General features: G+C 58.8%; 48 protein-coding genes and 2 tRNA genes. 24 read left to right on the forward strand and 26 right to left on the reverse strand.

All coding sequences use genetic code 11. The features are described from left to right. Positions 1–143: 143 nt before the first annotated feature. The 3 genes from trpD to purN all read right to left on the reverse strand — a co-directional run bounded on the left by trpD (position 144) and on the right by purN (position 2,695). Positions 144–1,175 carry an anthranilate phosphoribosyltransferase gene (gene trpD, locus NW845_RS02930; RefSeq protein ID WP_414376752.1) on the reverse strand — a complete coding sequence of 344 codons (1,032 nt, stop codon included), beginning with the start codon at positions 1,173–1,175 and terminating at the stop codon, positions 144–146. A gap of 72 nt (positions 1,176–1,247) precedes the next feature. Next, on the reverse strand, positions 1,248–2,006 hold the full coding sequence (locus NW845_RS02935) for a PIN domain-containing protein (RefSeq protein WP_414376754.1): 759 nt from the start codon (positions 2,004–2,006) through the stop codon (positions 1,248–1,250). 26 nt (positions 2,007–2,032) lie between these two features. After that, positions 2,033–2,695, reverse strand: coding sequence for a phosphoribosylglycinamide formyltransferase (gene purN / locus NW845_RS02940; RefSeq protein WP_414364091.1), 663 nt, complete (start codon positions 2,693–2,695; stop codon positions 2,033–2,035). A gap of 217 nt (positions 2,696–2,912) precedes the next feature. Between purN and NW845_RS02945 the strand changes: the two genes are divergently transcribed. The 4 genes from NW845_RS02945 (at position 2,913) to NW845_RS02960 (ending at position 5,514) form a co-directional block, all read left to right on the forward strand. Then, complete coding sequence (locus tag NW845_RS02945) at positions 2,913–3,383, forward strand: hypothetical protein (protein ID WP_414364092.1); 471 nt, start codon at positions 2,913–2,915, stop codon at positions 3,381–3,383. A gap of 9 nt (positions 3,384–3,392) precedes the next feature. Next, entirely contained in the window at positions 3,393–3,965 is a 573-nt protein-coding gene (aat, locus tag NW845_RS02950) for a leucyl/phenylalanyl-tRNA--protein transferase (protein ID WP_414364093.1), read from the forward strand. Positions 3,966–4,061: 96 nt separating this feature from the next. After that, complete coding sequence (locus tag NW845_RS02955; protein WP_414364094.1) at positions 4,062–4,244, forward strand: DUF3285 domain-containing protein; 183 nt, start codon at positions 4,062–4,064, stop codon at positions 4,242–4,244. Positions 4,245–4,380: 136 nt separating this feature from the next. Beyond that, on the forward strand, positions 4,381–5,514 hold the full coding sequence (locus NW845_RS02960; protein ID WP_414376756.1) for a histidine kinase: 1,134 nt from the start codon (positions 4,381–4,383) through the stop codon (positions 5,512–5,514). Here the strand turns inward: NW845_RS02960 and NW845_RS02965 are convergent. The 6 genes from NW845_RS02965 to NW845_RS02990 form a co-directional block, all read right to left on the reverse strand. After that, positions 5,480–5,980: a fasciclin domain-containing protein gene (locus NW845_RS02965; RefSeq protein ID WP_414376757.1), complete on the reverse strand. Its 501-nt coding sequence runs from the start codon at positions 5,978–5,980 to the stop codon at positions 5,480–5,482. The genes NW845_RS02960 and NW845_RS02965 overlap by 35 nt on opposite strands. 125 nt (positions 5,981–6,105) lie before the next feature. Beyond that, entirely contained in the window at positions 6,106–7,416 is a 1,311-nt protein-coding gene (locus NW845_RS02970; RefSeq protein ID WP_414364097.1) for a CO2 hydration protein, read from the reverse strand. A gap of 123 nt (positions 7,417–7,539) precedes the next feature. After that, positions 7,540–9,033 carry an NADH-quinone oxidoreductase subunit M gene (locus tag NW845_RS02975; RefSeq protein ID WP_414376759.1) on the reverse strand — a complete coding sequence of 498 codons (1,494 nt, stop codon included), beginning with the start codon at positions 9,031–9,033 and terminating at the stop codon, positions 7,540–7,542. A gap of 18 nt (positions 9,034–9,051) precedes the next feature. Then, positions 9,052–10,896, reverse strand: a complete 1,845-nt coding sequence (locus tag NW845_RS02980) for an NAD(P)H-quinone oxidoreductase subunit F (RefSeq protein ID WP_414364099.1) — start codon at positions 10,894–10,896, stop codon at positions 9,052–9,054. Positions 10,897–11,527: 631 nt separating this feature from the next. Then, the gene (gene psbM / locus NW845_RS02985; protein ID WP_011429539.1) at positions 11,528–11,635 is read right to left on the reverse strand and encodes a photosystem II reaction center protein PsbM; all 108 of its coding nucleotides are present in this window, start codon (positions 11,633–11,635) and stop codon (positions 11,528–11,530) included. 77 nt (positions 11,636–11,712) lie between these two features. Further along, positions 11,713–12,009 (reverse strand): 2Fe-2S iron-sulfur cluster-binding protein, encoded by a 297-nt coding sequence (locus NW845_RS02990; protein WP_414364100.1) that lies wholly within the window; start codon positions 12,007–12,009, stop codon positions 11,713–11,715. A gap of 361 nt (positions 12,010–12,370) precedes the next feature. On the opposite strand from NW845_RS02990, the gene psbB reads away from it, so the two are divergent. The 3 genes from psbB (at position 12,371) to NW845_RS03005 (ending at position 14,899) form a co-directional block, all read left to right on the forward strand. Then, positions 12,371–13,903 carry a photosystem II chlorophyll-binding protein CP47 gene (gene psbB / locus NW845_RS02995; RefSeq protein ID WP_414364101.1) on the forward strand — a complete coding sequence of 511 codons (1,533 nt, stop codon included), beginning with the start codon at positions 12,371–12,373 and terminating at the stop codon, positions 13,901–13,903. 113 nt (positions 13,904–14,016) lie between these two features. Beyond that, positions 14,017–14,115, forward strand: coding sequence for a photosystem II reaction center protein T (locus NW845_RS03000; RefSeq protein ID WP_011429542.1), 99 nt, complete (start codon positions 14,017–14,019; stop codon positions 14,113–14,115). Between the two features lie 376 nt (positions 14,116–14,491). Further along, positions 14,492–14,899: a response regulator gene (locus NW845_RS03005; RefSeq protein WP_414364102.1), complete on the forward strand. Its 408-nt coding sequence runs from the start codon at positions 14,492–14,494 to the stop codon at positions 14,897–14,899. Here NW845_RS03005 and purQ read toward each other — a convergent pair whose 3' ends face one another. Continuing rightward, positions 14,900–15,577, reverse strand: a complete 678-nt coding sequence (gene purQ, locus NW845_RS03010; RefSeq protein ID WP_414376761.1) for a phosphoribosylformylglycinamidine synthase subunit PurQ — start codon at positions 15,575–15,577, stop codon at positions 14,900–14,902. A gap of 70 nt (positions 15,578–15,647) precedes the next feature. Continuing rightward, complete coding sequence (gene purS / locus NW845_RS03015; protein WP_414364104.1) at positions 15,648–15,905, reverse strand: phosphoribosylformylglycinamidine synthase subunit PurS; 258 nt, start codon at positions 15,903–15,905, stop codon at positions 15,648–15,650. A gap of 63 nt (positions 15,906–15,968) precedes the next feature. Between purS and NW845_RS03020 the strand changes: the two genes are divergently transcribed. Both NW845_RS03020 and NW845_RS03025 read left to right on the forward strand, forming a co-directional pair. Next, on the forward strand, positions 15,969–16,742 hold the full coding sequence (locus NW845_RS03020) for an ABC transporter permease (protein ID WP_414364105.1): 774 nt from the start codon (positions 15,969–15,971) through the stop codon (positions 16,740–16,742). Between the two features lie 47 nt (positions 16,743–16,789). Further along, positions 16,790–17,518, forward strand: coding sequence for a 2-phosphosulfolactate phosphatase family protein (locus NW845_RS03025; protein ID WP_414371396.1), 729 nt, complete (start codon positions 16,790–16,792; stop codon positions 17,516–17,518). Here the strand turns inward: NW845_RS03025 and NW845_RS03030 are convergent. Then, entirely contained in the window at positions 17,515–17,799 is a 285-nt protein-coding gene (locus NW845_RS03030) for a hypothetical protein (RefSeq protein ID WP_414364107.1), read from the reverse strand. The two genes, NW845_RS03025 and NW845_RS03030, sit on opposite strands and share 4 nt — an antisense overlap. A gap of 227 nt (positions 17,800–18,026) precedes the next feature. Here NW845_RS03030 and argC point away from each other — a divergent pair, with 227 nt between their 5' ends. Both argC and NW845_RS03040 read left to right on the forward strand, forming a co-directional pair. Beyond that, positions 18,027–19,133: an N-acetyl-gamma-glutamyl-phosphate reductase gene (gene argC / locus NW845_RS03035; protein ID WP_414364108.1), complete on the forward strand. Its 1,107-nt coding sequence runs from the start codon at positions 18,027–18,029 to the stop codon at positions 19,131–19,133. Positions 19,134–19,164: 31 nt separating this feature from the next. Beyond that, a complete protein-coding gene (locus NW845_RS03040; protein ID WP_414364109.1) occupies positions 19,165–20,613 on the forward strand; it encodes a hypothetical protein in 1,449 nt (482 codons plus the stop codon). 95 nt (positions 20,614–20,708) lie between these two features. Here the strand turns inward: NW845_RS03040 and NW845_RS03045 are convergent, their stop codons facing one another. The 4 genes from NW845_RS03045 to NW845_RS03060 all read right to left on the reverse strand — a co-directional run bounded on the left by NW845_RS03045 (position 20,709) and on the right by NW845_RS03060 (position 26,383). Next, positions 20,709–21,548: an ABC transporter ATP-binding protein gene (locus tag NW845_RS03045; RefSeq protein WP_414376763.1), complete on the reverse strand. Its 840-nt coding sequence runs from the start codon at positions 21,546–21,548 to the stop codon at positions 20,709–20,711. Between the two features lie 62 nt (positions 21,549–21,610). Further along, positions 21,611–23,608 (reverse strand): nitrate ABC transporter ATP-binding protein, encoded by a 1,998-nt coding sequence (locus tag NW845_RS03050; protein WP_414371388.1) that lies wholly within the window; start codon positions 23,606–23,608, stop codon positions 21,611–21,613. A 167-nt stretch (positions 23,609–23,775) separates the two neighbouring features. After that, the gene (gene ntrB / locus NW845_RS03055) at positions 23,776–24,603 is read right to left on the reverse strand and encodes a nitrate ABC transporter permease (RefSeq protein WP_414376765.1); all 828 of its coding nucleotides are present in this window, start codon (positions 24,601–24,603) and stop codon (positions 23,776–23,778) included. Positions 24,604–25,078: 475 nt separating this feature from the next. Further along, positions 25,079–26,383, reverse strand: coding sequence for a CmpA/NrtA family ABC transporter substrate-binding protein (locus NW845_RS03060; protein WP_414334600.1), 1,305 nt, complete (start codon positions 26,381–26,383; stop codon positions 25,079–25,081). Between the two features lie 213 nt (positions 26,384–26,596). Here NW845_RS03060 and NW845_RS03065 point away from each other — a divergent pair, with 213 nt between their 5' ends. The 7 genes from NW845_RS03065 to NW845_RS03095 all read left to right on the forward strand — a co-directional run bounded on the left by NW845_RS03065 (position 26,597) and on the right by NW845_RS03095 (position 32,899). Next, positions 26,597–27,679 carry a tocopherol cyclase family protein gene (locus NW845_RS03065; protein ID WP_414376767.1) on the forward strand — a complete coding sequence of 361 codons (1,083 nt, stop codon included), beginning with the start codon at positions 26,597–26,599 and terminating at the stop codon, positions 27,677–27,679. A gap of 150 nt (positions 27,680–27,829) precedes the next feature. After that, a tRNA-Arg gene (locus NW845_RS03070) sits at positions 27,830–27,903 on the forward strand. 119 nt (positions 27,904–28,022) lie between these two features. Continuing rightward, a complete protein-coding gene (locus tag NW845_RS03075) occupies positions 28,023–30,497 on the forward strand; it encodes an ATP-dependent Clp protease ATP-binding subunit (protein ID WP_414364112.1) in 2,475 nt (824 codons plus the stop codon). Between the two features lie 161 nt (positions 30,498–30,658). Next, positions 30,659–31,291 (forward strand): ATP-dependent Clp protease proteolytic subunit, encoded by a 633-nt coding sequence (locus tag NW845_RS03080; RefSeq protein ID WP_414364113.1) that lies wholly within the window; start codon positions 30,659–30,661, stop codon positions 31,289–31,291. Positions 31,292–31,308: 17 nt separating this feature from the next. Beyond that, complete coding sequence (locus tag NW845_RS03085) at positions 31,309–31,680, forward strand: Uma2 family endonuclease (protein ID WP_414376769.1); 372 nt, start codon at positions 31,309–31,311, stop codon at positions 31,678–31,680. Positions 31,681–31,758: 78 nt separating this feature from the next. Next, on the forward strand, positions 31,759–32,370 hold the full coding sequence (locus tag NW845_RS03090) for an ATP-dependent Clp protease proteolytic subunit (protein WP_414364115.1): 612 nt from the start codon (positions 31,759–31,761) through the stop codon (positions 32,368–32,370). A gap of 262 nt (positions 32,371–32,632) precedes the next feature. Further along, a complete protein-coding gene (locus NW845_RS03095; protein ID WP_414376771.1) occupies positions 32,633–32,899 on the forward strand; it encodes a hypothetical protein in 267 nt (88 codons plus the stop codon). Here the strand turns inward: NW845_RS03095 and NW845_RS03100 are convergent. After that, a complete protein-coding gene (locus NW845_RS03100; RefSeq protein ID WP_414376772.1) occupies positions 32,896–33,513 on the reverse strand; it encodes a chromophore lyase CpcT/CpeT in 618 nt (205 codons plus the stop codon). The genes NW845_RS03095 and NW845_RS03100 overlap by 4 nt on opposite strands. 185 nt (positions 33,514–33,698) lie before the next feature. Between NW845_RS03100 and NW845_RS03105 the strand changes: the two genes are divergently transcribed. From NW845_RS03105 to NW845_RS03115, 3 genes are all read left to right on the forward strand, one after another. Next, complete coding sequence (locus tag NW845_RS03105; protein ID WP_414376774.1) at positions 33,699–35,093, forward strand: malic enzyme-like NAD(P)-binding protein; 1,395 nt, start codon at positions 33,699–33,701, stop codon at positions 35,091–35,093. Positions 35,094–35,540: 447 nt separating this feature from the next. Next, positions 35,541–36,767 carry a hypothetical protein gene (locus NW845_RS03110; protein ID WP_414376776.1) on the forward strand — a complete coding sequence of 409 codons (1,227 nt, stop codon included), beginning with the start codon at positions 35,541–35,543 and terminating at the stop codon, positions 36,765–36,767. 109 nt (positions 36,768–36,876) lie between these two features. Continuing rightward, positions 36,877–37,548, forward strand: a complete 672-nt coding sequence (locus NW845_RS03115) for a DUF1614 domain-containing protein (RefSeq protein ID WP_414376777.1) — start codon at positions 36,877–36,879, stop codon at positions 37,546–37,548. Here NW845_RS03115 and NW845_RS03120 read toward each other — a convergent pair. The 4 genes from NW845_RS03120 to NW845_RS03135 form a co-directional block, all read right to left on the reverse strand. Further along, entirely contained in the window at positions 37,545–39,641 is a 2,097-nt protein-coding gene (locus NW845_RS03120) for a caspase family protein (RefSeq protein ID WP_414376779.1), read from the reverse strand. The two genes, NW845_RS03115 and NW845_RS03120, sit on opposite strands and share 4 nt — an antisense overlap. A 233-nt stretch (positions 39,642–39,874) precedes the next feature. Then, positions 39,875–40,585, reverse strand: a complete 711-nt coding sequence (locus tag NW845_RS03125) for a methyltransferase domain-containing protein (RefSeq protein ID WP_414364123.1) — start codon at positions 40,583–40,585, stop codon at positions 39,875–39,877. A 49-nt stretch (positions 40,586–40,634) separates the two neighbouring features. Further along, complete coding sequence (locus tag NW845_RS03130; protein ID WP_414376782.1) at positions 40,635–41,594, reverse strand: sugar phosphate nucleotidyltransferase; 960 nt, start codon at positions 41,592–41,594, stop codon at positions 40,635–40,637. A 69-nt stretch (positions 41,595–41,663) separates the two neighbouring features. Then, the gene (locus tag NW845_RS03135) at positions 41,664–42,128 is read right to left on the reverse strand and encodes a redox protein (protein ID WP_414364126.1); all 465 of its coding nucleotides are present in this window, start codon (positions 42,126–42,128) and stop codon (positions 41,664–41,666) included. Positions 42,129–42,395: 267 nt separating this feature from the next. Between NW845_RS03135 and NW845_RS03140 the strand changes: the two genes are divergently transcribed. After that, a complete protein-coding gene (locus NW845_RS03140) occupies positions 42,396–43,277 on the forward strand; it encodes a LysR family transcriptional regulator (protein ID WP_414371366.1) in 882 nt (293 codons plus the stop codon). A gap of 338 nt (positions 43,278–43,615) precedes the next feature. Beyond that, positions 43,616–44,551: a GIDE domain-containing protein gene (locus NW845_RS03145; RefSeq protein WP_414376784.1), complete on the forward strand. Its 936-nt coding sequence runs from the start codon at positions 43,616–43,618 to the stop codon at positions 44,549–44,551. Positions 44,552–44,559: 8 nt separating this feature from the next. Here the strand turns inward: NW845_RS03145 and zds are convergent, their stop codons facing one another. After that, entirely contained in the window at positions 44,560–46,005 is a 1,446-nt protein-coding gene (gene zds, locus NW845_RS03150; RefSeq protein WP_414376786.1) for a 9,9'-di-cis-zeta-carotene desaturase, read from the reverse strand. Positions 46,006–46,134: 129 nt separating this feature from the next. Here zds and NW845_RS03155 point away from each other — a divergent pair. Further along, positions 46,135–46,206 (forward strand) — tRNA-Gly (locus NW845_RS03155). 48 nt (positions 46,207–46,254) lie between these two features. Here the strand turns inward: NW845_RS03155 and NW845_RS03160 are convergent. The 4 genes from NW845_RS03160 to NW845_RS03175 form a co-directional block, all read right to left on the reverse strand. Then, a complete protein-coding gene (locus NW845_RS03160; protein WP_414376787.1) occupies positions 46,255–46,995 on the reverse strand; it encodes a D-alanyl-D-alanine carboxypeptidase family protein in 741 nt (246 codons plus the stop codon). Between the two features lie 39 nt (positions 46,996–47,034). After that, positions 47,035–47,472 (reverse strand): peroxiredoxin, encoded by a 438-nt coding sequence (locus NW845_RS03165; RefSeq protein ID WP_414366709.1) that lies wholly within the window; start codon positions 47,470–47,472, stop codon positions 47,035–47,037. A 70-nt stretch (positions 47,473–47,542) separates the two neighbouring features. Continuing rightward, the gene (locus NW845_RS03170; protein ID WP_414376789.1) at positions 47,543–48,166 is read right to left on the reverse strand and encodes an HD domain-containing protein; all 624 of its coding nucleotides are present in this window, start codon (positions 48,164–48,166) and stop codon (positions 47,543–47,545) included. Between the two features lie 104 nt (positions 48,167–48,270). Further along, on the reverse strand, positions 48,271–48,504 hold the full coding sequence (locus NW845_RS03175) for an NYN domain-containing protein (protein ID WP_414376791.1): 234 nt from the start codon (positions 48,502–48,504) through the stop codon (positions 48,271–48,273). Positions 48,505–48,628 lie beyond the last annotated feature (124 nt).

Genomic DNA, 48,628 nt, shown 5'->3' on the forward strand with positions numbered 1-48,628 from the left:
CCGCCTCGTGAGTCTTGGATGCTTCAGCTCTACTTCAGAGACCCGGTACACGGGATCGATGAAGCAACTGGGGCAGAAGAAGAGACAAAAGCTCTGCTGCCAAGCGGGTGAGGAAACCCCACCCGCCTACGCGGTGGGGTAGTTCATGGCTGGAGGAAGTTGACCAACTTTTGCAGGCGCTCCCAGGCGGCACCGCTGGCAAGGATCTCCCGCGCTTGGGCAATTCCGGCTCTCAAGTCAGCCACAGCTCCCGCCACCTGGAGCACCAGCGCCGCATTGAGGGCCACTGCATCCCGCTGGGCAAGATCGCCGCCTCCCTGGAGAACGCGGCTGAGGATAGCGGCATTTTCCATCAAGTCCCCCCCCTGGAGAGCTTGGACGGAGGCGGGCGTGAGGTCGTAATCCCGGGGGTTCAAGACTTCTGTGCGCAGGGATCCCTGGGAGAGAACGGCCAAGTCCGTGGGCTGAGCAAGGCCAGCTTCGTCAAGGCCTTCCCGGCTATGGAGTACGATGGCTGCTTCCCGCCCCAGTAGGCGCAGGGCTTCGGCCATCACCGGCACCAGCTCCGGCGCATAAACCCCGATGACCTGTCGGTTGGGGTAGAGGGGATTGACCAGGGGCCCCAAGAGATTAAAGACAGTGCGAACTTTAAGGGCGCGGCGGTAGGGGATTACTGCCCGCATAGCCGGGTGCCAGTGGGGGGCAAAGAGAAAGGTGATGCCCACTTCTGCCACCGCCGCCCGCACCCGCTCCGGCTCGGCGTTCAAGTTCACCCCCAGCGCCTCCAGCACGTCCGCCGAGCCGACCTTGCCAGAAGCAGAGCGGTTGCCGTGCTTCACGACTGGGATCCCGGCAGCGCTGACCACGAAGGCCACGGCGGTGGAAATGTTAAACGTGCCGGCCCCATCTCCCCCGGTGCCGCAGGTATCCAGCAGGAGGGGCAGATCCAGGGGGGATCCCAGAGAAGCTCGCTGCAGCACCCGCGCCATGCCGGCCAGCTCGCCAGCGCTGACCCCCTTAGCTTGCAAGGCCGCCAAAATCGCTCCCGACACCACATCCGGCACTTGGTTGTGCAACCAGCCGTTCATAAGCTGCTCCGCCTGGGCCTCGCTGAGGGATTGCCGCTCCAGCAGTTGGCCCAAGAGCTGGGGCCAAAGGTCAGCCGTTTCCGTCATGGGTCGGGATCCGGGTTTTTAGCAAGCTCTCATCCTAGCATAGGCCTGCCGGGGCTCTTTCGGCCAAAGCGGCTAGAGATCGCGCAGCCAAGGGATCCGAGACAGGGGCAGCCGCCGCCAGATCCCTTCGCTCCCTGCGGGATCCAGCAAACGCCAGGCCAGCAACCCTGCTGCCGAGAAGAAAGCCAAAGCCAACAGCAGCGCCAGCGAGTTTTGCACACTTTTGGAGGCGAATCCAACCGGAGATCGGCGTTGAACAGCTTGGGATCCCTTCTGGGCGGGGGAGGGTGGTTTTGCAGAAGTTGGGGAGGGACGCAACGGAGTAGCGGGAATGGGAGGCCCTGGCAGCCGCTTCCAAGCCATAACCACGGCCTGGGGGCGCTGGCGCTGGCGTATCCACCGGTTGAGCTCGGCCAGAGAGATAGCACAGAGGTTGGCAAGGCCCAGCTCCTGCACTCGCTCGACCAAGGGCCGGTCGTTGCTCACCACCACCACCAGGGATCCCGGCTGCTGTTGAGCCAGGGCATAGGCGCACTCGGCAATGGCCTGCTCCAGGCGGACTCGCAGCGACTGCTTGCCGGTGTTGGCTTCGCCCACCAAGGCGCGGGCTTCTGAGACGGCAAATCCCAAACTCGGCCAGTGGCGCAAGAAGGCGCGCGCTGTCGATTCTTCTGCGGGAACGATAGCCTGTCGGGTCAGGCGTTCTAGCTCCGCCATCACCGCCTGGGGCAGCACACACACCCCAAAACGGGCCCATTCCTGCCATAGAGCCGGGCGACCGGCCAGGATCGCAAGACTGTCGAAAACGAGCAACGGCGAGATTTCGGCCATAGGGGGCGCCAGCAGCGGGCTCACCCTCAATTGTGCCGCTTCTCCGAGAACTTGGGGAGGCGGGATCCCTCGGCCAGGCAGAGGCGGATGGCCAGCGGGTAGAGGCGGTGTTCCTGGGCCTGGATGCGCCGGTAAAGGGATTCCACCGTATCTTCCGGCAGAACCGGTACGGCTGCTTGCGCCACGATGGGGCCGCTATCCATTTCCAACGTAACCCGGTGGACGGTACAGCCGGTGATTTTCACGCCGTACTCCAGCGCCTGCTCCACGGCCCGCAGGCCCTTGAAGCTGGGCAAGAGGCTGGGGTGGAGGTTTAAAACCCGCTCCGGGTAGGCGGACAGCAACACCTGGGTCACCAAGCGCATCCAGCCGGCCATAATCACCCACTCCACCTGATGCTCCTGGAGCACTTGCAAGATGGCCATGTCCAGCGCCTCCCGGCTGGAATAGTGCCGATGGTTGAGCAGAATACAAGGGATCCCTCTTCGCTGCGCCCGCTGCCGCACGTAGGCGTCTGGATTGTTGGTGATCACGACGGCAATTTGCGCCCGTAGCTCGCCGGCATCGATGGCTTGGGCGATGGCCTCGAAGTTGCTGCCGTTACCGGAGGCCAAGATGCCCAGGATCCCCGGCTGGGGCGGAGCCGGGATCTCGCCGGGGTCTGGCCAGAGTAGGTTAGGCAGATCCATACGAACAACTCGAGGGAAAGTCCGCAGCCCCGCTATTTTAGACCCAGCCGACGCGAGAGATGCGCCAAGAAATGCTGCGATGGGACAGGGGATCCCCAATGGGTGGGGGGATTTTCTGGAGTTTCTGCAAAGATAGGCCAAGCCAATTCCAGGAACTGGGCCTGGATCTTTCGCAGGCTGGTCTAGATTGGGAAGGCATTGACCTTGGTCTGAGAGCATGGCTCCCTTGGGAAAGCGACAGCGGCGATTTTGGCTTTTTGGCCTGATCGTCCTTCTGGTCGGATGGATGGGATCCCTGACGCAAGCGCAGCAGGGCCTCACCCAGGCCCAGTTGGAGCAGGCCCAATACGTGCGCAGTTGCGGCACTTGCCATGTGGCGCTGCCCGCTCAGGTGTTACCCACCGAAACCTGGCGACGGCTGCTACAGGATCCCGGCCACTACGGCCAGCAGATCCAGCCCTTGACCGGCGTGGCTTTACAACTGGCTTGGGGCTATTTGCGGCCTAATTCCCGTCCCCTGCGCCAAGGGGAACCGGTGCCCTATCGCCTGGCTGAGTCTCGCTACTTCCGCGCTTTGCACCCGCAAGTGGACTTTCCTACGCCAGTGCGAGTAAGCAGCTGCGTGGATTGTCACCCCAAGGTCGAGGCGGGGGATTTCGCCAGCCTCTCGCCGGAATGGCAATCTTGAGGGAGGCCCATGGACATAGGCGCTATTCTGGCCGGATATGCCCAGGGCTACTTCCTGATGGCAGACGAAGAAACGGGATCCCTGGCCTGGTATGGCACTGAGCAGCACGCACTAATCCCTTTGGACGAGCGGTTTCACTGTCCCCGTTCGCTGCGGCCTTTGCTGCGCAGCGGTTGCTTTCAGGTGCGGATTAACCGTGCTTTTGAGCAGGTGGTGGAGGGCTGCGCTGCTCGTCCGAAAACCTGGATTAGCCCGCAGTTAAAGCAGATCTACCTTGCCCTGCACCGGGCGGGGTTTGCCCACAGCTTTGAGACCTGGCAGGGAGACACCTTAGCAGGGGGGATCCTGGGCATTGCTTTGGGGGCAGCCTTTATCGGCGAATCCATGTTTTACCGCATTCCCAACGCTTCGAAGGTGGCGCTGGTCAAGCTGGTGGAACACCTGCGGGCGCGGGGCTTTCGTCTCTTCGATGCCCAGTTGATGAGCCCGCACCTGGCTCGCTTTGGGGCTTTTCTCATGGACGGACGGGATTACCAGGAGCTGTTGCAGCAGTGCCTGCGGATCCCTTGCCACTTTGACTGAGCCAGGGCTCTGGGAGGCAGGGGGGGTATTTATCAACAACATGGGCGGATTGAGCTAGGTTAAAGGTAGTGCTCAGCTTTTGTTCCGGCCATCCCGATGTCACAGCCCTCTCCTGTCAGCTCCACCTCCGTTGAGGAGGGATCCTCGCCTCAGGTGAGCTATACCCGCCTGGCCATGCGCAACATGGTACGTAAAGGCAAAACCTCTCTCCTGCACTTCACCCTGACAACAGCAGGGTTGCTGGCAGTGTTGGTAGGGCTAGCCTACCTGTTTCACTGAGTTTACTACCTTTGATGTTCCCTCCTAAACTTTTCCCAAGTGTTAGGAAGGTAAAGAACAGGCAGCGAGGGATCCCGGTTTCGTCGGCGGCAACCTCTGCTGCAGACTTCATCTTTGGCCCTTGGGACTTTGGCCTATGCAAACTTCGCTAGATCGCACCTCCACCCGCTCTGGCATTCGCTTACTGTTGTTTGCTCAGGGTCGAGCCAATATCGAGGAACTGGCGGAGCAATTGCGTCGGCACATCCAGGGGCTGCCCGGCCAGTATCCTGCCCATCTGAAGGTGGTACCGCTGGAGGAGCACCCCTACCTAGCAGAGCACTACAAGTTAGTGGTGACGCCAGCCTTGGTGAAAGCGGAGCCTCTGCCGGCTCAGGTCTTGGCAGGCGAAGATCTGGCGACGCAGTTGGAAGTGTGGTGGCCCCGCTGGCAGGGTCAGGCGGCTTTGGTTTCCCACCAGGAAGAGGCGGGTCAAGATCCTGCTCCTCCCCCAACGACCGAGGCGTTGTTGCAAATGTCGGAAGAAGTGTTTTCGCTGCGCCAGGAGCGCGCCCAACTGCGGGAGCAGTTGGACTTCAAAGACCGCGTTCTGGCCATGCTGGTTCACGATTTGCGCAGCCCCCTGACGGCTACAGCCCTGGCGGTCGAAACCCTACAGCAAGGGCGAGAGGGATCCCTGGACAAGGCGGTGGAGCGGCAGTTGTTCGAGCATGCCCGCCAGCAATTGCGCAAGATGGACAGCATGATCACCGACATTCTTGAGTCGGCCCGTGGCAGTGCCTCGGAGCTGCGGATTCGAGCCGTGGAAACTCAGTTGGCCAGCCTATGCCAGCCAGTGATCGAGGAGCTACTGCCTCGCATCCAAGCCAAGCAATTGCAGTTTCAAGCCGATATTCCGGTGGATCTGCCCACAGTTCACGTGGATCCCGACAAGATCCGCCAGGTTATTTTCAACCTGTTGGACAATGCCATCAAGTACACTCCCGCCGGGGGAGCCATCCGCCTCAACATCCTCCACCGCACCAGCCAAAAGGTACAGGTGACCGTCAGCGACACCGGCCCTGGGATCCCAGAAGCCGACCAAGAGAACATCTTCTCCGATGCGGTGCGCCTATCCCGCGACCAACAGCAGGAAGGCTATGGCATCGGCCTTTCCCTTTGCCGTCGCATTGTGCGTGCCCACTATGGCCAGATTTGGGTGGAATCGATCCTGGGCAAGGGCAGCAGTTTTCATTTCACCTTGCCGGTGTATCGACTCTGCGGTCGCTAGCAAAGCTTTGGCCCTCGCTTTTCCCTGTTTCTCCCGAGAGCATGATCGGCCAGAACCAGTGGGGGCGCATCAGGATCACGGTGTCGATGACGTGAATGATGCCGTTGTCGGCTTCGATATCCGCCTGGATAACGGTGGCATTGTTCACTTCAAACACATCCCCTTCGATAAACAGATCGATGGGGGATCCCTCCACGGAGCCTACACTTCGATACTTAGCCAGATCCGCCTTTTTCAGGCGACCGGGCACCACGTGGTAACACAAGATGCGCGTCAGTTGGGGGATGTTTTGCACCAGGGTGGTAAGGGTGGCGGGGGGCAACTTGGCGAAAGCTGCATCCGTGGGGGCGAAAACCGTAAAGGGGCCGGGGCCTTTCAGAGTATCCACCAAGTTTGCCGCTTTCACGGCTGTAACTAGGGTGGAGAAACCCTCAGCAGAAACGGCAATATCGACAATATCAGGCATGGCCGAGATCCTTATTTTCTGAAAGTTGGGATGATAGGAAAGCCAAAGAAACAGGCAGTTGCAGAGCTACCTAGCCTGAACACAATCGAGAAGGGGAAGGGTCAATGCCTGGCACTTGAAGTCGGCTAGCGATAGTTCTGATCCTGAATGTAGGCCAGGCGGGCTGCTTCTCGGATCCCGTATTCTGGTCGGGTGAAGCGATTGAGTTGTCCCTCAAAATAACGGCGGTTCATCATCAAATGCCGCGGATTGGGATCGTCCAAAGGATAGAGAAAAGCTGCCCTCCCCGCCTGGATCACGGCTGAGGTAACGTTGTACATGGAGCGCTGGAAGCTGATCCCAAGCTGGATCAGCATGTCATCTTCACCGCGGCAATGCTTGCGGTAATACTCCACCAAATACTGGGGCAAAAAGTGGTACATATCCTGGTGCAAAAGCGTCGGCGGGATCCCAGCAGTGGCCACCGGAAACTTGTCGGCATAGAGGATCCCGTAGTGGAAGTCCAACTGGTTGGTGGGAACTTCGTTGGCCTGGGCGTTGTAGGACTTGGTGCCGCGGAAGGGAGAGGTGCGATAGAACACGGCCTCTACGTAGGGGAAAGCCGCCTCGTAGAGCCAGGTAAATCCCTTGGACTTGGGCACAATATCGTACCATTCTCCGCGAATGCGCACCCGGTGGTAGATGGGCCGCCCGGCAATGGCGAAGATCCCGTTGACCAAAAAGTTCATTGCCTCCGGCACGCTGGTGATTTTGCCCTCGTCGTAGAGATCGCTCATCTCAAAAAAGACGGGGGCCATCACCTCCCAAAACAGGCCCAGCACCGAATACATGGTGGCCTGGCGGCAGAGTTCCAGAAACATGTCTGGAAAGAGCTTGTACAGGCCGGTCAAGAGAGGATTACCCTGACAGTAGGCGCGGATGGCGCGGTCGGCATTTTGTTTGTATTCCTCGGAATCCATATAGGGATCCAACAGGCCCCCCATATCCCGGTGCCAGAGCATGGCCCGCATACATTCTTCGGCAAATTCCATGTTGATGCGGTCATGCCAGAGGTGATGCAAAATCCGCGGCAGCTTGCGCTTGAGCTCCCCTTTTTCCATGAACTCCAGAAGTTCCGGGTGGGCCGTGGCGGGGCCGCGCCAAATGCGCAAATCGGCATTATCTCCCGCGTAGTGATTGGCCAGCTTTAGGTATTCTTCGGGAATGATGTACTTAAAAAAGGGCAAGGGATCCACAAACACCTGCTCGGCAATGTAGAGCAGATCCCGCCAGTAGAAGTCCATCGGCACCGCATAGGCTTTGTAAAGGCCGATAATTTGCATCAGGTTTTCCGGCGTATCCGGCAGCATGGATCCCCCTGCCTCGAGGCGGTGGACTACATCCGCAAAAGGGTGGGTAGAAGGGGGAAGCTTGCGGGTTGTGAGGGTTGTCGTCATGGAAGAAGTCTCCAACTCTTCAAAAGCTCTGGATCCTTGAGGCTATGCGTCGAGATCTCAATTCGGTCTTGGACGCTTCCTGGAAGTTCTCCGATTGCTTTGATCGCCTCCCGAGAAGGTGACCTAGGGAGAATGGGCAAAGTCACCGGCTGAGGCCAGGATGAGGGTTTGGGCCTGAGCCACCTGGGTGGATAGAGTAAACGCCAACGGTTGCGGCCATTTCACCAGGTTCATAGGCTGGATCCCAAACCAGACGATCAAGGCAGTTAAGATAAAGCCCGGGATCCGCTCCCAACCTTGCACCCGCGGGTAGTAGGCGGTGCGGTTGTCCAATTTGCCGAAGCAGGTGCGGTTGAGCAGGATTACAAAATACACCGCCGTCAAGCCGGTGCCGCAGATGCTGATTAAGGTGGGCAAGGGAAAATCTTGGTAGCTGCCCTGGAAGATCAAAAACTCCGCCACAAAGCCCACCAAGCCCGGGATCCCGGCGCTGGCCATGCCGCCCAAAATCAGCAGGGCACTCACGGTGGGCAGGCCGCGCAGGGGATTGAGCAGGCCGTTGAGCACGTCCAGATCCCGCGTTCCCACCTTGCGCTCCACCAGGCCCACCAGATCAAACAGCAGCGCCAAAATCAGGCCGTGGGAGATCATCTGCACCATCGCCCCCGTCAGGCTAATCGGTGTGGCCGCCGCCATGCCCAGCAGGATATAGCCCATATGGCCAATGGAGCTGTAGGCCACCATGCGCTTGATGTCTTTTTGGGCGATGGCCGCCAAAGCCCCCGACAGCACAGCAATGGCCCCCCACCAGGCCAGGATCTCGCCCAGATCGGCCCAAGCTTGGGGAAACAACTGCAGCCCAAAGCGAAACAGACCATAGGTGCCCAACTTGGAGAGCACCCCACCCAGCAGGATCGCCACCGGCGGCGAAGACTCGCCGTAGGCGTCGGGCAGCCAGGTGTGGAGAGGCACCAACGGCATCTTGATGCCAAAAGCCACAATCAACGCCAAGAGTGTCAGGGTTTGGGCAGCAGGGCCCAGAGAGCTAATGCGAATCTCGGCCAGCTCAAAGGTATGGGGATCCCCTAGCCAGTAGATGGCCAAAAACGCCCCCAACAGGAAGATGGCAGAGACAGCGGTGTAAATCAAAAACTTGATGGCGGCGTAATCCCGCTTGGGGCTGCCCCAGATGGAAATAAGCAGGTAAATCGGGATCAGCACCAGCTCGTAAAAGAGGAAAAACAAGAGCAGGTTCTGAGCGGCAAAAGCCCCGTTGACCGACCCGCTCATGAGCAAAATGCAGCCGTAAAAGAGATTGGGCCGCTTCACTTCCGGCTCCGCCGTCAGAATGGCGATGAGGGTGAGCAGCCCGTTCAGGGCCACCATCAACAAAGACAGCCCATCCAAGCCCAGGGAGTAGCTCAGCCCAATTGGCGGGATCCAATCCCACCGCTGCTCCCACTGCAAGCCGGTCGCCTGCAAGTCGAAGCGGGTAAATAGGAGCAGGGAGATGGCCAGCGGGATCGCGGCCAAGACCACCGCCAGCTTTCGCCCTCCCAAGCCCAGGAACAGGAGCAGGGATCCCAAGATCGGCAACACAATCAAGGCACTCAGCATGGTTTCTACCCCCTCGATCTACCCAAGCCTAGAAAACCACCAACCCAGCAAGGCCACCCCCACCACAATGGTCAGCACATAGGCCTGCAACTGGCCGGAGGTGGTGTATTTCAGGACTTGGCCGCCTGCCAGCACCACCAAGCTGGTCAAATTCACCAAGCCGTCCACCACGTAGCGATCAAAGAGAGCCGTGACATCAGAGATGATGCGCACCAAAAACACCACACTGGCTCGATAGAGCTTGGGAGTGTAGAAGTCGTTGGCCAGCAGGTCCTGCCAGTCAGCCAAGAAAGCCCAGTCCACCGGCCGCCGCTCCCGCGGTAGGTACAGCCAGGCTCCCAAGGCGATGCCCGCCAAGCTGGATCCCGTCATCACTCCAACGGGGATCCCTTCTAGGGTGGGAATGAGATCCAGCGCCGCCAGGATTATAGGCATGTGCAGCGCCACTCCCATGGTGACTGTGCTGGGCAACATCATTGGCCAATGCACCTCTGGGGAACGCTCGCTCATCTGCTGTGGCTTACCCCCCCAAACCAGGCCGAAGACCCGCGTCAGCCCCAGCGCCGTCACCGCATTGGTAACCAGCACCACTGCCGCCCACAGCACCTGCCCCGATTGCGCCAACTGCTGCCACAAATCTGTCAACACCCAGAAGGAGCCAAAAGGCGGCAGAGCCACCATGCCGGCCATCCCCGTCAAAAAGCACAGGCCGGAGATGGGCCGCCGCGACCACAAGCCCCCCAGGTAGCGCAGATCCTGGGTAATGCTGTTCCAGATCACCATACCCAGCGCCATCACCAGCAAGGCCATCGCCGGCGCATAGGTAAGCAGCAGTTGGTAGGCCTGTTGGGTGTGTCCTGTGCCCACTGCTACAAAGATCAAGCCCATGTAGGCGCTCACCAGATAGGACAAGGCCCGCTTGGCATCAATTTGGGCCAGAGCCACGAAGGCTCCCCCCACCGCTGTCAGCCCCCCGATCACCAGCATCACTCGCAACACCGTTGGAGAAAGAGCATAGAGCGGCTGCAGCCGAATCAACACCCAAGCTCCCGTGCCCACCACCACCGAGTTGCGCAAGATCGAGGCCGGGATCGGCCCCTCCATCGCCTCATCCAGCCACAGGTGCAGCGGGAACTGGGCACACTTGCCCACTGGGCCGGCCAACAACCCCAGCCCTGCCAAAGTGATCAAGGTCGGATCTACAGAGATAGCTCCTGCCTGCACCGACTTTGCCCAAGCCGTCAAGTCCTCAAACTCCCAGGATCCCGTCAGAGGGTAGATGGCGATGACCCCCATCAAGAGCAACAGGTCGCCAATGCGCTTGGTCAGAAAAGCATCCCGCGCCCCTGTTACCACCAGCGATTGGTTAAACCAAAAGCCCACCAACAGGTAGGTGCCCAAGGTCAGGATTTCGAGGATGACGTAGCTAAAAAACAGGGAGTCGCACAAGGCCAGAGCGCACATCCCCCCCTCAAACAGGCCCAGCAAGGAGAAAAACCGCGCCCAGCCCCAGTCCATTTCCATGTAGCCAAACCCATAGATCTGGGCCACCAGGTTTAGCGCTGTCACCACGGCGCAGGCCCCCAGCGTTAGCGATGAGGCCTGTAGCGGCAGCTCCAATACCAGATCCCCCACCTGCAGCCAGGGCAGCCGAATCACTTGCGCCGGCTGATCCCAAATTGCCACCAGCGCCCCCACACTGTGCAAAAACGCCACCAAGGTCAGCAGCGCATTGAGATAGCCCGCTGGTCGGGGGCCGGTGCGCCGGGTAATCCCAGGGGACCAAATCAACGCCCCCAGCCATGCCACTAGCGCATAGAGGGGAATTAACCACGCGGTTCTGACCAGCCCGTCCAAACTCATACTCCTCCTTAGGGCCAGGGAGCCTGCCTGACCCCATCGCTAGCTGAGATCCTGTAAAAAATCTTCAAAGGCATCCTAGCGGCAAACCAGGATAGACAAAAATCGAATTTTCCGATGAAGGCTATAGACTCCAGTCTATCTGGGAAAGCAGAAACCTTCTCTCAGGCAACCCAGGCAGGAACCGTTGCCAGAGGGCTCCGGGTGCAGGGCGCCTCGGCCAAGTTACAGCTTGGCGCAAAAAGTAGAGGGATCCCCTTTTCCTCTGGGGATCCCTGCTGAGCTTTGCATGTCATCGTCGATTGACACTCCCCCGACTTTAGTCGGGGGATTCTTACACAGTCGACAGACAGACTCGCAAAAGCACTGTTAAGACGCCCCTAGACAGTTCCTTGAAACCCAGTCTCAAGGTTCCGCTTACTTGTTGACTGACAGCACTGTCCGGATCCTTCACCGGGGTGGGTTTTTGCTTAGAATTGGGGCATTGGCGAGCGACTCAAGTCGCTCAAGGACTACGTCCCGCTAACGCGAACGGGCTTTTCTGCCCCGTACTACTCGCATCAGCGGCGCGGAGCGCTTATGTGTGAGCCTTGGTTCCTCAGCAGGAGGTAAGACTTGCCTTCGTGGGCCTAGGTCAGCTTTCCGACTTACTGGAAGTCTGCACGTATAAGATCACCAGGAAGATTGAGGGCACCAGGATAACCAGAATGGTGGCCAGGAGGCCTAGGTAGTTTGTCTCCATAGCTGCACACGCCGCAAACCCAACTGGCAGCTAGCATACCATCCTCAAGTCCGCCTTGCCCAAAGGGAAAGCTAGGCTCAAGGCTTAGTCCTTACCGAGACATCCCCCAATACCCTGGTCTGGCAGGCGAGACGATAGGTATCGGGTTTGCGCTTGAGCTTGCGATTTTCTGCCTCGGTGCGAGGAGAGAGGTTCTCGGCTCCCTCGACGATCTCCACCACACAGGTGCCACACTGGCCGTTGCCGCCGCAGTTGAGCAGCTTGGCCATCATCTTGTAGAGGTCAATCTGGTTCTCCAGCGCCTTCAAGCGCAGGTTAGCGCCTTCCGCGACGACAATCTCCCTATTTTCGTTGACAAAGCGAATCGTTGCCATATCCTCGCCCAAACCACGACACCTTTTAGACTGAGCCAGGAAAGCTCCAGAGTTTGCTAAGTATTGTTACAGTTTAAGTCATATTTTTAATCTTTGGCGAGAGATCTGGGAAGATGATGGCAAGTAAGAGGGCATCCCGCCTGAAGCCGCTCAGGTCAGTTGCGTTTCGTTATACTGTTTGATGCCTGTGATGAAAATTCTGAGAGCGATATCCTCACTGGGTGCGCTCTTGGGTTAGGTGGGTGCGGCACCCCTCGACACTGAAGAGACTCCTTAGGTCAGGATCCCAGGTGAAGATGTCGGCTTCAGGTTTTTGACTGGATATCGCGCAAGTGTTGGAGAACGTGGAGGATCGAGTTTTATGGGACTACCGTGGTACCGGGTCCACACCGTTGTATTGAATGACCCAGGCCGCCTGATCGCGGTACACCTGATGCACACCGCCCTGGTGGCAGGTTGGGCCGGATCGATGGCGCTGTATGAAACGGCCATTTTCGATCCATCGGATCCTGTCCTGAATCCGATGTGGCGTCAGGGCATGTTCGTCATGCCGTTTATGGTGCGGCTGGGGGTGGTTAACTCCTGGGGCGGCTGGAATATCTACGGCGAGAGCGTGGCCAATCCCGGCTTCTGGACGTTTGAGGGGGTAGCCACTGCTCACATTGTTTTGTCTGGGTTGCTCTTTTTGGCCGCCTGCTGGCACTGGGTGTACTGGGATCTGGAGCTATTCCGGGATCCCCGTACCGGCGAGCCAGCTTTGGACTTGCCGAAAATTTTTGGGATCCACCTGCTCTTGGCCGGGATCCTTTGTTTCGGCTTTGGGGCTTTTCACCTGACGGGAGTGTTTGGCCCAGGGATGTGGGTAAGCGATCCCTATGCGACGACAGGGCACGTCCAGCCAGTAGCACCCGAATGGGGGCCAGCCGGGTTTAACCCCTACAATGCCGGCGGGGTGGTGGCCCACCACATTGCCGCAGGCATCGTGGGCATTATTGCCGGCTTGTTCCACATCACGGTACGTCCGCCCCAGCGCCTCTACAAGGCCTTGCGCATGGGGAACATCGAGACGGTGCTGTCCAGCTCGATTGCGGCCGTGTTTTTTGCCGGCTTTGTGGTGGCCGGCACGATGTGGTACGGCAGTGCCACGACTCCTGTGGAGCTGTTTGGCCCCACCCGCTACCAGTGGGACTCCGGCTATTTCAACCAGGAAATTAACCGGCGCGTCAATGCCGCTATGGAAGCTGGGATGACCCGCAGCGAGGCCTACAATTCTCTGCCCAAGTCCCTGCTCTTCTACGATTACGTGGGTAACAGCCCGGCCAAGGGTGGTCTCTTCCGGGCCGGTCCCATGAACAAGGGAGACGGCATTGCCATCGAGTGGCTAGGCTACCCCGTCTTCCGGGATCGTGAAGGTCGGGAGCTGACGGTGCAACGCATGCCCAACTTCTTCGAGACGTTCCCCGTCATCCTGCGGGATGCCGATGGTGTGGTGCGGGCAGACATTCCCTTCCGCCGCGCCGAGTCGCGCTACAGCTTTGAGCAGGTGGGCGTGACGGTGGAGTTCTACGGCGGCAAGCTGGACGGTCAGGTGTTCACTGACCCGCCAACGGTTAAGAAGTACGCCCGTATGGCCCAGTTGGGTCAGCTCTTCGAGTTCGACCGAGAAACGCCCAAAGCCGACGGCACCTTCCACACCAGCCCCCGCGGTTGGTTTACCTTCGCCCATGCGGTCTTTGCCCTGCTGTTCTTCTTCGGCCACATTTGGCACGGCGCCCGTACTCTCTTCCGAGATGTGTTCGCCGGTATTGACCCGAACATGAGCGAGGAAATGGTGGAATTCGGCGTCTTCCAGAAAGTGGGGGATCCCACCACTCGCAAGGTGCAAGAAGCGTAAGGCTTTCTCGCGGGATGACCGTCGGCACTCTGTTTCTCTTGGGAGATGGGGTGCTGACGGTTCCGAGCTAATCTGGAGTCAAGCCCCCTTAGAATTTTGATTTGGAGGTTGGTATGGAAGCCATCACCTACACCTTTATTCTGTTTTTGACCTTGGGCCTTCTGTTTTTTGCCGTTGCCTTTCGCGAAACTCCTAGGATTCAGAAGAAGTAACCTGAGCTAGGGGCTGCTGTCGGCTTGCCGAGGGCGTTAGCGGGTCGAGGCGGCCCGAAGAGACGGCAGTTGTACCGCGGACAAGGCCGGAAAAATCCCCGGCCTTGTTTTGTTTTCAGATAGCGCTCGGTTCCAGGCTGGTAGAGTATCCCCCAGGCAACCCAGCAAAGCTGTTTTCAAAACGGTAGCTGTCCTCTCCTGCTGGCAGAGGGGGTAGCTGCTGGTGCTGCTTTATTGAGATTGCTATCAGTATCTTAGAGGGGGAGCCCTTGTCCCACTGCTCAAATAGGATCGCTAGAATTGCTTCGCGACGGTTTCCAGAACTATGGGGATTGCCGGGGCTTGAGTTCGCAACTAAGCCAACTTTAGGTTAGCGATGGCAACAGTGCTGCTGGTGGAAGACGATCCAATTAACGCCCGCGTTTTCGACAAAGTGTTGCGGCGGCGAGGCGGGTTTGAGGTCTTTCACAGCCAGGATGTGGAGGAAATCCTACGGCTGGCGCAGGCGCGCGAGGTGGACGTGATTTTGCTGGATGTCTCCCTCTCTCAAAGCACCTTTCGTGGCGAGGCAGTGGACGGGATCCGCATTGCCCAACTGTTAAAGGGGGATCCCCGAACAAGCTCCATCCCCATCCTCTTGGTAACGGCCCACGCCATGCGCGGCGACCGCGAGGCCTTCCTGGCCCAGAGTGGGGCCGATGGCTATATTGCTAAGCCAGTAGTGGATCACGAGGAGATGGTCAACCAAGTGCGCCAGGTGTTGGCTCAGGCCCAGCAGTCTTAGTCAACTGGCAAGACTGGTTACGATGGACTGCCAAAAAGGGATCCCGTCCTGCCCTGGCAAATCGGGATCTGCTGCCCGCTCCGGGTGAGGCATCAAGCCAAGGATGCGACCGCTGGGATCGCAAATGCCAGCGATGTTATCCACCGAGCCATTGGGGGCGACCGGGGCATAGCGAAAGACGATCTGCCCCCGATCCTGGAGCTGCTTGAGGGTATCGCCATCGCAGACGTAGCGGCCTTCTCCATGGGCAATGGGCAGGGTCAGAGTGGCTCCGCGAGGGTAAGCCCTTGTCCAGGGCAGATCTTGCCGCTCCACGCGGATCCCTACCCGGTCGCAGATAAAGTGCAGGTTGGTGTTGCGCAGCAGCGCCCCCGGCAGCAGCCCTGCCTCTGTCAGGATCTGAAAGCCGTTGCAAATGCCCAAGACATAGCCCCCGCGGGCTACGTGCTCGGCCAGGGATCCCATTACCGGCGCAAAACGGGCCAGCGCCCCGGCTCGCAGATAATCCCCGTAGCTGAAGCCGCCCGGCAGCACCACCACATCCAGCCCTGACAAATCGGTTTCCCGGTGCCAGATCAGCCGCGTCGGACAGCCTAAGAGGCTTCGGGTTACCCAGGCCACGTCGCGGTCACAATTGGAGCCGGGGAAAACGACAATGCCAAACCTTACCTTGGTCATGGGGATCCCTTGCTGTCAACAAAAAGGTGGCGAGGGTTAGGGCAACTCGTGGGAGGCTGGATCCCTCGAATCAACCTTCTACAGGCTCCACTTGGATTTGATAGGTCTCAATTACCGGATTGGCCAGCAGTTGCTCGCACAGCTCGCTGACTTGGCGTTGAGCGGTTTCGGTGTCGGGGGCCTCTAGCCGCAGTTGGATGTGTTTGCCAATGCGCACCCCCTGCACCTGGGTGTGCCCCAACTGGTGCAAGCTAGCCTGGAGAGCCGCCCCGGCAGGGTCGAGCACAGAGGGGCGCAGGTGGATCTGGATCTGGGCCTGGAACTGCATAGAATAAAGGCTGGATCTGCTCCAAGTGTACAGCCGAGTCGTCACTTCCTTTGGACGAGGTCTATGGATGCGGCGCGCCTTGTGGCCATTGCCCGAAATGTTTTCCGAGAAACGATTCGGGATCGGATTCTCTATCTGGTGATGGTGTTTGCGGTGGTCATGCTGGGAGCCATCGTTTTGATCCCCCAGGTAGCTAACCAGGCTCACAACAAGATCATCGCCGATCTGGGTCTGGCCGCCATCCACTTCCTGTCACTGGTGGTGGCCATTTTCGTCGGCACCGGGCTGGTGAATAAAGAGATCGAGAGGCGCACGGTCTACGTACTGATTGCCAAGCCCATGAGCCGGGCGGAGTTCATCGTCGGCAAGCATCTGGGCCTGTCGGCTTTGCTGTCGGTGCTGCTAGTAATGATGACGGCCGTCTTTTTGCTGAGCCTGCTGGTGGTGCAGGCCCCTATTTCCCCCTGGGCTGTTCTCTGGGCAACCGTCTTCACCTTTCTGGAGCTGGTGCTGATTGTGGCGGCAGCGCTGCTGTTTGGAGTTTTTACCTCTCCGATTTTGGCCACCCTCTACACAATTGCCCTCTTCATCATGGGCCACGCCAGCCGCGCCCTGCTGCAGTTAAGCAAGCTGGTGGAAGATGCAGGTTTTGGCAAGGTGTTCGAGGTCATCTACTTGGTCTTGCCGGATCTGGAGCGCTTCAATCTAAGAGATGCTACCGTCTACGGCCAAATTCCCCCGCCCACCCAGCTCCTCGGTGATGCGCTCTACGGCCTGATCTACACCGTCTTGCTGCTCATTTTAACAGTGCTGGTGTTTGCCCGGCGTGAGTTCTAATAAGCTCTCGGTGGAGCTCTAGTTAAACCTTTTTTGCTCCCTCTCTCATGCGATTTTTCCACTTCCATACCCCTGAGCAAGTCCCGCCGTCAGGGATCCCAGCCTGTGCGGTAGCCATCGATGTCCTGCGGGCCACCACCACCATCGCCACAGCCCTGGCTGCAGGCGCAGAAGCAGTACAGGTGTTTGCCCACTTGCAACAGCTTCAGGAAGCAAGCCAGAACTGGCCGGCTGGCAAGCGGCTTTTGGCCGGGGAACGGGGGGGCAAAGCAGTGGCAGGGTTCGATCTGGGCAACTCCCCCCGCGAATACACCCCCGAGCGTGTGCGGGACAAGCGCATCTTCATGAGCACCACCAACGGCACCCGCACCCTTCAGCGCTTGGAAGGGATCCCGGTGGTGATCACAGCGGCCCTGGTGAACGTGGGAGCGGTGGTGGAGTTTCTCAGGCGAGGAGCTTTTGCCGAGGTGTGGCTGGTGGGATCCGGCTGGGAAGGGGCTTTTGCTTTGGAAGACACCGCCTGTGCCGGGGCGATTTTGCATCGCCTGGGCTGCTCGTGGGAGCAGTTGGGCAACGATGAGGCAGTAGCCGCCCTGGCCCTCTACCAAACCTGGCAGGACGACCTGTTGGGCCTGTTGCGGCGCTCCAGCCATGGGCAGCGGCTATTGGCAATTAGTCCCGAAAACGACAGCGATCTGGCCTATTGTGCCGCCTTAGACCAGCTCTTGGTGGTGCCCCGGCAGGTTCAGCCCGGCGTTTTGGCCCTTGCTGGCTAGCTGGCCTGGGGTGTCTCAGCAGCAACAGCCAAAGCCTTCTGCTGCAGCCACTCCTGCCATTCTCCCGGGATCAACTTGCTGTGAAACGCATCTCCGGAGATAAACACATCCCGCTGGTTTTGGGCCAAAACGAAAATGGAGCGGCGGTCGAAATGGGAGGTGAGCTTGTAGAGGGTGTAGGGGCCTTCGGAGTAGAGGGTTAAAGTTTCCTGATCTAGGCCGTGGCGACTGCTTTGGCCGTGGGCCCGTAAGATCATGTTGATCAGTTGCTCGTAGTACATACAACCTTCCCGAATGAATAGAATACACCCCTGGGCAAGACTTCAACAGCCAAGGCGGCTGCCAAGGCCCGGGCGGCTCGCGTGAGCCCAGCATAACAAATCCCGCTCTGTGGCTAGGCAACACTGACCCCCATAGAGCAGGCGGGTTCAACCAATGCGGCGGCAAATGGGATCAACAAATGCGATAAATAATAAGGCAAGCCGTCAATTTTGTTCAGGCAGCCCCCATGGCCACTACGGCGCCTCGTTCTCTTCCTCCCACCGATCCCGTCTGCGTCGCCATTGTCGGGGCCTCCGGGTATGGAGGGGTGCAGTTGGTGCGGCTGCTCAGCGAACACCCCGGCGTGCAGATTACCTACCTGGCTGGTCAAGACAGCGCCGGCAAACGCTACGGGGATCTCTACCCCCATCTAGCCCAGGCGGTGGACTTGACCATTCAGCCAGTGGATGTGGAGGCCATCGCCGCTAGCAGCGACGTTGTCTTTTTATCTCTGCCCAACGGACTGGCCGCAGACCTAGCGCCGCCTTTGCTGGCCAAGGGGTGCAAAGTCCTAGATCTCTCGGCGGACTACCGCTTTCGCAACCTGGCCACCTACCAATCCTGGTATCGCCTGGGGCAGACGGATCCCAATTGGCCCAGCCCTGCCTACCGCCAGGCCAACGAGCAGGCGGTTTACGGGCTGCCGGAACTCTACCGGGAGGCTATTGCCCAAGCCCAACTGGTAGCCTGCCCCGGCTGCTACCCCACGGCCTCCCTCCTGGCGGTTGCCCCTCTGTTGCGGCAGGGGTTGGTGGAGCTGGACAGCCTGATTTTCGATGCCAAGTCCGGCGTCTCCGGGGCGGGCCGCACCCCCAAGCTGGGATCCCTCTTTGCCGAGGTGGACAGCTCGCTGGGTGCCTATGGCGTGGCCCAACACCGGCACACGCCCGAGATCGAGCAGGCCTGCTCCGACCTCACCCACACCCCCATCACTGTGCAATTTACGCCCCACCTGGTGCCAATGGTGCGGGGCATCCACGTGACCTTGTACGCCAACCTGCGGGATCCTGGTCTCGTGGGCGAGGATCTCATCACCATTTACAACGCCTTCTACCGCCAATCCCCCTGGGTCAAGGTGCTGCCCCGCGGCGTTTACCCGCAAACCAAGTGGGTGGCTGGCACCAACACCTGCATGATTGGGGTGGAGGTGGATACTCGCACCAACCGGGTGATTGTTCTGTCGGTCATCGACAACCTAATGAAAGGGCAAGCCGGGCAAGCGGTGCAATGCCTCAACCTGATGATGGGGTGGCCGGAAACCTTGGGCCTGCCGCGGCTTGCCTTTTACCCCTAGCTATAATGCCGGTAATTCCCCTGAGGTGCCCATGCCTGAGTTTTCGGATCCCGTCTTCTCCCCCAATCTCGATCCCAGCGCTGCCCCATCTGCTGCACCGGCGAACTCTCCACCTTCGTGGGCCAGAGCTGGGGATCTGAACTGGGAGGAGCTGTGGCGGCAACTGGAAGCAGGCTGGCAGGAGCTGCCCCGACGCTCTGAAGAAACGGTGCAGCAGACCCTAGCTCGTTTGCAACTGGAGTGGGGGGGCTTGTGCCGCGAGGCAAGGGATCGGCTACAGGCAACTCTGGACAAAGCCAGAGCCACAACCTCTCCAGAGCCCCTCCAGCGAGAACTGCAAGCGCTTTTGCCTCTGCTCAACCCCAGCCAATGGGAGGTGGTCATCGGCTCTCTGGAACGGGCTGCCGACCGAGCCTGGGTGGCCAGCCTGCTCTATCAGGGCCTGCAGGAGCAGACCCATCCCAGGGCAGAAACCAACGGCATCCCTTCCTGGGCGGAGGGGTTGACTGCTGAGCAGCGCTCCGCCCTGGTGGCAATGAGCCTGCGGGCCTATGGCAACAGCCGCCTACCTTTGGTCATGGACAAAAGCGGCGAGATCCAAGTGAAAGCTTCAGCCGCCCTCTTGGCCGCCCTCATTGCCATCGAGATCGGCAGCGTGGGATCCGCAGGCGCCCTCTCCTTGCTGGGTACACCAGAGTTGCGCAAGCTCTTGAATGCCGAGGGCAAGCTGCGGCGCAGCATCTTAAAACAGGGGCGAACTGCCCTCACCGAAGAGGAATGGCAAACCCTGCGCCAGTGGCTGGATCCCAAGGGATCCCCGCCCGACTGGTACCTCTCCCTCACCCAAGTGGGGATCCAAACCACGCAGGTGGGGGAGTATCTGGCGCGGCGGCTGCGGGAGTTTTTCCAGAGCGAGTGGATCAAGCTGGTGATCCCCCCGCTGTACCACTTGGTTATCGATGCAGTGCGGCTGTTGACGGGAGAAGTGTTTCTCAGCGTGGGCACCACCCTAGAAGCGGCTTTGGAGTCAGCAGAAGCCGAACGACGACTGGAATTGCTGCTGCAAGCTTTGCCCCAGGCCCGGCACATTCCCAGTCCTGAGCGCATCCAAGCTGCCCTTCCCGCCGTCGTAGAGGCTGCTGAGACAACCCTCAGGCCACTGCTGGGGCGCCAGTTGATGACGGTGGCCGACATCTTCGATCCGCCCCTTCGCAACGAAAGCCTCAACGAATTGGGGCGGCAACTCAACCTCTGGAATCCCTTGCAGTTTTTGCTCACCTGGGGCACGGCTGGCTGGCTGGGCGCTCTGCTAGATGAGATCAAGGAATTGCAGCAAACCTACCCGGAAATGCCCCTCTGGGAAAGCTATCGCCAGGGGGTTGAGACGGCAGTGCAAGCGCCGCGAGTGATGGATCAGGCGGAAGCCTTGCGCCTTACCGCCAAGAGCTTGGATCCCAAGATAGAACCCTCGGACGACTGACTCACCGCAGGCGTACCCTACCCTCTTAGCCGAAGTGCCCCCATCTGCGGGCGTAGTCACCCTCGCATAGAAAGTCCCAAAAAGTTGGACTTAACTCACTGGTGGGCTGCCTCAGGGTTGGCCTCGTGCCCGTAGAGGTAGCTGAGGACGGAGTTGCGTAGGCGATAGTACTGGGGATCCTCAAGCATTCGCTCGCGGTCGCGAGGACGCGGGAAGGGAATAGAGATAATTTGCCCGATGGTAGCCGCAGGGCCACTGGTCATCAAGACCAAACGGTCGGCCAAAAACAGTGCCTCGTCAATGTCATGGGTGATCATCAAAACTGTGCAGCGATGTTCCTCCCAAATGCGCAACAGCTCCTCCTGAAGTTCTTCTTTGGTGATGGCATCCAAAGCCCCAAAGGGTTCATCCAAAATCAGCACTGCTGGGCGGATTGCCAAGGCGCGGGCAATGGCCACCCGCTGTTTCATCCCTCCGGAAATTTGCGGGGGATATTTCTGCGCTGCTTCCCCCAGTCCCACCAGATTCAGGTGTTCTTCTACAATTTGATGCTTTTCTGACTGGCTCTTTTGGGGAAACACCGCCTGAACAGCCAAGTAAACATTTTCATAAACTGTGAGCCAGGGCAAAAGAGAGTAATTCTGAAACACCACCATGCGATCTGGCCCAGGAGCTGTAATTGGCTGGCCTTTGAGCTTTACCGAGCCGCCGGTGGGCTGGGTAAAGCCAGAAACCATATTCAGCAGGGTGGTTTTGCCACAGCCGGAATGCCCAACGATGCAAACAAATTCTCCTTCACAGACGCTGAGGTTGATATCGCGCAATACGGGATACTCCCCCCTAGGAGTTGGGTAAGTCTTGCTGACATTCTCAAGGGTTAAGTAGGGCTCTGCGGCTGTGGCTGCTGGGGTAGAGGTTGTCAAGAGAGCAGTCATCGTGGGGTGCTCCAATTCATCGTTTTCTCACAACTGGGAACATGCTTTTGCCAAGGAGATCTCTAGAGCAACACGGGACGACGATCCCAAGCAACCTCGGCCACGTAGATGTCGTGCTTAATTGCCAGACTGTTGAGGTAAGCCAAGGGATCCTCACCATTAAAAGGGATCCCGTCGAACAATTGAATGGGCTGGCGTTGGTAAGACACATCCAGCCCCAGCTCGCGGGCCGCCGTACTGAAGACTCCCACCTGACACACCCGCTCCACGATCTCTACCCAGTTGCGCGGGAAGGGCAGATCCCCCCAGCGGGCCATTTGCGTCATCATCCACAGATGCTCGGTGCGGCTGGGACGGTTGCCGGCGCCCAGAAAGAAGCGGTGGTGGGCATATTCCCGCATTGGCATGTCTAGGTCACAGAGCAGGCGCTGGGGATCCCCCAGGTGAATGTAGGAAGGATCAGTGCTCAGGTAGGCGCGGCGGCTGAGCAGCTCGCGAATCTCGTCGTGGTGGGCCGGATCTTCACAGTAGCGACAGGCTTCCAGCAACGCTTTCACCAGGGCAATGTGGGTGTTGGGATAGGCCCTGGCCCACTCTTCGCGCACCCCCAACACTTTGCCGGGGTGGCCGGGCCAGATTTCCAGATCGGTAGCCACCACAAAACCGCTGCCCTCCAGAGCGGCCCGCAAGTTCCAAGGCTCTCCTACACAGTAGCCGTCGATGTTGCCGGCTGTTAGGTTGGCCACCATCTGGGCGGGGGGCAGGGTTTTCAGCACAACATCGTGATCCGGATGGATCCCGCCGGCTGCCAGCCAATAGCGCAGCAGCAAGTTGTGCATGGAGCTGGGATGCACCACCCCAAAGGTTAGCCGACGGCTGGGGCTATCTAAGATGTAAGCCCTCAACTGGCTCAGCGTGTGGATCCCTTGCTCGTAGAAGCGCCTGTGCAGGGTAATGGCATTGCCGTTGCGGGTCAAGGTAAGGGCAGTCACCACCGGCTGAGGCGGATTGTCCCCGCCGCCCAGAGACATCCACACCGGCATGCCGGCGGGCATTTGGGCCGCATCCAAGTAACCTCCCTGGATGCCGTCTTGGATCCCTCGCCAACTGGTCTCCCGCACCAGATTGACTTCTTCCAGGCCGTGTTTGGCAAAAAACCCCTTTTCTTTGGCCACCGCCAGCGGGGCGCAGGCGGTCAGGGGCACAAAGCCAATCTCCAAGTTGATCTTTTCCAAACCGTGCCTGGCCACCACGGTGCTGCGGCGGGCCCGCCACTGCTTGATCCGTTTTTGCTGGTTCAAAAAGTAGATGATCTCGCTGCGATAGCTGTAGTAGCTGGGGTGATTGACCACCTCCAACCGGCGGCGGGGGCGGGGAATATCGATGGTTAAAATATTGCCAATTCGGGATCCCGGCCCGTTGGTCAGCATCACCACCCGATCCGAGAGCAGGACGGCTTCATCCACATCGTGGGTAACCATAAGGGTAGTCACGTGATGTTCTTCGCAGATGCGCATCAACTGCTCCTGCAGATTCCCCCGCGTAAGGGCATCCAAAGCGCCAAAGGGCTCGTCCAACAACAACACCTTGGGCCTTACCGCCAAAGCGCGAGCGATGGCTACCCGCTGCTTCATGCCCCCTGAGAGTTGCGCTGGGAACTTATCCGCCGCCTGCCGCAAACCAACCAGATCGATATGTTCTTCGACAATCTGCTGACGCTCTGCTGGGGAGTAGTTTTTCAGCACAGCGTCTACGGCCAGGGCAATGTTTTGCCGAACCGTTAGCCAAGGCAAAAGGGAGTAATTCTGAAACACCACCATGCGATCGGGGCCGGGAACGGTGATGGTGTGTCCATCCAAAGCCACAATCCCTCCGGTAGGTAAAGACAACCCCGCCACCATGTTCAACAGGGTGGACTTGCCGCAGCCGGAGTGGCCGATTAAGGAGACAAACTCCCCGCGGTGAATTTGGAGATCGATCCCTTGGAGAGCAAGATATTCTTGGCCCCCAGGCAGACCAAACGCTTTTTCCACTTGCTCTACACTGACCAGTACAGACACAGAAGACCTCCCCACCTGTAGATACTCTCAATTTGCTCGGCAACTCGGATCCCAGACCTCAATTCTACTCTTTTTGAAGAGCGGATTGGAGCAAACACTCAAAGACAATGGAAGAGGGATCCCAACTCAATTGGATGGACATGCAGTGAAAAGATCTGCAAACGGGGCTAGCGATTGGCTATTTTGTTTTGCAGGGCAGCCACCAGTCGATCCAGAAGCAAGCCCACCGCCCCAATGTAGATGACAGCAACGATGATCTCAGTTACATAATTCTGCTGGTAGGCATCCCAGATAAAAAAGCCGATCCCTGGCACGCCAGACATGACAATTTCTGCAGCAATAATCGCCAGCCAGGAGAGGCCGATGCCAACCCGCAAACCTGTGAACATGTAGGGCAAAGCAGAGGGCAACAGCACCTTAAAAAAGAAGTCTATCTTGGAAAGCCTCAACACTCTAGAAACGTTGATGTAGTCTTCCGGAATCTGCCTTACCCCCACTGCTGTGTTGATCAAAATGGGCCAGATCGAGGTAATGAAAATAACAAATAAGGCAGCCGGCTCATTGCGCTGCAAAGCCGCCAAGGAGATGGGCACCCAAGCCAAGGGAGCCACCATGCGCAAAAACTGGAAGATGGGATCCAAAGCGCGGTTGATCCACACGCTGCTGCCCACCAAGATCCCCAGGGCAATGCCCACTAAGGCAGCGCTGCAGTAGCCGATGGCAACCCTTTGCAGGCTGGCCAAGGTTTGCCACAGCAGCCCTTGGTCGAGGTCGCTGTTGCGATACAGAGGATGCAGGATTAGATAACGGCTGCGCTCATCCATCCAAATATCCCACGGTCCCGGCAGCCGGATCAGGTTGGCGCTGGACAAAAGTTGCCAGATCAACAAAAATCCCGCAATGCCAACCACGGGAGGGAGGATCTGATCCCGATACTTGGCAAAGTCGAACTTGGCCGTCGAAGACTTTGCCGGAGAAGAAAGTGTCGTCGTCATGGCTCCTAGAGAGGATAGGGTTTTACACAGTTCTCCGTTGCTGCGCCCCCAGAACATCTCGACCGAGGGGTTCTACAGAGTGCTGGCAACAGAGCACGAACTTGGATCAGACTTGCCTTTTCCTTGGACGGGCAAACACAAGGACTGCAAGCTCGACAAAACTCTCACAACAATCAGTAAAATCAGCGCCCCCATCGCTATCGAGAGGATGAGCTTGTCCCAGTGGGGCTGAGCCGGTCTCTCGAAGCAGGGATCCCTGGAGTATTCCCGCGGAACGTGAAGTAGAGCTAACATAGCCGATCCTCGCCATAGCGTTCAGAAATCTTCATCAGAATCCTTTAAAAGGCGCAAGGCTAACAGTTTAACTTGATGGGAGCGGGCAGCTCGGCCCAGCTTTTTTTAACTCAATGGAATCCCACCAATGGTCTGGATCTCTACTACACAAGAAGCACGTCTATGTTGACCTGAGCCGAGACTAGGCCCTCTTGATTTTCAGGCTGTTCAAGTAGGCCTGGGGATCTTGAGGGTCAAACACCACCCCATCGAAGAAACGCTCCGTTCCTCGCGAAGTGTTGCTGGGAATGTTCTTCACCCCCAAAGCCTGGGCGGCCTCGCGCCAGAGATCTTCGCGGTTGACCTCATCCACCAGACGGCGGGCAGTATCCAGATCCTTGAGGAAGCGAGCGTGGAAGCCCCAACGCAGCGATTCCGTCAAGAACCACAGGTCATGGCTCTTGTAGGGATAGGAGACGCTGCCCCGCCCATCTTCCCAGTACAGGGGCCCGGCGCTGAAATCTTGAACAGCCGGCTTGCCGTCTCCCAATTCGTACTTGCCCTGAAAAGGAGGCGTGAGAACCTCGACCGGCACATTTAGATAAGCACGCCCCGAAAGGATGCGCACCAGCTCTTCACGGTTGGCCGGATCGTCGCACCATTGCTGCGCTTCCATGACCGCCATCAAAGTGGCCTGCGTGGCCTTGGGGTTTTTCTCCACCCAGTCGGCGCGAATGGCCAAGTATTCTTCAGGGTGAAAAGGCCAAATCTGCTGGGTGAGGGCCGCCATGAAGCCGATTTTATCGGCCACAATCCGGTAGGGCCAGGGATCCCCGGTGCTAAAAGCATCCATGGTGCCATTGCGCATCCCCTGCACCGTCTCGGCAGAGGGCACCGCCAACAGGTCGATGTCTTGATCCGGATCTATCCCCCCAGCAGCCAGCCAGTAGCGGATCCAAAAATCTTGATTGACGTTGGGGAAGGTATGGGCGGCCTTGAATTTGCGTCCGTTGCTGGCGCTGAAATTTTTGATGTAGTCTGCGGCTCCGGAAACATCCAGCCCCAAGCCCTTGCCCGCATGCATTCCGGCAATGGCAATCCCGTTGCCTTGGGTGATCAACTGGCACAGAACCGCCATGCGCACCGGCTGGTTGTTGGTGATGGCGCCGATGTGGATCATATGGGGCATCGGCATCTGCCACTGGCCGCCGTCAATGCCCCCACCCGCCGAGCCGATCACCACGTTGTCGCGGGCTGCCGGCCAACTGGCCTGCTTCAACACCTCTACGCCGGTCATGCCGTGCTTGGCGAAAAAGCCCTTCTCCTTGGCGATGATCAGAGGGGCAGATTCCACAATCGGAATAAAACCCAGCCTGAGGTTGGGGGTTTCCGGGCCGCTGGCTTGAGCAACCCAGTAGCCCGTACTGGCCCGTGCTAGGCTGCCACTCACAAGCCCACCCACTGTGGCTGCACCCGCGGACAATAAAAAGCTGCGACGTGATGTCATGATCACCTCATCTTTGACAGAATATGTGAGCGCCAAGCAAAACCTTTCCAGTTCAAGCCGCTAGACCGACGGATTCCCCTCGTAAAGAAATCCTTAAATCTCAGCTTGGTTGATATCCTAAAAGCAGACAGGCATAGAGACAATACAATTATTCTTTTGATATCTATAGGTTTCTCTCTATCTTCTAGTAATTCTCGAAGGAGTTGCTCTCCGGTGGCAGAGGGCTTTAAGCAAAACGGCTCAACGGATGGGGGATCCCTGCCCCATGCCGGCTATCACTGGGACGGTTGTGCCGAGCCGTTTTTTGAAGGTTGGTACAGCCGTGTCACCTTGCCCGGGGATCCGCCCCTCAGCTTTGCCTTCATGTACGCCATCGATCCCAGGCGAGGAGGCATGGCGCAGGTGTTGGGGCCGGACGAGGAGCTGCAGTGGCGCACCTTCCCCAACCCGCAGCGCTTCTGGGCCAGTTGGCGGCATCTGGCCTTGGGGCACTCCGGCGGGCCAGGCGAGAGCTGGCGAGGGCTGCAGGAGCCCCTCACCTTTTTCCAGCGCACCGCCAGCGGCTACCAATACAGCGCCCACCTCAACCAAGGGATCCTGCCAGATCCCACCCGGGCCGAGCCGGTTCGCTGGCTCTATCGCATCCAACCCTGCTGCGCCTATGGGATCCCGCCGCGGGCCACCATGGGAGGCTGGTCTTATCTGCCCATCTTTGAGCCGGGCTGGCAGATCCTGATGAGCCACGGCCTGGCCAGCGGCTGGGTGGAGTGGCAGGGCAGGCGCTACGCATTCGAGCAGGCCCCCGCCTACGCCGAAAAAAACTGGGGGCAGAGCTTCCCTCGTCGCTGGTTTTGGATCCAGTGCAACGCTTTTCCCGACCATCCCGGCCTCAGCCTCACCTGCGCCGGAGCCGAGCGACAGGTGCTCACCCGCCCCGAAGAAGTCGCCTTAATCAGCTTGCATGGGTGGGGATCCCAGCCTTTTTTGGAATGGCGGCCCGGCCAAGCGCGGCTAAGCTGGCAGGTAGATCCCTGGGGATCCTGGCAGGTGCGCGGTGAGGGATCCCACTGGTGCATCCAAGTAGAAGGTCATACACGGCAGCCTGGGCAAACCGTCTTCACCCCTGGCCCGCAAGGGATGCGGCGCAACTGCCGCGACACCTTGGCCGGCCATCTACAAGCCCGCCTGTGGCGGCGCAACGGCCAAGTCTGGATCCAGGTGCTCACGGCCAGCAGCTCCCAAGCCGGCCTCGAGGTGGGGGGAGAAGTTCTGCGCTCCTGGCCAGGGCATTGTTGAACCTTGGCGGATATCTACACCCCCGTTGGACTTTCCCAAAAACGCTCTTGTGCTAGAATACCTAAGCCACACTGATAGGCGTCCATCTCTGGAGAGGAGAGACAGGTCTTCAACCGTGGCTGTTTTGCTTTTCCTGTAGGTAGATAGCTTGCGCCTGTAGCTCAGTGGACTAGAGCACGTGGCTACGGACCACGGTGTCGGGAGTTCAAATCTCTCCAGGCGCGTCACGATCCCAGATGATTTTTCGTCTGGGGTATTTACCCTACCTTAGTTGGCCTGAATCCTGTGTTAGGATTAGGCCTATCAAGTCCGCCTTGATGCAGGCGTAGGGAGCCCGAGGATCATGTTTGAACGCTTTACAGAAAAAGCCATCAAGGTGATCATGCTGGCCCAGGAGGAGGCCAGACGGTTAGGTCACAATTTCGTTGGCACCGAGCAAATCTTGTTGGGGTTAATCGGCGAGGGCACTGGGGTCGCCGCCAAAGTTCTCAAGTCCATGGGAGTGAACTTGAAGGACGCCCGCATTGAAGTCGAGAAAATTATTGGCCGGGGATCCGGCTTTGTGGCTGTCGAGATCCCTTTCACTCCCCGCGCCAAGCGAGTGCTGGAGCTCTCCTTGGAGGAAGCTCGCCAGCTCGGCCACAACTACATCGGCACTGAGCACCTGCTCCTGGGCCTGATCCGCGAAGGGGAAGGGGTAGCCGCCCGCGTTCTGGAAAACCTGGGGGTGGATCTGTCCAAGGTGCGCACCCAGGTGATCCGCATGTTGGGCGAGACCGCCGAAGTGACGGCAGGGGGTGGGTCTTCCAGCCGCACCAAAACGCCAACCCTGGACGAATTCGGCTCCAACCTCACCCAATTGGCCCAAGAGGGCAAGCTGGATCCGGTGGTGGGTCGGACGCGGGAAATCGAGCGGGTGATCCAGATCTTGGGCCGCCGCACCAAGAACAACCCCGTCCTCATCGGCGAGCCGGGCGTGGGCAAGACCGCCATTGCCGAAGGTTTGGCCCAGCGCATTGTGCAGGGGGATGTGCCCGACATCTTGGCCGACAAGCGGGTAGTCAGCCTGGATATCGGCCTGTTGGTGGCCGGCACCAAGTACCGCGGCGAGTTTGAGGAGCGCCTCAAGAAAATCATGGATGAGATCCGCAACGCCGGCAACATCATCCTAGTCATCGACGAGGTGCATACCCTCATCGGGGCCGGGGCTGCCGAAGGGGCCATCGATGCTGCCAACATCCTCAAGCCCGCCCTGGCCCGCGGCGAACTGCAGTGCATCGGCGCCACCACGCTGGATGAGTACCGCAAGCACATCGAGCGAGATGCCGCTCTGGAGCGTCGCTTCCAGCCGATTATGGTGGGCGAGCCGAGCGTTTCAGAGACAATCGAGATCCTGTTTGGTCTGCGGGAGCGCTACGAGCAACACCACAAGCTGAAGATCTCCGACGCGGCTTTGGAGGCAGCGGCCAAGCTGGCCGACCAGTACATCTCCGACCGCTTCCTGCCGGACAAGGCCATCGACCTCATCGACGAGGCGGCTTCACGGGTGCGCCTGATCAACTCGCAACTGCCGCCGGCGGCGCGGGAGCTGGATCAGGAGCTGCGGCGGGTGCTCAAGGAGAAGGATGCCGCAGTGCGGGCCCAAGACTTCGACAGGGCCGGTGAGCTGCGGGATCGGGAGATGGAGATCAAGCAGCAGATCCGCGCCATTGCTGCTGCCAAGAAGGCTGAGGAAAGCAGCCGCGAAGAGATGCCGGAGGTCACCGAAGAGGACATTGCCCAGGTGGTGAGCGCCTGGACAGGGGTGCCGGTGGCCAAGCTGACCGAGAGCGAGTCAGAGAAGCTGCTGCACATGGAGGAAACCCTGCACCAGCGCATCATCGGCCAAGATGAGGCGGTGCGGGCCATTTCCCGTGCCATTCGTCGCGCTCGCGTGGGGCTAAAAAACCCCAACCGCCCCATTGCCAGCTTCATCTTCTCCGGCCCAACAGGGGTAGGCAAAACCGAGCTGACCAAGGCCCTGGCGGCCTACTTCTTCGGCTCCGAGTCGGCCATGATTCGCCTCGACATGTCGGAGTACATGGAGCGGCACACGGTCAGCAAGCTGATCGGATCCCCGCCCGGATATGTCGGCTACAACGAGGGGGGCCAGCTCACGGAAGCGGTGCGGCGCCGTCCCTACACGGTGGTGCTCTTCGACGAGATCGAGAAAGCCCACCCGGATGTGTTCAACCTGCTGTTGCAGATCCTAGAGGATGGCCGCCTGACCGACGCCAAGGGCCGCACGGTGGACTTCAAAAACACCCTGATCGTGATGACCTCTAACATTGGCTCGAAGGTCATCGAGAAGGGTGGTGGCAGCCTCGGCTTCGAGTTCAACACCAACGACGAAGATGCGAACTACAACCGCATCCGCAACCTGGTGCACGAGGAGCTGAAGCAGTACTTCCGCCCCGAGTTCCTCAACCGGGTGGACGAGATCATCGTCTTCCGGCAACTGACCAGGGATGAAGTGAAGCAGATCGCTGATATCCTGCTCAAGGAAGTGTTCGACCGCATGAGGGAGAAGAAAATTTACCTCACGGTCAGCGATCGCTTCAAGGATCTGCTGGTGGAGGAGGGCTACAACCCCAGCTATGGGGCACGTCCGCTGCGCCGCGCTATTCAGCGCCTGTTGGAAGACATCTTGGCGGAAGAGATCCTGACTGGCCATGTCAAAGAGGGCTCGGAAGTCCTCATTGATGTGGACGAGGAGCGCAAGCCCAAGGTGCTGGTCACAGAGCCGGAGCGGGTTCTCTTGCCGCAGGGAGCGGAGTAAAGCTGCCGCGGGACATCTGAGTCTCCCCTTCCGGTTCTGGTTCCTAGGAAGACAAGGGATCCGCTGCTGTTCTCGGATCCCTTGCTCTTATCCTTCGTCTGTGTTGCTGTTCTAGGCAGTTGTCTTTAGAGTCAAGGGATTGGCCGTAGGAGAACTTTGGCATGGTGCAATCGACCTACTACTATGGCGGCGCTCCGGTTCGGACTCCGCCTCCCGATTTGGCCTCGCTGCTGCTGCAGGAGCGCATTGTCTACCTGGGCCTGCCCCTAGCAGAGGAGTCGAATGCCAACGTCACCAAGCTGATTGTGGAACAACTGCTGTATTTGCAGTACGAGGATCGGGAAAAGCCGATCAAGATGTACATTAACTCGACGGGCACTTACAACTACGACACGGCAGCGTTTGCCATTCTGGATACGATGAACTACATCAAGCCGCCGGTGCATACCATCTGCATTGGCAATGCCATTGGCATGGCGGCCATGCTGTTGGCGGCGGGCGCCAAAGGGTTCCGGGCCAGCTTGCCCAATGCCACAATCGTGCTGCATCAGCCCTACGGTGGCACTCGCGGACAGGCCAGCGATATTGAAATTCGCACCCGCGAGATCTTGACCTTGCGCAACATGATGCTGGAGGAACTATCCCGCAGCACGGGTCAGCCTCTGGAGCGCATCAAGAAGGACACAGAGCGGCTGTTTTTCATGACTCCGGAAGAGGCCAAGGCCTACGGCCTTATCGATCAGGTGCTGACCAGCTCCAAAGTCCTGCCGAAGTTGGCAACAGCCAAAAATTAAAACAGCGGGATCCGTCAATGGTTCAAGTCCCTGTACAGCCTTTAACGGCGGAGGAGTACCTACGCCTCACGGACTGGCCTTATGAAGGACGGCTTGAACTTGAAGACGGGTATATCCGGGAAGTGCCAACTGAGGAGCGCATTAACACCCCCGTTGAGCTGTTTCTGATTGCAGAATTTCGGCTGCACATGCCCCCACCGCTGCTGGTGAATGAAAAACGCGATTATCAAGACAAACGCAAAGACTATGCTAGCGGTGGGATCCCGGAATACTGGATTGGGGATCCTGCCAAGCAATTCGTTTCCGTGTTCGCTGGGTTGGTGGGGAATACGAAGACGAGGTTAAAACCGGCCCTGAACGCATTGTTGCCTCGGTTTTGCCCCAGCTAGATTTGAGCGTGGAAGAAACCCTGCAAGCGCGTCGTTCTGTGTAGTGTTCCGTGCTGCATACTTTGTCAGGAGATACCTATGCCAATTGGAGTGCCTCGCGTTCCCTACCGTCTGCCCGGTGAGCCCTACAGCCAGTGGATCAGTCTCGATGACCGCCTCTACCAAGAGCGGATCCTGTTTATCGGCGAGCCCATCGATGACAATTTGGCCAATACTATCGTGGGGGTGATGCTCTACCTCAACTCCCAGGATCCCCAAAAGGATATTGTGATGTACATCAACTCTCCCGGCGGCTCTGTAACGGCGGGCATGGCCATCTACGACACCATGAACCACGTCAAGCCCGACATTGTTACCGTTTGCGTGGGCCAAGCAGCCTCGATGGCGGCCTTTTTGCTGGCTGCCGGCACCAAGGGAAAACGCTTTGCCCTGCCCCACTCCCGCATCATGCTGCACCAGCCTTCTCTGGGCACGATCCAAGGCCAGGCCAGCGATATCGAAATTCGCGCCCGCGAAACTTTGCGGGTCAAACGGCGCATGAATGAGCTCTTGGCGCAAATGACTGGCCAGCCGCTGGAGAAAATCGAGCGGGATGTGGAGCGGGATTTCTACCTCTCGGCTACGGAAGCCCAGGCCTACGGCATTGTAGATCGGGTGATCCAAGAGCGCTCGGAAGCAATGGCCAGCTAGGGGGGATTTTGGCTCGTCGCAAAAAGACGGCCTGGGCAAGCTCCTGAGTAAGATAGGGATCCAAAGGCTGACTCTCTTTTGCTTGGCCGTTTGACGGGCCTGGATCGAGTGCTCCTGCCAGCAGGTGTGATGTTCCTTGGCTTATACGGTGTTGGTTCTGGGGTGCCGGGAGATGGGCTGAGGATCCCTGGGGTAGCTAGGATAAGGCGGGGTGAACCGAAAGCATTGGGTCAAAAGGAGTAGTGGATGGGCCAGTCTGCTGGTGTTCCTGCTGTATCCGCCGAATCAGGCTTTGGCTTTGCCCCCGGCTTCTGAAATCCCTGAGGAGGTGCTGCGGGCGCAGCCAGGTTTGCAGGCTCGCTCGCCGGTCGATAATCAGCCCCTCACTGCTGGCGAGGCTCTGCAACTCCAAGCAGCCCTGGCAGCCCGGCCCGAAACCGGATCTGTTTCTCCAGAGGTGGAGCGGCTGATCTTTTTGCTCAAGCTGCGCAAAGGGTTGCGCGACCTGTTTCCTTTTTTGTTCCCCTAACCTTTGATCCGGCTTTCGCCCTCTCCCCAAGGGCGAGGAGGGATCCCTTTCTGGTAGCAGTAGGGGCCGGCGCGGGATCCCCAAGTCTGCTGGCCAGTGGTGGCGTCAAAGCCGCGATCCCAGGTGATGAATTCCTGAGCCGTGAGATCAAATTCGATGTGGATGTAGGTGCTGTCGCCGGGGTTGAGACGGCAGCCGCCGCCGGGCAGCATCTCGCCGTGAAAGCAGCCTGGGCGTTTCTCCACCAAAATACGACAGCCGGGCAAGTGCTCCAGGTCGGACAACGAAAGCTGCGCCAAGCGCTGCGGCTCCTGGGAGGCGCCTGCCCAAGCTGCTTGATCCCGTAACTTATAGTTCTCAATCCGCAACGGATCTGCCAACACCTGCAGCACTCGGCTGCGGTAAAATCGGCCCGGTGTGTGCTCGTTAAATTGCTCGGTAAAAAAGCCGATTCCTTCTGAAAAGAGGTGGGGAAGGCGCACGTACCAAAGGCTCACCGGCACAAACCAGACCGGTTCTGCCATTGCTTGGGCGCGGTTGCTGTAGTAACCTTCCAGCCAATCGGCAAAAGTATTGAGGTCGGAGTCGGCAGTTGCCGCAGCAGAGGTTGTCATATGCAGGAAGGAGGGTTGCCTGTCTGCAGGATTTCTCAATCCTACGCTTATTCCACCGATGTGTACTGAGTCGGGGAAACCCTTCTTCCAGAGGGAGAAGGGAGTTGAGGATCGGCGCAACCAGAGAGCTCAGCGTTAAGGAGCGTGCTCTGCTGAAAGCAATTTTTCTTCTACCATAGAAAGCTATGGCAAAACTCACCCCCAGCTCCAGCTACAGCATTGCCCTACGTCTACGTCTGCCCAACCAGCCGGGGGCGCTGGCCCGTGTTACCCAAGCCATTGCCGAGGTGGGAGGCAGCCTCAGCCAGATTGACCTCATCCACCAATCAGCAGCCGAAACGGTGCGGGAAATCTGCGTGGATGCCGTCAGCAGCGAGCACGCCCAGCAAATTTACGCTGCTGTTGCCTCTTTGCCCAACGTGAAGGTGGAGCGGGTGGTGGATCGCACCTTTGAGCTGCATCGGGGGGGAAAGTTGCAGGTGGTGGCCAAAAGCCCCCTGGAGAGCGCCGCCGATCTGGCCATGGCCTATACCCCAGGCGTGGGCCGGGTGGCCCTGGAGATTGCCGCCGATCCCAGTGCTGTCTATGAATACACCATTAAAGGCAATTGCGTTGGCATTGTTACTGACGGCAGCGCCGTGCTGGGCCTGGGGAATATCGGCCCGGAGGCCGCTCTGCCGGTGATGGAGGGGAAGGCAGCTCTGTTTAAGCGCTTTGCCGATATCGATGCTTTCCCCCTCTGCCTGGCTACCCAGGATGTGGGAGAAATCGTGGAGACAGTGGTGCGCCTAGCGCCGGGGTTTGGCGGCTTTAACCTGGAGGACATCAGCGCCCCCCGCTGCTTTGCCATCGAGTCCCAGCTCAAGGCCCGTCTCAGCCTGCCAGTGTTCCACGACGATCAACACGGCACCGCCATTGTCGTGCTGGCCGCCTTGCTGAACGCCTTGAAGGTGGTCAAAAAAAACCTAGACGAGGTGCGCATTGTCCTCAACGGGGCAGGAGCAGCCGGCATTGCGGTAACGCAACTGCTGCGGCGGGCTGGGGCAGCCCACATCGTGGTCTGTGACCGCCAAGGGATCCTCAGCCGCTCCCGCACCGACCTCACCCCCGAGAAAGCTGCCATTGCCGTTGAGAAGAGTGGATCCCTGGCAGATGCCTTGGTGGGGGCAGATGTGTTCATTGGGGTGAGCGTGGCCAATGCCTTGACCCCAGAGATGGTGGAAAAAATGGCGCCGGATCCCATTGTCTTTGCCCTGGCCAACCCGGTGCCAGAGATTCAGCCGGAGCTGGTGAGCGATCGGGTGGCGGTGATGGCCACCGGGCGCAGCGACTACCCCAACCAGATCAACAATGTGTTGGCCTTTCCGGGGGTATTTCGCGGTGCTCTGGATTGCCGCGCCAAGCAGATCAACATCGAGATGTGCCTGGCTGCCGCCCAGGCCATCGCCAATTTGATCCCACCTGAAGATTTGGATCCCCAGTGGATCATTCCCTCCGTCTTCGACGGGCGGGTAGTTCCCCAGGTGGCTGCCGCCGTGATCCAGGCTGCCCGCCAAACAGGAGTGGCCGGGATCCCTTGAGGGTTGCCCAGGCGGCCCTCCTTTAGGGCAACTGTGGGCAACGAAGAAGTTGCGGGCAGACAGTCCGTTGGCGGAGGAAAACCTTACCAAAAGCGGGTGGAAGGCAGCATCCGCTTGCATCAGTGGTCTGCAGGCTTCTAAAGCGTCAACCCCCTAGGATAGCAAACCATTGCAACTGCAATTTATTCACGTCCTAGCACTGCGTGGAAGCAAGCTGGCAGTGCAGGGAAGATCTCAACATACCGAGCATCAATTTTGTCGGAAATGGCCTGGGGGACGCTTTGGAGCGGCAAATGCGGCAACGTTGAAGTCTACTTTCTTTTTTGGATCCCTTGTAACTTAACAACCCTTCAAGCTTTCTTCCTTCTTTGTGTAGTATTTTGTGCAGACCTCACTGACTTCATCGATTACCCTGAGTTTTAGGTTTCTGATCACTCAGCACTCCCAATGGACATACGTAAGCCGCTCTACGTCCACATCGTCACCACGCTCACCGCTGCTAGTATTGCCGCTTTGCCTCAATCTGACCTCGGCAGAGCCCTCAGAGTGGCTCTGGTGGTTGGAGCCGGGAACGCAGTAGCCTCGAGGATTGCTTGGTCTTCTGCCCGAGACAGGGATCAGCGAGTGCAAAGCCTCCAAGCAGAGATTGAAGAGCTACAGAATCGGTCTGCGCGGAAGGAGGAAGAAATTCAAAGACTGGTTGCCGATCTGCAAAGATGGCAGGGTCTCGTCGGAGACTTGTCCCGGCAAGTCCAGGAGAGGGACGAGAAGCTGCAGAACCGGCAAGCGGAACTGACAGAGCTCCAAACCCGGCTTCAGCAGAGCAGCAAGCAAGTCCAAGATCTGGAAGCACAACTGGTCGAGCAACGGCGCTTGCAAGAAGAGCTCCGCCGCCGGGAGCAAAGAATCGAGGAGCTCCGCTGGCAAATTGAGGAAGGCGAGAAAGAACTTTCTAGGCTGCGGGAAGAGCTTCAGCAAAGGAGCGGGCGGCTTCAAGAACTTGAGGCCCAGTTGGCCGAGCAGCAGCAGCTTTTGCAACAGCTCCAAGACAAAGATCGGCAAGTGCGAAGTCTCCAAGCGGAGATAGAGAGGCTGCGTGCGGAGCAGCTCTATGCAGACGCAGACGAGATTACAGAGCTGAGACTACAGCTTCAACAAAGGGATGAGGAAATAAAGACGCTGAAGACTGGCATAGAAGGTTATGAAAAGACTCTGTCTACAATTCTCCAGGGAAGAGGGCATTATACAAGGTACGAGCCGTCGGAAATAGATATAGTCTTGAAAATAACCGAGAAAGAGTTTTACCCACAAGAAGCTAAGAGTTTTATTTTGGAAATCCTGAGAGAGAAAATTAATAACGTACACGAAGGGAGCAGAGTCCAGCATATACTTAGAAACTTGCTTGAGAATAACGAAGCAAACGAGGGTGATGATCATCGTCAGAGAATTAGGGAATCTGTAGACAGCTTGTCTTCAGACTATAATGGGTGGAGTGATTATTACAGAAAAAGGTTGGAAGAGCTTGGTTTTGAGGTCATCGCGGAAGATAATCATGTCAGGATTTGCTTTCACGGGGATAGACGCTACCAAATTAGCCTGTCCAAAACCCCTAGCGATCGGGAGGCCGGCCACAGCATTTCTCGGGATATCCGCAACACTATTTTTGGTCTCTAGACAATCTTGAGGCGCCTCAGGCACAAACCTAACTTCTTACTTGCCCTCTGAGGCCAAGAAAAGTTGAGCCGAGTCCTGGTAGGCTGGAGGAAAGCCTGGGATCCCTGCCATGTTCTACCTACCGTTCTCGCTGTTGCTGTTTTTGATGCTGGTGCTGCTGCTGCCCTTCCTCTGGCTGGGGCTAGCGGTGGACGTGGTGGCGCTGGCGGTGGAGAAGCTGGGGTTCTCGCGGGAGGGGGCGCTGTTGCTGCTGCTAGCCATCCTGGTGGGCAGCTCGGTCAATATTCCTCTCTATCGCGTCAAGTGCGAGGTAACTCTGGTAGAGGATCTGGCCAGCCTGTGGATGCGGCAATTTTGGGGGATCCCGTTGGCCAAAATCTCCCAGGAGACGGTGATTGCCCTCAACGTGGGTGGAGGGCTGATCCCGGTGCTCTTGGCCCTATATCAATTTGGCCGGGCTGATGGGCTGTTGATCCTGGCTGTAACGGCACTGGTAACGGTAGTCAGCTACTACGCTTCCCACATGGTGCCCGGGATCGGCATTCAGATGAATCCGCTAGTTGCGCCGGCCACGGCAGCCCTAGCCGCTCTATTCTGGGCCGGGGATCAGGCGCCGGCGGTGGCCTTTGCCGGCGGGGTTTTGGGCACAGTGATTGGAGCGGATCTGCTGCACCTGCCGGAAGTGCTGCGACGCAATTGCTCGGGCATTCTCAGCATTGGCGGGGCTGGCGTTTTCGATGGCATTGCCCTCTGTGGTCTGTTTGCCCTGTTGCTGAGCTAGACCAGCAAATAGGTGAGGGAAAGGGTAACAGCCTGGCTGGGATCCAGCCAGCGCAGATCGGGATCCCCTTCTGGCGGACGACGGGTCAGCTCTTCTAGCAGCATCTGCGTCCACTCCAGCGGTTTGCTGAGCAACATCGGCGAACGGGTTATCCCCTGCTGACGGACCATGGCTTTGAGGGCTTCCAAGCTGGCCGATAAGGGGCGAGTACTGGCCACAAACAGCAGCTCAGTCAGCCCCTGGGCATGGCAGGTGAGCAGATCGGGATTGACGGCAGAGCGCGACTCACCGGCCACCTCAGGCAGGGGTGGCAAAGTCAGGCTGCCCTTGGCCTCTAGGCGCAGCGGCAGGGCAAAGTCCTCCTGGGGTACGGGAGCCAACAGGTGCAGTTGCCCGCTGGAATCGACCATCAACAGGTAGCCGAACAGATCCTGCTCGCCTTCGTTGCGCAGGGTGAGATGCAAGGGATCCCCGCGCATAAAGCGTGGGATGCCTGGCTCGGCAAGAGCAGAGGCCCCTTGGGCAAACCGTGGCGCCCGCAAGGGGGCTTTACTTCTGGTGGACAATTCCCCCACCACCGCCAGCGGCGAGGTAGCCGCGTTGAGGGTAGCCCGCAGACGTTTGGCCGCCAGCAGATGGGCTAGACGAGGCACCAGCCGTTGCACCGCCATAGCCGCAGCTTCCCCAGCCGGCCCGCAGGAATTGAGCAGCAATTCTCGCCCCGGCCAAAAGAGGCTGTAGCCGTTGACTTCCAAAGGCTTGGGCAGAGCGTCTGCTTGAAAGGCGGCGGCCATTTCTGGAGTAATGCGGCCCAGCAGGCAATCCACCTGGCGCTCGCGCGGGTTAGCTGTCTCCATCCAGCTATGGCCGGCAATGGCGTTGGTCAGATCCACTTTTTCAACGCGGCCCAAGCTATCTTCCAGGCCCACCAAAAGCTTGAGGTCACTGGGGAGAACGCGCAACTGCTCCCGCACCAGCGTGCCCACGGGGGGAAATTGACCTTCCCCGTTGGCCGGCTGCACCTGGGCCAGCAGCCCGCTGCGAGAACGAATCAGCAGCGGCACCGGCGAGGTGGTGGAAAGGGGAGCCAAAAGAGTACCCGGCTGCAGACCACCCAGCGCCGCCGGTGGGATCCCACCCAGCCACACCTGAGCCCGATTCCCCTTCACTTCCTGGATCACGCCGCTGACTGCCACCTGAGGGGGGGCGAGGAAGTAGGGCGGGATGCGTCGAGCCGTTTCTTTGCCCTCCAAGATGGGGCGCTGACAGGCAAACAGGCCCAGCTCCCGCCGGCTGGCCACTTGGTTGAAGGCCACCAGCAGGCGAGTGGCAGGTGTGCTTTCCCACAGGTACTGCGTCAGCAGATAGGTGAGTACTCCAGCGTAGAATCCTGGCCAAGCGGCTTCTGCTGCCAAGTCTTGGGGAGTGGTGGCGGCAATCAACAAGCCCTTGGGCGGAGACGGCCAAACCCGCTGCGGTTCCGAGGAGTCTGAGGCGGCAGATCCTGCTCCTTTCCCGGCTGGGGGGCGGGAACGCAGTTGCAAATTGCCTCGCACCGACGGCAAGACATGGGTGAAGCCACAGTCCAACAAAGTGGTGATCTGGGCGGTGCCCAAGCCTTCCACAAGCCGGAAAAAGCTGTCTAGCTCCATCACCGCCATTCCTTCAGAGCCAGACAACAGCAGCACCGGCTGCCACTGGCCTGGCGCCGATCCCGCCCGCCACTGGCCGTAGCCGCTAAACTGCACGACCACTGTTTCCGCCGCCTGACTTGAACCCCCCAAGTGCTCCGCAAAGGCCGCTTGGATCCCACTCGGCGTGGCGGCCCCATCGGTGAGGGTGAGAATCTCTGCCGGCTCAAAGCCAAAGCGATACAAGAGCAGCTCCCGCTGCAGCTCCACATCGGTCACACAGCCCTGCAGCGGGGATCCCTCACCAGGGTAGCGGTTAATACCTATCAAGAGAGCCAACTTGCGGGAGCTGGCCGCCAAAGCTTGCCCATAGCGCTCAGCCTGACCCACCAACCAGCCAGGAGAGAGACCAAGGCCGGCAGCAACCAGGAGTAACTTTTGTAAAAAAGACCGCCTTTCCATGTTAGCCTCGTGGGCTGCCTCACTGGCGTAACAGCCACCCTGTTGGCGAGCGAGCCACAGCTCAACTTTGTACTGGATCTGTTGCTGCCTACTTCAGGATATCCCCACCCCCACAGCTTTTTCGAGGGATCGGGTGACCGTTTTTGGCGTTTCGTTTACACGTTTACATTGTTGACGAAAGCCTTGGCGGGATCCCTTCCGTCTGGGTATGGGAAAACCGACGCCAAGCCCGTTTAGTACTTGCGCTGAATCCAATAGGTGGTAAATAGCTCGCCACTGGCCTGTTTCTGGATTTTGCCGCCCAAGTCAGCGATGCGCCGCTCCCACTCCTGTAGGGGTGTGAGAATCGGTTCGCTGCCTTTGAATAGCTCAATCAACCCCCACTGTTCGGCCCACACCGATTCAGGATTGACCACTTCGATAATCACTGGTGCAGCCGGACGCAACACCCGCATCAGTTCTGCCCAAACCGCATCAAAGTAATCTATCGGGTAGTAGTACAAAAATCCTGTAGCAATGGCCAGATCGAACTGCTCTGGCCCGTAGTTCTCCAGGTGATGGGCGGATCCCTGCTGCATCGACTTGAACAGCTTGGAGTTAAGCTGCGGTGCTCGCGAGCGCACAAAGCGCACGATCCCCCCACTCAGCTCATGGCCGTAAAAGTGAGCCTGCCAGTCGTTCCAGGGATAGGTCAGGAAACTCACTCCACAGCCCAGATCCAAGCAGGCTTCCCGCTTTTTGGGGGCGCGCAATTGCCAAAAAGGGATCCCCAGGCGTTCCTGGAGGTGATCCCGCTCTTGGGCTTGCCAAAAGGGCAACTGCTCCAGGTCGGGGGGAAGCTGCCAACTGGCCCGACCTAGCTGCACCTCCAGCTCCCGGTTGAAGCGGGCGGCTACAGCGGCAAGGTAGGGATCCCAGCGTTCCCCAGTTTGCGGTAGCTCCATCTTTGGCTAGCTGTGTCTTGGATACTTGGGTGCTTAACTGGCCTTTAACCTAGACTACCAGGAGGCCCGGCCCATAGACCCCCGGCTGCAGGGATCCATTGACCCAACTGTAGCTGCCGAGGATGGTGCCAGCGGGGACTTGAGCCTGGGAGCCCAGGTGCGTGTGAGCGCCGATGTAGCAGGGGGCTTGTAGCTGGGCGTTGGGGTGGATCTCAGCCGTTTTGTGAACCCATACCCCCGGCGCCTTTGCTTCCACATCCTCGAGAGGAAAGTCTGTCATCCGGCCCAGGAGAATGTCCAGTTGGCCGTGGTAGTAGCTGGCCGGCGTGCCCAGATCCCGCCAGTAACCAGTGTGCAGGTAGGCTTGCAGCCGTCGCCCCTGCCGCAGCAAATCGGGGAAGACACGCCGCTCCAAGCTGAGGGGATCCCCGCTGGGGTAGTCTTTGAAAATAGCTGGATCAAGGACGTAGGTGCCGGCGTTGATGGTGTTGGTGGTGAGGGTGAGAGCTTCGGCAGCGGTGGGCTTTTCCCGAAAGGATTGGATCCGGCCCCCTTCCCCCACCTCCACTAGGCCATAGGCGGTGATGTCCTCCACGCGGGCAAGGGTAAGGGTGGCAACGGCCCCACTCTGCAGGTGGCACTGTATCAAAGCTAACAAATCCAGATCGGTGAGGATATCGGCATTGAAGACTACGAGGGGATCCCCGCTGAAGTAGGGTTGGGCCAGCACCAAAGCTCCCGCTGTGTCTAGCGGCGTCTCCTCGACGATGTAGCGGAGCTTTACTCCCCAAGCGGCGCCATCTCCAAGAGCCGCCTCGATTTGTCTGCCCAGATACCCCACGCTGAGTAAAATGTCTGTCAGGGCGGCCCGGCGGCAGCGCCCGATCAACCAGTGCAAAAAGGGTACCTCCAACAAAGGCAGCAAGGGCTTTGGCTGCCATAGGGTCAAAGGCCGTAAGCGAGTCCCCTGCCCCCCTGCCAAAATCACCGCCTGCATAACCGTCCTCAACCCATCTTCCCCGCCTAGATAGTAGGGGAAAAGGGCTTGGTTCGCCAGAGCCAATTGGCTGAGGCTAGCTCAGGCGCAGATGCGGGGCACAGGGGCAGCCGCCGAGATGACTTGCAACAAACGCGGAATACGGCTGCTGTCGTAGATGCGAAATTCCTTTTCCACAACAGCTTTTTCGTCGCGCACCGCCTGGTTTAAAACGATGGATCCCTCGGGGTCGGAAACAGAACGGTGAAAGGTGCCAGGAGGAATGCGCAAAATGCCTCGATTCGCCTCCAGGCGCACAATGTGAAAGGGATCCCGCCAGCTAAAGTTGACCAAGTAAAAGGTTCGTCCTCCCCACAGAGCCAACAAATTGTCTTCTTGGTGGGGATGTAGATAAAACTGCCAATAGCCCTGAGGATTGTCGGGAGGGCTGACGGCTGGCCCTTCGTGATAAACCAGATCGCGGGCATTGGATCGGGGGATGGTGATATCGAAAAACCGCACGCCGGGAGTATCTCGAAACTGATGAAAAGGCAAGAGGGCAAACATAGATCTGGACATAGGCACGCCTAATTGTTCAGAGACAGCCAAAAGGTATTTTTTCCACTGTGAAGCAGAATTCCAGCTTTTTTCAGTCATACTGGCCCCAGCACAACAGAGGTATCTTCTGTACTTTCTGGGGAATAGCTGCCTTGCCGATTGGCAAGACTTCCATCCAGCGGAAAAAAGCTGTACGTTGTAGTTTAGTCAGCCTCAGCGAGAGGTTCAAACCTGAGATAACATCACATCTATGCGCAGATCGAATAGATGGCATCGATGAACATCTCGCAACTGCAAGCCTGGGTGGCAGTGGTGGAGAAGGGGAATTTCAGCGAAGCCGCCCTGCAACTGCACATTTCCCAGTCGGCGGTGAGCCGGGCCATCGCCAGTCTGGAAGAAGAACTGGGGGTAACCCTGTTGGTGCGCGGTCGGTTTGGGGCACGTCCAACTCCGGTGGGAGAGCGGTTACTGCGCTATGCCCGCAAGATGCTGCAATTGCGCGAACAGATGGACTACGAGGCCAACCTGGAAAAAGGCTTACGTGGGGGAAGTGTGCGGGTTGCTGCCTTTCGCAGCGCTGCCACGCACCTGTTGCCACCGGTGATCGCCCGCTTTCGCCAGCAATTTCCGCAAGTTACCCTTACCCTCACGGAAGCAGATCCGGCCACTGTGGAACATCTGCTGCGCTCGGGCCAGGTGGATATCGGCCTGTTGCCGCTGCCGCGAGCTGCCGAGGATCTGCAGACGTGGGAGATCGCTCGCGACGAGTTCATTCTGTTGGTGCCGGAGAGCTTTGGCCCTCTGCCGGAAGCCGTGACCTGGGCGGATCTTTCCCGTTTTTCCTACATTCTCTACAACTACGCTGAATGCACCACAGCGGTGCGCAACCACTGGGAGGCGGCCCACCAAACCCTTAAGGTGGCCTACCTAGTCAAAGAAGATTCCACCATCGTCAACATGGTGGCGCAGGGCCTGGGAGCGGCCATTTTGCCTCGCCTGGCTGCCATCCCTATTCCCCCAGGGATCCAGATCCGCCGTCTGCCCGTCCCGCTGGAGCGGGTGATCGGGGCTGCCGTGCTGGCCTCGGCGCTGCATCCGCCGGCAGTGTATGCCTTTCTGGAGACTTTGCGAGGAAGCCGATCCGAGCGGGCAGGGTGAAGTTCAAAAGGCCGGTAACTTGCAGCTGCCTTAAACTTCCCTTAAATGCTGTCTGATGGATAGCTGCTAGCATAGGGCCATCCTCGCTTCTCACCACAAAAAAGAAGGCTTTTATGAACTGGCTGGCTTTCTTTGGGCTGCTTTGTCTTCCCGGCTCCCTAACATACTTTGTCGCCTATTTGCGTTCCCAGAGGTTGGTTCAACAACTTTCTGCCGCTCGGCTGCTCAAGGCTGCCGAGATTCGCAATCTCGGGGCCAATTCCGGTCAGGCTGATTCCCAAAGAGGCCTGTCAGATCTAGTGCAAGTTTACGGCAAAGTTGTGAGCAATTGCCCCCTGATGTCGGAGTTTTCTCGACAGCCTTGCGTCTATTATCAGTCCGAGATTTCTTGGGAGTATGAGGAGGTGGAGTGCTATCGCAAGTATTTGAATAGTGAGGGCGAGGTAGTCCACAGCGAACGGATCAGCGAGAGGGAATACCAGAAGGCGCGGCTCTCGGGATCCCGTTCAAAAACCTATCCGGGGAAAATGATGCCCAAGCCAGGCTCGAGCTACTCTGACTCCGGCTCTTTCCCGAAAAAGCCCAGCTACGACTACCCCAAGGAGGGCCGTTTCCAAAAATACCCCAACTTAGATGCGTTAGATCCGTTCCCGAAAAAGGCTGGCTATTCCAGTTATCCGCAAAAATCTGTTTCCGCCGGCTATCCCGAAAAATCACAATTTTCTCAAACTGACCGTTCCACGAAATACTATGACAATGTGTACTACGATCCCCATACAAACTGCGAATACCTTCTCGAGAGAGAGACCAACACCCGCCGCGAAACCCTTCACTCGGCGGTGCGCCAGATTCCCTTTTTCCTCGAAGATGAAACGGGACGGGTGCGGGTGGATCCCAGTGGGGCAGAGATAGAGCCAAAGCTGATGGTGGAGGAGCGGGTTTTCCCCGGCCAAAGCCCCAGCCGCTGCCTTTTCGATCTCAGGCCCTATGCTCCTCGCCTGGGATCCGAAAATCGCTCCACCCGCTTCTTCACCTATAAGGAGTGGGCGATCCCGGTGGACGAAATGGCTTTTGCCATGGGTCAGGTGCGCTTCGAGGCTGGGGAGCCCGTGATCCGAAAACCCGTTACCGGGGGGCGGTTCACCCTTGCCCTCAAGCCTCCTGAAGCCTTTTTGGCCGAGCACCGATCCCAGGCCAATAACCACTTGACCACCGCTGTTGCTTTGCTGGGTATTGGCGTTTTTACGGTGCTCTACCTGCTGCAATCTTCATAGACCGCCCGCTAAGCCGACGGCTGAGGATCCCGACAGGCGGCCAGGATGGCCTGGGCGGCCAGATGGCCGGAGAGGGTGGCCCCTTCCATGCTGTCGATGTAGTCTTGGGCGGTGTAGCTGCCGGCAAAGAAGAAGTTGGGCACAGGGGTCTTCTGCTGCGGGCGATAGGGATCCATGCCCGGCGCTTCTCGGTAGAGGGAGTGGGCCAGCTTGACCACGCTGTACCAGGTCAGGTTCAGTTGCCGCGAGGAGGGGAAGAGCTCGTGCACTTGGTGCAGCACGTGCTGGGCAATCTGCTCGTTGGGCATGGAGATGAAGGGATCCCCCGGCGTAAGCACGCATTGCAGCAGGGATCCCTGGCCGGGCTTGTAGTAATCGGCGGGGCTGGTGAGGGCGAGATCAGCAAAGCAGGAGAAATCGGCATCGGCGGTGTAGAGGAGGTTATCGATGCCAAGCGGCTGCGGGTGGTCGGCGGCGCGTTTGGCCCGGCCCTTCAGCTCCGTCACCCAGCCATCGAAGCGCAATTGCACCGTTGCCACAGGTACGGATTCCAGCTTGTAGAGGTTGTCGAACTGGGGCCACTGCCGCCACACCTGTGGGATCAGCCGTTTGGCACCCTCCACGGCTGTTGCACACACATACACATCTGCTTCTACCCGCTCGCCATTGGCCAAGACCAAGCCGGTTACCGCGTAGGGAGGGGAGTCGTTGACTTCGATGCGGCTGACTCCCCGGCGGGTGTAAACCTGACCGCCGCGGGCTTGCAGGTAGCGGACAATGGGCTGGGTAAGGTAATTGTCCGGGGATCCCTTGAGGAGGTTGAGCTTGGAGGCATCTGTTTTGCTGGCAAACATCTGAAAAATGGTCAGCATGCAGCGGGCGGAAATCTGCTCCGTATCGATGAAGCCCAGGGCATAGGCAATCGGGTTCCACATCCGCTTCAAGCTAGCCTCGGATCCGCCGTGGCGGCGGAACCACTCGGCAAAGCTCAGCCGATCCAAGGCGCGAATCTGCCGCATTGCCCCTTCGTAGTCCAGCAGGCCACGAATCAGAGGGCTGGTGCCCAGCGCTAGGGCGTTGCGCAGTTTATCGGCCCAGGAGAGCTGCTCTGTCGTGAAGAAGGCCTTGAGGCCGTTGAAGGGCGCCCCCAGGGGAAAGCGAAAATCGAGGCTGCCTGTGTGCCCGCCGCGATTGACAAAGGTGTGGATGTGTTGCTTAGGCAACAGGTTCTCGTAGGCCCCCACCTTCTTCATCAGGGCAAACAAGTTGCTGTAGTTGCAGAAAAAAACATGGAGGCCCATCTCGATGTGGTTGCCCTCGGCATCCTGCCAGGAGCCCACCTTGCCGCCCACAAAGGGCCGCGCCTCGTAGATCCGCACCTGGTGCCCCGCTTCCGCCAAATCAACCCCTGTGACCAAGCCGGCCAACCCTGCTCCGATAATGGCTACCCGCATCGTGATCCCCTCAAATGAGCCCCGCCAGGGGCTGACGCAACTGCAAAGAAAGATAAACTTCTCTCATTCTGGAACAGGGATCCCTGGCTTGACAAACGACCGCAAAACTTGCCATGATAGATATCCCATGCGGATGTAGCTCAGTGGTAGAGCTTCTCGTTGCCAACGAGACGGTCGCGCGTTCGAATCGCGTCATCCGCTTTTTGGACCCTCACCCCCGTCCCCTCTCCCGGAGGGAGAGGGGGGTTGTTAGCGCTTGTAGAAGGTCTCCAGGCTGTGGCGGTCGCCCACAAAGCGCCAGTGCCAGGGTTCGTAACTCACCCCCTGTGGGTTGCCGCGGGGAAAGGACAGCTCAAAGCCAAAGCGAGCAGCATTCTTCTCCAGCCAGCGGAAGGCAGGGGTGGTCTCAAAGGCCTCCTGGGTATCCCATTGAGGGAACTGGGCATCGCCAATGTCGATGGCATAGCCCGTGTGATGCTCGCTGTAGCCAGGGGGAGCGCTGAGCGCCGCCCGTTCTTCCGGTCGCAAGGCCCGCGATTGGGCCACCTGAAAAAACAAAAACTCCTGCTCCGCTATCGAGCGAAACCCAGAGATAGGGACGAGGCGGATCCCGTCGGCTTGGGCTGCTGCGCTCATGCGCAGGTAGCTCTCGGCAGCCGCCTGGCGCAGGCGCACCTCTCGACCGTGGTAGTGGCCCACCACCTGCAAGCTCTCCGGTGGAGCTTCTGCATAGGCGTAGTGCCCCAGCACAGAGACCCGTCTATCCTGCTCAGTTGACTGCGCCAGAGGGGACTGACCGGCTTCTTCCAGAACTGGGGGATCCGCTACTTGCTGGGATCCAGGTAACTGATCTATCCCCCAACCCGCCAAGAGCACCAACCCAACCACTACCAGCCCCAAGCTCAGGCGCAACCTCAAGGTAGCCGCCGAACCTTGCGCTTTTTCCACCGAAGTGGACTGGCGACGCGCAACCGGAATGTCGTCGTTCATGCGCAAGGGCCGGGATCTCAGAGAAGAACCGAAGAGATTTTACAGGCCCAAGTCTGCCAAGATATCGCGGGCATGGGTTTCGGTGTTGATGTTCTGATAGACCTTGGCAATTTTGCCCTCGCCGTCGATGACGTAGGTCACCCGCTTGGCGTAACCGCCCCCATCCACATCGTAGGCGCGGGCAATCACCCCACTGGTATCGACCAGTAGAGGAAAAGGCAAGTTGTACTTTTCGGCAAACTTTTGGTGAGAGGCCTGGTCGTCCATGCTCACCCCCAACACCACCACGTCTTTGCTTTGGTAATCGGCGTAAGCATCGCGGAATCCACAGGCCTCTTTGGTGCAGCCGGGGGTGTCGTCTTTGGGGTAAAAGTAAAGGACAACGGTTTTCCCGGTAAAATCAGCCAGAGAAACTTGGTTGCCGTGAGTGTCAGTGGTGTTGAACCCTGGAGCAATGGTGCCAACAGCGAGAACCATAGACAGGTGACCTGAAGAGTGCGAAGAAGAAGGCTGCCCTCAGCATTCTCTTCAGCCCTGGTCGTCTCTGTCAAGCGGTTGCCGGCTCCGACCCGGCTGCCCGTTGCAACTCGACCACCAGCTCTTGGAGCTCCACCGCCAGCCTAGAAGGCAGCCGTCGCCCCAGGATCTCCGCCAGCGACCGGTAGTACCACAGGGATCCCTCTTTGCCGCCGGAGAAGCGCTCCCAGAGCTGATCCCCCAGTTGGTGAAAGTCTCGCAGGATGCAGCGGACGTTGTGCAGTTTGTCAGCGGCGGCCACCAGCAAGACTGAGGCATCTGCGCTTTCCAAGTGCTTGAGATAGGCCACTTTGCGCTCTTTCCAGTTTTCTTTGGGCTCGCCCAGGGAGCTATCGCTGTCGGTGTCTGTGCATCCCAGAATGATCTGCAGCACCCGTTCTCCAAAGTGCTCCCGCAACTCCCGTTCGATCTGGGCCCGCGGCTCACTGCTGTAGCGGGGGCCATCCTCCAGGCTGTCATGGAGCAGGGCGGCAATAGCCTCATCTTCGTCGGCGCCGTGCTCCAGGGCGATGGACGCCACCGCCAGCAGGTGGCTGAGGTAGGGGATCCCTGTTCCCTTGCGGGTTTGAGCGGCGTGCCAGCGGTAGGCGTAGCGCATGGCCTCGGCAAACCGCGGCGACAACTGGGTGGACATGGGTATCTCTCCATCGAGGTTGGAAGTTGAGGGGATGGGTCAGGAATGGTCTGCTGTTGGTTGTTGATTTGATTATGGGAGCAACTGGCCGGAACCGCAGAGGTTCAGCCGCTGGCCTCCGTCTGTTTTGCCGGTAAGGGCACTGGGATCCCTGTCCCTTGCCAGGCACAGAGATCGACAAAGCGATCCGCCAGGCGAATCAGCTCCGGGTGTGTGCTGGGCCGGTAGGCGGCTACCTCCAGCCGGCAGCCTTGGCTGCGGATATGCCGGAGGGCTGGCGCGAAATCCCCATCACCGCTCAGCAGCAGCACCGTCTCGTAGCGGGAATACAGGGTCAATGAACTACCCCACCGCGCAGGCGGGTGGGGTTTCCTCACCCGCTTGGCAGCAGAGCTTTTGTCTCTTCTTCTGCCCCAGTTGCTTCATAGATCCCGTGTACCGGGTCTCTGAAGTAGAGCTGAA

The sequence above is a fragment of the Synechococcus sp. H60.2 genome (assembly GCF_047462315.1).
In the GTDB taxonomy this organism is placed as follows: Bacteria; Cyanobacteriota; Cyanobacteriia; order Thermostichales; family Thermostichaceae; genus Thermostichus.

Excerpts from the sequence above, each read along its gene's own strand:
- trpD (WP_414376752.1), bottom strand. The coding sequence starts at position 1,175 with ATGACGGAAACGGCTGACCTTTGGCCCCAGCTCTTGGGCCAACTGCTG.
- NW845_RS02935 (WP_414376754.1), bottom strand. The coding sequence starts at position 2,006 with ATGGCCGAAATCTCGCCGTTGCTCGTTTTCGACAGTCTTGCGATCCTG.
- purN (WP_414364091.1), bottom strand. The coding sequence starts at position 2,695 with ATGGATCTGCCTAACCTACTCTGGCCAGACCCCGGCGAGATCCCGGCT.
- NW845_RS02945 (WP_414364092.1), top strand. The coding sequence starts at position 2,913 with ATGGCTCCCTTGGGAAAGCGACAGCGGCGATTTTGGCTTTTTGGCCTG.
- aat (WP_414364093.1), top strand. The coding sequence starts at position 3,393 with ATGGACATAGGCGCTATTCTGGCCGGATATGCCCAGGGCTACTTCCTG.
- NW845_RS02955 (WP_414364094.1), top strand. The coding sequence starts at position 4,062 with ATGTCACAGCCCTCTCCTGTCAGCTCCACCTCCGTTGAGGAGGGATCC.
- NW845_RS02960 (WP_414376756.1), top strand. The coding sequence starts at position 4,381 with ATGCAAACTTCGCTAGATCGCACCTCCACCCGCTCTGGCATTCGCTTA.
- NW845_RS02965 (WP_414376757.1), bottom strand. The coding sequence starts at position 5,980 with ATGCCTGATATTGTCGATATTGCCGTTTCTGCTGAGGGTTTCTCCACC.
- NW845_RS02970 (WP_414364097.1), bottom strand. The coding sequence starts at position 7,416 with ATGACGACAACCCTCACAACCCGCAAGCTTCCCCCTTCTACCCACCCT.
- NW845_RS02975 (WP_414376759.1), bottom strand. The coding sequence starts at position 9,033 with ATGCTGAGTGCCTTGATTGTGTTGCCGATCTTGGGATCCCTGCTCCTG.
- NW845_RS02980 (WP_414364099.1), bottom strand. The coding sequence starts at position 10,896 with ATGAGTTTGGACGGGCTGGTCAGAACCGCGTGGTTAATTCCCCTCTAT.
- psbM (WP_011429539.1), bottom strand. The coding sequence starts at position 11,635 with ATGGAGACAAACTACCTAGGCCTCCTGGCCACCATTCTGGTTATCCTG.
- NW845_RS02990 (WP_414364100.1), bottom strand. The coding sequence starts at position 12,009 with ATGGCAACGATTCGCTTTGTCAACGAAAATAGGGAGATTGTCGTCGCG.
- psbB (WP_414364101.1), top strand. The coding sequence starts at position 12,371 with ATGGGACTACCGTGGTACCGGGTCCACACCGTTGTATTGAATGACCCA.
- NW845_RS03000 (WP_011429542.1), top strand. The coding sequence starts at position 14,017 with ATGGAAGCCATCACCTACACCTTTATTCTGTTTTTGACCTTGGGCCTT.
- NW845_RS03005 (WP_414364102.1), top strand. The coding sequence starts at position 14,492 with ATGGCAACAGTGCTGCTGGTGGAAGACGATCCAATTAACGCCCGCGTT.
- purQ (WP_414376761.1), bottom strand. The coding sequence starts at position 15,577 with ATGACCAAGGTAAGGTTTGGCATTGTCGTTTTCCCCGGCTCCAATTGT.
- purS (WP_414364104.1), bottom strand. The coding sequence starts at position 15,905 with ATGCAGTTCCAGGCCCAGATCCAGATCCACCTGCGCCCCTCTGTGCTC.
- NW845_RS03020 (WP_414364105.1), top strand. The coding sequence starts at position 15,969 with ATGGATGCGGCGCGCCTTGTGGCCATTGCCCGAAATGTTTTCCGAGAA.
- NW845_RS03025 (WP_414371396.1), top strand. The coding sequence starts at position 16,790 with ATGCGATTTTTCCACTTCCATACCCCTGAGCAAGTCCCGCCGTCAGGG.
- NW845_RS03030 (WP_414364107.1), bottom strand. The coding sequence starts at position 17,799 with ATGTACTACGAGCAACTGATCAACATGATCTTACGGGCCCACGGCCAA.
- argC (WP_414364108.1), top strand. The coding sequence starts at position 18,027 with ATGGCCACTACGGCGCCTCGTTCTCTTCCTCCCACCGATCCCGTCTGC.
- NW845_RS03040 (WP_414364109.1), top strand. The coding sequence starts at position 19,165 with ATGCCTGAGTTTTCGGATCCCGTCTTCTCCCCCAATCTCGATCCCAGC.
- NW845_RS03045 (WP_414376763.1), bottom strand. The coding sequence starts at position 21,548 with ATGACTGCTCTCTTGACAACCTCTACCCCAGCAGCCACAGCCGCAGAG.
- ntrB (WP_414376765.1), bottom strand. The coding sequence starts at position 24,603 with ATGACGACGACACTTTCTTCTCCGGCAAAGTCTTCGACGGCCAAGTTC.
- NW845_RS03060 (WP_414334600.1), bottom strand. The coding sequence starts at position 26,383 with ATGACATCACGTCGCAGCTTTTTATTGTCCGCGGGTGCAGCCACAGTG.
- NW845_RS03075 (WP_414364112.1), top strand. The coding sequence starts at position 28,023 with ATGTTTGAACGCTTTACAGAAAAAGCCATCAAGGTGATCATGCTGGCC.
- NW845_RS03080 (WP_414364113.1), top strand. The coding sequence starts at position 30,659 with ATGGTGCAATCGACCTACTACTATGGCGGCGCTCCGGTTCGGACTCCG.
- NW845_RS03085 (WP_414376769.1), top strand. The coding sequence starts at position 31,309 with ATGGTTCAAGTCCCTGTACAGCCTTTAACGGCGGAGGAGTACCTACGC.
- NW845_RS03090 (WP_414364115.1), top strand. The coding sequence starts at position 31,759 with ATGCCAATTGGAGTGCCTCGCGTTCCCTACCGTCTGCCCGGTGAGCCC.
- NW845_RS03100 (WP_414376772.1), bottom strand. The coding sequence starts at position 33,513 with ATGACAACCTCTGCTGCGGCAACTGCCGACTCCGACCTCAATACTTTT.
- NW845_RS03105 (WP_414376774.1), top strand. The coding sequence starts at position 33,699 with ATGGCAAAACTCACCCCCAGCTCCAGCTACAGCATTGCCCTACGTCTA.
- NW845_RS03110 (WP_414376776.1), top strand. The coding sequence starts at position 35,541 with ATGGACATACGTAAGCCGCTCTACGTCCACATCGTCACCACGCTCACC.
- NW845_RS03115 (WP_414376777.1), top strand. The coding sequence starts at position 36,877 with ATGTTCTACCTACCGTTCTCGCTGTTGCTGTTTTTGATGCTGGTGCTG.
- NW845_RS03120 (WP_414376779.1), bottom strand. The coding sequence starts at position 39,641 with ATGGAAAGGCGGTCTTTTTTACAAAAGTTACTCCTGGTTGCTGCCGGC.
- NW845_RS03125 (WP_414364123.1), bottom strand. The coding sequence starts at position 40,585 with ATGGAGCTACCGCAAACTGGGGAACGCTGGGATCCCTACCTTGCCGCT.
- NW845_RS03135 (WP_414364126.1), bottom strand. The coding sequence starts at position 42,128 with ATGTTTGCCCTCTTGCCTTTTCATCAGTTTCGAGATACTCCCGGCGTG.
- NW845_RS03140 (WP_414371366.1), top strand. The coding sequence starts at position 42,396 with ATGAACATCTCGCAACTGCAAGCCTGGGTGGCAGTGGTGGAGAAGGGG.
- NW845_RS03145 (WP_414376784.1), top strand. The coding sequence starts at position 43,616 with ATGTCGGAGTTTTCTCGACAGCCTTGCGTCTATTATCAGTCCGAGATT.
- zds (WP_414376786.1), bottom strand. The coding sequence starts at position 46,005 with ATGCGGGTAGCCATTATCGGAGCAGGGTTGGCCGGCTTGGTCACAGGG.
- NW845_RS03160 (WP_414376787.1), bottom strand. The coding sequence starts at position 46,995 with ATGAACGACGACATTCCGGTTGCGCGTCGCCAGTCCACTTCGGTGGAA.
- NW845_RS03165 (WP_414366709.1), bottom strand. The coding sequence starts at position 47,472 with ATGGTTCTCGCTGTTGGCACCATTGCTCCAGGGTTCAACACCACTGAC.
- NW845_RS03170 (WP_414376789.1), bottom strand. The coding sequence starts at position 48,166 with ATGTCCACCCAGTTGTCGCCGCGGTTTGCCGAGGCCATGCGCTACGCC.